52 protein-coding genes (2 of these 52 cut by a window edge) are annotated in these 57,036 nt (G+C 67.7%); 14 read left to right on the top strand and 38 right to left on the bottom strand.

Going from position 1 to position 57,036, the window contains the following annotated elements:
- The 3 genes in view from AC1DFE_RS08185 to AC1DFE_RS08175 are tightly spaced (each overlapping or abutting the next) and all read right to left on the bottom strand, a layout consistent with a single transcriptional unit that may run on beyond the window.
- Positions 1-833: the 5' portion of an NAD-dependent epimerase/dehydratase family protein gene (locus AC1DFE_RS08185; RefSeq protein WP_476905398.1), read on the bottom strand. Its footprint begins 163 nt before the window's first position; only the first 833 of its 996 coding nucleotides appear in the window; its start codon is at positions 831-833; its stop codon lies beyond the left edge, outside the window.
- Positions 830-3,541: an alpha/beta fold hydrolase gene (locus tag AC1DFE_RS08180; RefSeq protein ID WP_476905397.1), complete on the bottom strand. Its 2,712-nt coding sequence runs from the start codon at positions 3,539-3,541 to the stop codon at positions 830-832. Before AC1DFE_RS08180 ends, AC1DFE_RS08185 begins: the two co-directional genes overlap by 4 nt.
- Complete coding sequence (locus tag AC1DFE_RS08175) at positions 3,535-4,557, bottom strand: 3-oxoacyl-ACP synthase III (protein ID WP_476905396.1); 1,023 nt, start codon at positions 4,555-4,557, stop codon at positions 3,535-3,537. Before AC1DFE_RS08175 ends, AC1DFE_RS08180 begins: the two co-directional genes overlap by 7 nt.
- 247 nt (positions 4,558-4,804) lie before the next feature.
- On the opposite strand from AC1DFE_RS08175, the gene AC1DFE_RS08170 reads away from it, so the two are divergent.
- From AC1DFE_RS08170 to AC1DFE_RS08155, 4 genes are all read left to right on the top strand, one after another.
- Entirely contained in the window at positions 4,805-5,167 is a 363-nt protein-coding gene (locus tag AC1DFE_RS08170) for a VOC family protein (protein WP_476905395.1), read from the top strand.
- A 65-nt stretch (positions 5,168-5,232) separates the two neighbouring features.
- A complete protein-coding gene (locus AC1DFE_RS08165) occupies positions 5,233-6,102 on the top strand; it encodes an aldo/keto reductase (protein ID WP_476905394.1) in 870 nt (289 codons plus the stop codon).
- Between the two features lie 14 nt (positions 6,103-6,116).
- Complete coding sequence (locus AC1DFE_RS08160) at positions 6,117-7,046, top strand: alpha/beta fold hydrolase (protein ID WP_476905393.1); 930 nt, start codon at positions 6,117-6,119, stop codon at positions 7,044-7,046.
- Positions 7,043-8,119 (top strand): glycosyltransferase family 4 protein, encoded by a 1,077-nt coding sequence (locus tag AC1DFE_RS08155; RefSeq protein WP_476905392.1) that lies wholly within the window; start codon positions 7,043-7,045, stop codon positions 8,117-8,119. The genes AC1DFE_RS08160 and AC1DFE_RS08155 overlap by 4 nt, the downstream gene beginning before the upstream one ends.
- A 72-nt stretch (positions 8,120-8,191) precedes the next feature.
- Here AC1DFE_RS08155 and AC1DFE_RS08150 read toward each other — a convergent pair whose 3' ends face one another.
- From AC1DFE_RS08150 to pyrR, 13 genes are all read right to left on the bottom strand, one after another.
- Positions 8,192-10,279 (bottom strand): primosomal protein N', encoded by a 2,088-nt coding sequence (locus AC1DFE_RS08150; protein WP_476905448.1) that lies wholly within the window; start codon positions 10,277-10,279, stop codon positions 8,192-8,194.
- 131 nt (positions 10,280-10,410) lie between these two features.
- Complete coding sequence (gene metK / locus AC1DFE_RS08145; RefSeq protein ID WP_476905391.1) at positions 10,411-11,646, bottom strand: methionine adenosyltransferase; 1,236 nt, start codon at positions 11,644-11,646, stop codon at positions 10,411-10,413.
- A 76-nt stretch (positions 11,647-11,722) separates the two neighbouring features.
- Positions 11,723-13,009 carry a bifunctional phosphopantothenoylcysteine decarboxylase/phosphopantothenate synthase gene (locus tag AC1DFE_RS08140; protein WP_476905390.1) on the bottom strand — a complete coding sequence of 429 codons (1,287 nt, stop codon included), beginning with the start codon at positions 13,007-13,009 and terminating at the stop codon, positions 11,723-11,725.
- Between the two features lie 40 nt (positions 13,010-13,049).
- A complete protein-coding gene (rpoZ, locus tag AC1DFE_RS08135) occupies positions 13,050-13,310 on the bottom strand; it encodes a DNA-directed RNA polymerase subunit omega (protein ID WP_307028775.1) in 261 nt (86 codons plus the stop codon).
- A 15-nt stretch (positions 13,311-13,325) separates the two neighbouring features.
- A complete protein-coding gene (gene gmk, locus AC1DFE_RS08130) occupies positions 13,326-13,922 on the bottom strand; it encodes a guanylate kinase (RefSeq protein ID WP_476905389.1) in 597 nt (198 codons plus the stop codon).
- A 43-nt stretch (positions 13,923-13,965) separates the two neighbouring features.
- On the bottom strand, positions 13,966-14,289 hold the full coding sequence (gene mihF / locus AC1DFE_RS08125) for an integration host factor, actinobacterial type (RefSeq protein WP_476905447.1): 324 nt from the start codon (positions 14,287-14,289) through the stop codon (positions 13,966-13,968).
- Positions 14,290-14,386: 97 nt separating this feature from the next.
- Entirely contained in the window at positions 14,387-15,256 is an 870-nt protein-coding gene (gene pyrF, locus AC1DFE_RS08120; protein ID WP_476905388.1) for an orotidine-5'-phosphate decarboxylase, read from the bottom strand.
- Positions 15,249-18,593, bottom strand: coding sequence for a carbamoyl-phosphate synthase large subunit (gene carB / locus AC1DFE_RS08115; RefSeq protein ID WP_476905387.1), 3,345 nt, complete (start codon positions 18,591-18,593; stop codon positions 15,249-15,251). Before carB ends, pyrF begins: the two co-directional genes overlap by 8 nt.
- Complete coding sequence (gene carA, locus AC1DFE_RS08110) at positions 18,593-19,894, bottom strand: glutamine-hydrolyzing carbamoyl-phosphate synthase small subunit (RefSeq protein WP_476905386.1); 1,302 nt, start codon at positions 19,892-19,894, stop codon at positions 18,593-18,595. Before carA ends, carB begins: the two co-directional genes overlap by 1 nt.
- 19 nt (positions 19,895-19,913) lie before the next feature.
- Positions 19,914-20,432, bottom strand: a complete 519-nt coding sequence (locus tag AC1DFE_RS08105) for a PH-like domain-containing protein (RefSeq protein ID WP_476905385.1) — start codon at positions 20,430-20,432, stop codon at positions 19,914-19,916.
- Positions 20,432-21,793, bottom strand: coding sequence for a dihydroorotase (locus AC1DFE_RS08100; RefSeq protein WP_476905384.1), 1,362 nt, complete (start codon positions 21,791-21,793; stop codon positions 20,432-20,434). Before AC1DFE_RS08100 ends, AC1DFE_RS08105 begins: the two co-directional genes overlap by 1 nt.
- Complete coding sequence (locus AC1DFE_RS08095; protein WP_476905383.1) at positions 21,793-22,788, bottom strand: aspartate carbamoyltransferase catalytic subunit; 996 nt, start codon at positions 22,786-22,788, stop codon at positions 21,793-21,795. Before AC1DFE_RS08095 ends, AC1DFE_RS08100 begins: the two co-directional genes overlap by 1 nt.
- Entirely contained in the window at positions 22,785-23,369 is a 585-nt protein-coding gene (gene pyrR / locus AC1DFE_RS08090) for a bifunctional pyr operon transcriptional regulator/uracil phosphoribosyltransferase PyrR (RefSeq protein ID WP_476905382.1), read from the bottom strand. Before pyrR ends, AC1DFE_RS08095 begins: the two co-directional genes overlap by 4 nt.
- Before the next feature lie 185 nt (positions 23,370-23,554).
- On the opposite strand from pyrR, the gene AC1DFE_RS08085 reads away from it, so the two are divergent.
- Positions 23,555-24,841, top strand: coding sequence for a PrsW family intramembrane metalloprotease (locus tag AC1DFE_RS08085; RefSeq protein WP_476905381.1), 1,287 nt, complete (start codon positions 23,555-23,557; stop codon positions 24,839-24,841).
- Between the two features lie 96 nt (positions 24,842-24,937).
- Here AC1DFE_RS08085 and nusB read toward each other — a convergent pair whose 3' ends face one another.
- The 14 genes from nusB to AC1DFE_RS08015 form a co-directional block, all read right to left on the bottom strand.
- Positions 24,938-25,348, bottom strand: coding sequence for a transcription antitermination factor NusB (gene nusB, locus AC1DFE_RS08080; protein WP_003800750.1), 411 nt, complete (start codon positions 25,346-25,348; stop codon positions 24,938-24,940).
- Positions 25,348-25,911 (bottom strand): elongation factor P, encoded by a 564-nt coding sequence (gene efp, locus AC1DFE_RS08075; protein WP_476905380.1) that lies wholly within the window; start codon positions 25,909-25,911, stop codon positions 25,348-25,350. Before efp ends, nusB begins: the two co-directional genes overlap by 1 nt.
- Positions 25,912-26,099: 188 nt before the next feature.
- Positions 26,100-26,618 carry a tetratricopeptide repeat protein gene (locus AC1DFE_RS08070; protein ID WP_476905379.1) on the bottom strand — a complete coding sequence of 173 codons (519 nt, stop codon included), beginning with the start codon at positions 26,616-26,618 and terminating at the stop codon, positions 26,100-26,102.
- Positions 26,618-27,706 (bottom strand): 3-dehydroquinate synthase, encoded by a 1,089-nt coding sequence (aroB, locus tag AC1DFE_RS08065; protein WP_476905378.1) that lies wholly within the window; start codon positions 27,704-27,706, stop codon positions 26,618-26,620. Before aroB ends, AC1DFE_RS08070 begins: the two co-directional genes overlap by 1 nt.
- Positions 27,703-28,344, bottom strand: coding sequence for a shikimate kinase (locus AC1DFE_RS08060; RefSeq protein WP_476905377.1), 642 nt, complete (start codon positions 28,342-28,344; stop codon positions 27,703-27,705). Before AC1DFE_RS08060 ends, aroB begins: the two co-directional genes overlap by 4 nt.
- Complete coding sequence (gene aroC / locus AC1DFE_RS08055; RefSeq protein WP_476905376.1) at positions 28,344-29,543, bottom strand: chorismate synthase; 1,200 nt, start codon at positions 29,541-29,543, stop codon at positions 28,344-28,346. The genes AC1DFE_RS08060 and aroC overlap by 1 nt, the downstream gene beginning before the upstream one ends.
- 26 nt (positions 29,544-29,569) lie before the next feature.
- Complete coding sequence (locus AC1DFE_RS08050) at positions 29,570-30,430, bottom strand: shikimate dehydrogenase (RefSeq protein WP_476905375.1); 861 nt, start codon at positions 30,428-30,430, stop codon at positions 29,570-29,572.
- The gene (mltG, locus tag AC1DFE_RS08045; protein WP_476905374.1) at positions 30,427-32,178 is read right to left on the bottom strand and encodes an endolytic transglycosylase MltG; all 1,752 of its coding nucleotides are present in this window, start codon (positions 32,176-32,178) and stop codon (positions 30,427-30,429) included. Before mltG ends, AC1DFE_RS08050 begins: the two co-directional genes overlap by 4 nt.
- Positions 32,175-32,801 (bottom strand): Holliday junction resolvase RuvX, encoded by a 627-nt coding sequence (gene ruvX, locus AC1DFE_RS08040; RefSeq protein ID WP_476905373.1) that lies wholly within the window; start codon positions 32,799-32,801, stop codon positions 32,175-32,177. The genes mltG and ruvX overlap by 4 nt, the downstream gene beginning before the upstream one ends.
- Positions 32,782-35,460 (bottom strand): alanine--tRNA ligase, encoded by a 2,679-nt coding sequence (alaS, locus tag AC1DFE_RS08035; RefSeq protein WP_476905372.1) that lies wholly within the window; start codon positions 35,458-35,460, stop codon positions 32,782-32,784. The genes ruvX and alaS overlap by 20 nt, the downstream gene beginning before the upstream one ends.
- Positions 35,461-35,566: 106 nt before the next feature.
- Positions 35,567-35,797 (bottom strand): DUF6167 family protein, encoded by a 231-nt coding sequence (locus AC1DFE_RS08030; protein ID WP_214856708.1) that lies wholly within the window; start codon positions 35,795-35,797, stop codon positions 35,567-35,569.
- A gap of 19 nt (positions 35,798-35,816) precedes the next feature.
- Positions 35,817-36,191, bottom strand: a complete 375-nt coding sequence (locus AC1DFE_RS08025) for a DUF948 domain-containing protein (protein ID WP_476905371.1) — start codon at positions 36,189-36,191, stop codon at positions 35,817-35,819.
- A 144-nt stretch (positions 36,192-36,335) separates the two neighbouring features.
- Entirely contained in the window at positions 36,336-36,962 is a 627-nt protein-coding gene (gene rpsD, locus AC1DFE_RS08020; RefSeq protein ID WP_476905370.1) for a 30S ribosomal protein S4, read from the bottom strand.
- 171 nt (positions 36,963-37,133) lie between these two features.
- Positions 37,134-38,660 (bottom strand): replication-associated recombination protein A, encoded by a 1,527-nt coding sequence (locus tag AC1DFE_RS08015; protein ID WP_476905369.1) that lies wholly within the window; start codon positions 38,658-38,660, stop codon positions 37,134-37,136.
- Positions 38,661-38,722: 62 nt separating this feature from the next.
- Here AC1DFE_RS08015 and AC1DFE_RS08010 point away from each other — a divergent pair, with 62 nt between their 5' ends.
- Positions 38,723-39,397, top strand: a complete 675-nt coding sequence (locus AC1DFE_RS08010) for an acVLRF1 family peptidyl-tRNA hydrolase (RefSeq protein ID WP_476905368.1) — start codon at positions 38,723-38,725, stop codon at positions 39,395-39,397.
- Positions 39,398-39,497: 100 nt separating this feature from the next.
- On the opposite strand, the gene AC1DFE_RS08005 is transcribed toward AC1DFE_RS08010, so the two are convergent.
- From AC1DFE_RS08005 to chcC2, 5 genes are all read right to left on the bottom strand, one after another.
- Positions 39,498-39,881, bottom strand: a complete 384-nt coding sequence (locus AC1DFE_RS08005; RefSeq protein WP_476905367.1) for a 2Fe-2S iron-sulfur cluster-binding protein — start codon at positions 39,879-39,881, stop codon at positions 39,498-39,500.
- Between the two features lie 10 nt (positions 39,882-39,891).
- Positions 39,892-41,172 carry an NAD(P)/FAD-dependent oxidoreductase gene (locus tag AC1DFE_RS08000; protein WP_476905366.1) on the bottom strand — a complete coding sequence of 427 codons (1,281 nt, stop codon included), beginning with the start codon at positions 41,170-41,172 and terminating at the stop codon, positions 39,892-39,894.
- Positions 41,165-42,421, bottom strand: coding sequence for a cytochrome P450 (locus AC1DFE_RS07995; protein ID WP_476905365.1), 1,257 nt, complete (start codon positions 42,419-42,421; stop codon positions 41,165-41,167). Before AC1DFE_RS07995 ends, AC1DFE_RS08000 begins: the two co-directional genes overlap by 8 nt.
- Positions 42,422-42,586: 165 nt before the next feature.
- Positions 42,587-43,339, bottom strand: coding sequence for an IclR family transcriptional regulator (locus tag AC1DFE_RS07990; RefSeq protein WP_476905364.1), 753 nt, complete (start codon positions 43,337-43,339; stop codon positions 42,587-42,589).
- A gap of 20 nt (positions 43,340-43,359) precedes the next feature.
- Complete coding sequence (gene chcC2, locus AC1DFE_RS07985; protein WP_476905363.1) at positions 43,360-45,147, bottom strand: 4-oxocyclohex-2-ene-1-carboxylate 5-dehydrogenase; 1,788 nt, start codon at positions 45,145-45,147, stop codon at positions 43,360-43,362.
- Positions 45,148-45,281: 134 nt separating this feature from the next.
- On the opposite strand from chcC2, the gene AC1DFE_RS07980 reads away from it, so the two are divergent.
- From AC1DFE_RS07980 to AC1DFE_RS07955, 6 genes are all read left to right on the top strand, one after another.
- A complete protein-coding gene (locus AC1DFE_RS07980; RefSeq protein WP_476905362.1) occupies positions 45,282-46,067 on the top strand; it encodes an IclR family transcriptional regulator in 786 nt (261 codons plus the stop codon).
- 105 nt (positions 46,068-46,172) lie between these two features.
- On the top strand, positions 46,173-46,934 hold the full coding sequence (locus tag AC1DFE_RS07975; protein ID WP_476905361.1) for an SDR family NAD(P)-dependent oxidoreductase: 762 nt from the start codon (positions 46,173-46,175) through the stop codon (positions 46,932-46,934).
- A 48-nt stretch (positions 46,935-46,982) separates the two neighbouring features.
- The gene (chcC1, locus tag AC1DFE_RS07970; protein WP_476905360.1) at positions 46,983-48,665 is read left to right on the top strand and encodes a 4-oxocyclohexanecarboxylate 2-dehydrogenase; all 1,683 of its coding nucleotides are present in this window, start codon (positions 46,983-46,985) and stop codon (positions 48,663-48,665) included.
- A 1-nt stretch (position 48,666) separates the two neighbouring features.
- Positions 48,667-48,996: a Dabb family protein gene (locus AC1DFE_RS07965; RefSeq protein WP_476905359.1), complete on the top strand. Its 330-nt coding sequence runs from the start codon at positions 48,667-48,669 to the stop codon at positions 48,994-48,996.
- A 10-nt stretch (positions 48,997-49,006) separates the two neighbouring features.
- On the top strand, positions 49,007-50,407 hold the full coding sequence (locus AC1DFE_RS07960) for an MFS transporter (RefSeq protein WP_476905358.1): 1,401 nt from the start codon (positions 49,007-49,009) through the stop codon (positions 50,405-50,407).
- Positions 50,408-50,440: 33 nt separating this feature from the next.
- Positions 50,441-50,656 carry a hypothetical protein gene (locus AC1DFE_RS07955; protein WP_476905357.1) on the top strand — a complete coding sequence of 72 codons (216 nt, stop codon included), beginning with the start codon at positions 50,441-50,443 and terminating at the stop codon, positions 50,654-50,656.
- A gap of 101 nt (positions 50,657-50,757) precedes the next feature.
- On the opposite strand, the gene AC1DFE_RS07950 is transcribed toward AC1DFE_RS07955, so the two are convergent.
- Both AC1DFE_RS07950 and aspS read right to left on the bottom strand, forming a co-directional pair.
- Entirely contained in the window at positions 50,758-51,600 is an 843-nt protein-coding gene (locus AC1DFE_RS07950; RefSeq protein ID WP_476905446.1) for a GNAT family N-acetyltransferase, read from the bottom strand.
- Between the two features lie 179 nt (positions 51,601-51,779).
- Positions 51,780-53,567 (bottom strand): aspartate--tRNA ligase, encoded by a 1,788-nt coding sequence (aspS, locus tag AC1DFE_RS07945; protein ID WP_476905356.1) that lies wholly within the window; start codon positions 53,565-53,567, stop codon positions 51,780-51,782.
- A 99-nt stretch (positions 53,568-53,666) separates the two neighbouring features.
- On the opposite strand from aspS, the gene AC1DFE_RS07940 reads away from it, so the two are divergent.
- Positions 53,667-54,956: an APC family permease gene (locus tag AC1DFE_RS07940; protein ID WP_476905355.1), complete on the top strand. Its 1,290-nt coding sequence runs from the start codon at positions 53,667-53,669 to the stop codon at positions 54,954-54,956.
- A 25-nt stretch (positions 54,957-54,981) separates the two neighbouring features.
- Here the strand turns inward: AC1DFE_RS07940 and hisS are convergent, their stop codons facing one another.
- Positions 54,982-56,346, bottom strand: a complete 1,365-nt coding sequence (gene hisS, locus AC1DFE_RS07935; RefSeq protein ID WP_476905354.1) for a histidine--tRNA ligase — start codon at positions 56,344-56,346, stop codon at positions 54,982-54,984.
- A gap of 256 nt (positions 56,347-56,602) precedes the next feature.
- Between hisS and AC1DFE_RS07930 the strand changes: the two genes are divergently transcribed.
- Positions 56,603-57,036, top strand: the 5' portion of a protein-coding gene (locus AC1DFE_RS07930; protein ID WP_476905353.1) for a peptidylprolyl isomerase. The gene runs 385 nt beyond the window's last position; the window shows 434 of its 819 coding nt (coding positions 1-434); the start codon lies at positions 56,603-56,605; its stop codon lies off the right edge, out of view.

Here is a 57,036-nt window from a genome sequence, read left to right as displayed (position 1 = left end):
ATCGGCGGTTCCTCATGCCGCCCGGCCCAGGTCCAGAGCTTCTCCACCATCGCCCCCGCCGCCCGTGCCACTCCACCCGGCATAGCCCACGACGGCGCGGGGACGCCCCCCGCAGCGCATATGCCCGCCAGCAGCTCGCCGACCGGCCGGGGCTCGCCGTTGCTTACAACCAGGGCCCTGCCATGGACGTGTTCTATGCGGTGCAGCGCGGCAACGATGGCCGAGGCGGCATTGTCCACGTAGGTGGTGTCGATCAGGGCCGCACCGGCGTCGAGCAGCGGCAGGCGGCCGCGGCTGGCGCGGGCCAGGACCCGTTCCACCAGTTGGGTGTCGCCCGGGCCCCAGACGATGTGGGGGCGTACCGCTGCGACCCGGAATTCCGGGGCGTCCGCTGCCAGCGCCAGCAGTTCGGCTTCGGCCTTGGTGCGGGAGTAGTCGCCGTGTGCGTGCTGCGGGTCAGCGGGCTCCGCGCCCAGCCCGGCGATGGCGGCGCCGGTGTTGGCCACGGATGGGGAGGAGACGAAAACCATGTCCCGCACCCCGGCGCCGCGGGCTGCACGGAGCAGGCGGCGCGTGCCTTCGACATTAACCTCATCGAACTCCACCGCACGGCCCGTAAAGGAAACCTTGGCGGCCAGATGGATGATTCTTTCTGCCCCGTCGACGGCTTCCCGGAGCGCTTCGGCGTCCGTGACGGACCCGCAGAAGTCCGCAGCGCCGTCGACTCCCGATGGACGGCGCTGGAACGTAGCCACGGCATGGCCCTGCCGCACCAGCAGCCCGGCCACTTCCCGCCCGAGCAGCCCGCTTGCGCCGGTGACGAGGACCCTCACGGTGTGCCCGCCCGGCCGCCGGCCAGCACGCGGGAAGCCCAGCGGGACAGGCGGGTCCTGTCGATCTTGGCGTTGTGCCGGATGTCGGTGGGCTGTGCCGGAACGGCGAGCACCGCGGAGACTTTGACGCCGGCCTCAAGGGCCGCCCCGCGGACGCGCCCGGCGAGCTGCGGCGCGGCAGGGCCGGCTTTGCGGGCGGGAGGTACGGTCTCGACGACGGCGACGACGGCCTGCGTCCCTGCCGGTCCCACCCCGGCGATGGCGGCCAGCCGGACGCAGTCCAGGCGTTCGATGGCCTGTTCCGCGCCCACGGGCGTCACCACAGTACCGGGTGACGTCACGACATGGGCGAGACGTCCCTCCACCCAGAGCCGTCCGGCGGCGTCGAAGTGCCCGACGTCGCCGGTGCGGTGCCATCCGGGCAGACTGGTGCTCTCCCGCTGGATCAGCCAGAGCCTGTCGTAAGCTTCCTTGACGTGCGGGGCGCTGACCAGGATCTCGCCGGTGACGCCGGCCTCCGTGACCGGACGGGAGCCGGGTGCGGTGCCATCCGCCGCCAGTGGGACGACGGCCACGCGGGCGCCATGCACGGGCCACCCCACGCACACGCCATTGCCTGCTCCCGCCACTGTGCCGGCAGCAGCCTCGGCACCGGCGGCCTGGATTTGTTCGAGGCTGATGTCGGTGACCGGCAGCGCCTCAGTCATCCCGTACGGGGTGTGCAGCGAGGCCCGGGGCAGCAGCCGCTGCACGTCCGCCAAAAGCGGTTCGGGGACGGGCGCGCCGGCAGATAAAAGCAACTCGACACCCTCCAGGGCTTTATGCCCTGCCCCACTCACGCCATCCCGGGTGGCAATGACGTTGCGCAACGCCGCCGGCGAGGCGAAGACCACCGTAGCGTCAACGGCCGCGGCGGCGTCCGCCAGCGCGCGTGCCGTCAGGGTGCGGGGCGCAGTGACGTCCATGGCCGGCGTCACCGAAACCGCTCCGAGCGCCGGTCCCAGCAAGGCGAACGGGGCGAAGCCCGCCACCAGCCGGGCACCGGAACGGATCCCGAAAGTTTCGGCCACGGTATCCCGCATCGCGGCCAACTGCCTGTGCGTATAGAGCACGCCTTTGGCGGGACCGGTGGAACCGGATGTGAAGAGCACAGCGGCGTCGGCATCCGGATCCGGAGCCGGGGCCGGACCCCGGCAAGGGAGGCCCGGGCTGAAGCCAGCCCCGCGCCGGGCAAGGTCCGCGAGGGAGGTTTCGACGCCCAGGATTCGGCGGCGCGCGGCCGGCAGGTCCCGCACGCTGATCCGGCGTCCCGGCCAGCCGAGCACCGAGGCAGCTGCCAGCGCCTTATCGATGCCGATGAGGAAATCGGGGGTGGTGCCTTTCACGGCGCGGCTCAGGCCGCTGGTTCCCAGCCCGGCGTCGGCCACGACTACCACCGCGCCCAACCGCAGGCAGGCGTAGAGGGCTACGGTCAGGTCTACTCCGGGCGGAACCATCAGGCTCACCCGGCTGCCGCTCCGAACCCCGGCTTCGCCCAGCCCCGCGGCGAGGTCCAGGATGTTCCGGTCCAGCTGCTGCCAGCTGAGCGAGCGGGCGGCTGTGCCGTCCGGCGCCATTTCCGTAACCGCGGTATTTCCCCCCGCCGGCCCTGCCGCCTGCTCACCGAGCAGATCCCAAAGGGGACGGAATCCCGCCGGCTCCGGCACAGCCATATCCGTCGGCCGCTGACCACGGGCCGTTGTGGCTTCCGTTTCCGGGGACTCGCTTCCGGCGGCATGGCCGTGCACGGCGAGCCACTGGAAAACCGGAGCGGCAATGTTCCGGTCCTCCGCCACGAGATGTCCGGCGCCTTCGAAGCGGTGAACGGCCGCGTGCGGAAGCCGGCCGATGAGGTCCTTGAGGTACCGGTCGGAGAAGATCGGATCCCGCGGTCCCCACAGCATCAGGGCCGGAACTTTCAGCGCGCGCAAGCCTTCCGCCACGCCGCTGAGCGCCGGGTAGCTGGGGTGGGCCGCATCGGCGGGAATGTCCGCGACAAAGTTCCCCACCCCGCCGCGCCGGCGGGCTCCGCGATAGGGGGCCATGTAGGCCTTCCGGACATCGGCGGGCAGCGGTGGGCTCGCCAGCGAGTGTGTCACCCGCAGGAAGGCGTCCGACGTCGTCGTTCCCCACCCGTGCACGGCAGGGTGCAAGGCAAGCCGCAGGGCCGGCGGGATCCCCGAACCGGAGGGCTGGTGGACGGCTGTGTTGGTCAGCACCACCCCGGCGAGCTGCTGCGGATGGGACAGGGCCCAGCCCAGGCTGATCACGCCGCCCCAGTCGTGGCCCACCGTAACGACCGGCCCGTCCAGGCCCAATGCGTTGGTGAGGTCGCCCAGGTCGTTGATCCGGTCCGCCAGGCGCCGGAAGGTGCCGGTGTGCTCGGAGTAGCCCATGTCCAGCTGGTCCACCGCCACAACGCGCCAAGGATGCGCGGGGTCGGATCCGGCGGCCAGAAGGCTCCGCCACAGGTAGGACCACGTCGGATTCCCGTGGACGCACAGCAGGGTGCCAGCAGGAACCAGTCCGCGGCGGGAGAGCTGGGCGGCGTTGTCGAGCAGGTGCCAGCGGCGCACGGTTCCGGGCTCATCGGCGGCGGAGGTGGAGCCCACAGCGATTTCGCGCGACCATTCGGGGTCGACGCCGGGCCAGCCGAGTGCGGCTACCAAACGATTTCCATCATGGCGGTGTTCAGGCCGGAACCGACGCCCATGCACAGCACGCGGTTGCCGGTTTCGAGGGATTGCGCCTCGGCGGCAAGCGTCATCGGGAGCGAAGCAGGGCCCACATTGCCCCAGTGCGGGAACGTGATGGGAACCTTGTCCGGGTCCAGGTCGATGGCGTCAATGATGGCCTTCGTGTAGGCGTTGCTCACCTGGTGCGTGACATAGCGGTCCATGGCGGCCCAGTCCCATTCCGGCTGGGCCTCGTGCCAGGCGTCGACCACGAGCTGCAGGCCGCCGTCGAGCAGGCCCTTGGTGTCCGTGGCCATGCCATCGATGCCGCCCACGCACAGTTCGTGGTGTTCGGTGCCGGCCCGCATCACGCCGCCGACGATCCGGTGCGCGCCGGGGTGCTGGTCCGCCGGGCCCAGGACGGCTGCGGCAGCCCCAGATCCCAGCGTGAGGGTGGCGAACTCCCGGCCGAAGTCCTCACGCGTGGTTTCGGGCCGCTGCAGCCGGGCCAGGGTGGCCTCCTGTGTTGCCTGGGCATCCTCGCCGTTGACGATCATCGCGTACTTGATCTGGCCGGAGTCGATCATGTTGGCCGCCAGGGTCAAGCCGTTGACGAACCCGAGGCAGGCGTTGGCGAGATCGAAGTTCATGGCCGACGACGGCAGGCTGAGTCCGTGGTGGATCTTCACCGCGACGGACGGTTCCAGGTTGCGCCGCGTGACCGAGGTGTTGATCAGCAGGCCGATCTCGGAAGCTTCGACGCCGGCCTCGGCCAAGGCTTTCGCGCCGGCTTCCACTGCAGCATCATCGAACGATGTCCCGGCAGCCCACCAGCGGCGGTGCGTGATACCGGCAACGCGCTCAAGCAGCCGCGGCGGAAACTTCAGCCGCTGCAGGGTCGAAGCCAACCTGCGGTCGAAATCCGTGGAACTCACGATCCTCGGAGCCTCGACACTGCTCACCGAAAGTAGTGCGGTGTTGCTGTGCCGGAAGGTTGCATTCCCTGCCAAGTCAAGCCCCTGTTCGTTTTCCGTCTTGCATTTATGCGGTGACTGTACCCATAAGCGCAAGCTCAAGAGCTTAACTATGCCGGTACGAGCCCCCATCATGCTATTTCGCGCCCGTGGCGCCGCGTTGGGCTCCGCAACGCTTTAGAGCGTACGTGCCGCGTTCACGCAGAGGGTTGCGATCGTCCGATCCGCCGGAAACCGGTGTGAAGCTCTCGGAAAATGTCCGCGGCCATGCAAGGATGACCGCATGAAAATCACCAGACAGATCGTTGTGTTCGACGCCGCCGACCTTTCTGCCGAGAGCGCCTTCTGGGCCGGGCTGCTGGGTGGCACCGTGGATGTGGAGGATGACTGGCACACCGTCAGCGTCGACGGCCACCCGGGCCTGGGATTTCAGCTCGCGCCCAATCATGTGCCGCCGGAATGGCCTGACGGAAACCCGCAGCAGATCCACCTCGACCTGTACGTCGAGGACGTCCGGTCCGCCCATGAGGAGGCCATCTCCCTCGGTGCACGCCTCCTGAAACCAGCGGAGGACATCACCTCCGCCGAGGGCTTCCAGGTGTACGCGGACCCTGCCGGCCACCCCTTCTGCCTCTGCTGGGGCTGATCTGCGGCTAACCGTGCTCCTGCCGGTCACACGCGCCGCGGCACCGTATCGGTAGAGTCGTATCCATGACTACCTCACCCCGGCTCAGCCTGAACAACGGCGTGCTGATCGACCAGTTGGGTTTCGGGCTCTACAAGGTTCCGCCGAAAGACACTGCCAACCTGGTTGCCACCGCGTTGGAAGCCGGGTACCGGCATTTCGACACGGCCGCCATGTACGGGAACGAATCCGGCGTGGCGCGCGGCCTGGTCGAGGTATTTGCCGCGGAAGCTTCCACCGGCGGTTCGGGCGAGGCTGCCCCCGGCACCTCGCGCGAGGATCTCTTCATCACCACCAAGGTCTGGAATGACGACCACGGCTACGACGCGACGCTGCGGGCCTTTGACACGTCCATGATCAATCTCGGCCTGGAATACGTGGACATGTATTTGATCCACTGGCCGTGCGCGAAGCGCGGCCTGTTCCAGGAGACCTACCGCGCCCTGGAGACGCTGTACCGCGAGGGCAAGGTGCGGGCCATCGGCGTGTCCAACTTCCAGCCGCAGCACCTGGACCAGCTTCTGGAAACAGCCGAGGTGGTCCCTGCCGTGAACCAGATCGAACTCCACCCGTGGCTGCAGCAGGCTGAGCTCCGCGAGAAGCACAGCGGGCTGGGCATCCTCACCGAGGCGTGGAGCCCGCTGGGCCGGGGGCAGGTGCTGGAGGACCCCGTCATCGGCGCCCTCGCGGCCGAGCACAAGGTGAGCGCCGCGCAGATTATCCTTCGCTGGCAGCTGCAGCTGGGCAACGTCACCATTCCCAAGGCGAGTTCGGCGGCCCGGATCCGGGAGAACCTCGACGTCTTCGGCTTCGAGCTTTCAGCCCTGGACATGGCGGACATCGAAGCCCTGGAGCGCGGACACCGCACCGGCTCCCACCCCGACAACGTTAATTAGGACTCCCCCAGCAGATGAGAACAGCCGACTCCGAGCCCGTAACAGCGCCACCCTTCGTCAGCAGCGGACTCGCCGCCCGAACCCGTGCATCCACCGTGCAGCTGGCGGGCAGCAACGTTGCCTACTGGGTCTACGAACCGGAAAAGACCAGGCCTGACACGCGCACCATCCTGGTCATCCACGGTTTCCGCGGCGACCACCACGGGCTGCTACGGGTGGCCGACCAGCTGCCCGAGATGCGCCTGATCATGCCGGACCTTCCCGGGTTTGGCAGCTCCGGAGCATTCACCGACGCCGTCCACAGCGTCGAGCGCTACGGCCGGTTCATCAGCGACTTCATGGCGGCCCTCGGACTCGGGCCGGACACCGTCCTGCTGGGGCACTCGTTCGGCTCCATCGTGGCCGCCCATTTCGTCGCGGCCCATCCGGACGCGGTCCGCCCGCTCATCCTGGTCAATCCCATCGCCGCGCCCGCGCTGGAGGGCCCCAAGGGCGTCATGACACGGCTGGCCGTGCTGTATTACCGTCTCTCCGCACGCCTCCCCCGCCCTCTTGGCCTGGCGCTGCTCCGCAGCCCGCTCATCGTGCGCATCATGAGCATGGCCATGGCGAAAACGAAGGACAAGGACCTGCTGCGGTTCATCCACGGACAGCACCACGCGTATTTCAGCGCGTTCGCCAACCGGGAGAGCCTGCTGGAATCCTTCACCGCGTCCGTCAGCAGCAACGTGGCCGAAGTCGCGCTCCAGCTCACCCTGCCCGTCCTGCTTGTCGCCGGAGAAAAGGACGAAATCGCCCTGCTGCGGGACCAGCACCGCCTGGCCGGGATGCTCCCGGACGCAACGCTCGATGTCATCCCGGGCGTGGGGCACCTCATCCACTACGAGACGCCTGAACCTGCCGCAGGATTCATCCGCCGCTTCCTTAAGGACCACCCCGCGTGAAGATAGTCATCGATGCCCGCTTCACCCGGACGGACCACCATGACGGGATCAGCCGCTACGGCTCCAGCCTCATCGCCGCCGTCTCAAAGATTGCCGATGTGTCCATGCTCATCAGCGATCCCCGGCAACTGGCCCTGCTTCCCGATGTGCCCTACGCGCTGATCGGCAGCCCGCTCTCCCCCGCCGAGCTCTTCGTGGCGCGCAAAGTCAATCAGCTCGGAGCGGACGTGGTGGTCTGCCCCATGCAGACCATGGGCACGTGGGGACGCAAGTACGGCCTGGTCCTCACCCTGCACGACCTTATCTACTATGAGCACCCGGCACCCCCCGGCTTCCTGCCGGCCCCGGTCCGGATCCTGTGGCGTCTGTACCACAAGGCGTTCTGGCCCCAGCGGCTCCTGCTCAACCGTGCCGATGTTGTGGCCACCATCAGCCGGACCACCGAGGCGCTGATGGCCAAGTACCGCCTGACCAGCCGTCCGGTCCGCATCGTCAGCAACGCTCCGCAGCCGGCCCAGCACCCCCGCGACACCGCAGCTGCGCCGGAGAAGACCCTGCTCTACATGGGCTCGTTCATGCCCTACAAGAACGTTGAAACCATGCTCGCCGGGATGGCCGAACTGCCTGGCTACACGCTGCACCTGCTCAGCCGGATCACCCCGCACCGGCGTGCAGAGCTTGAGGCCCACATCCCCGCCGGAGTGGACGTTGTGTTCCATAACGGCGTCACCGACGACGAATACACGGCAATGCTCAACCGCACCACCGCACTGGTCACTCTGTCGAAGGCCGAGGGCTACGGCCTGCCCCTGGTGGAGGCCATGGCACTGGGCACACCGGTAATCGCCAGCGATATTCCGATCTTCCGCGAGGTGGGGGCGGACGCCGCCTCCTACGTCGATCCGGAGTCGGCATCGGCGTTTGCCGCCGCCGTGCGCGATCTCGGCGACGGGCCGCACTGGCAGGACATCTCGCGGCGCTCGGTGGCGCGCGCGCAACAGTTCAGCTGGGACGAATCCGCCCGCCAGCTGGTGGACGTTGCGGCGGAGGCAATGGCCCTCCGCCGGCGGTAACCCGGCAGCGTCCGATCGTCAGGGCGCGTCGAACAGTCGGAGCCCGTCCAATCGTCAGGGCACGTCGAACCGTCAGAGTACGTCAACCCCGTCGAGCCGCAGCTGCACCGGGTCCTCGGTGCGCTTGGCCGCGCCTGCGGCCTTCGCAGCCCGAAGGACCCTGGTCACCGTGGCGGCTTGCGCGTACGGGATGAACAGCAGCGTCCGTACATCCTCATTCTCCGACCCGGAAGTCTGGATGCCCGAGGTCTGCAGCAGCGGCGCCGGGCCCGCGACGCGCAGGTCCACGCCCTCGGCGGCAAGAAGCTTTGTGGCCGACGCCGTGAAATGGCCGACGGCGGTGCTGCCGCCGGTCACGGCGGCGACCCTCACCGCCGGGGGCAGCTGCAACTCGGCGCGCAGTCCCAGTTCCCGCTGCGCATAACCGGCAGGGTCCCAGCGCAGCAAGGCTCCGACGGCGGCAGTGTCGTCGGCGGTGATGACGACGAGCCCGCCCTCGCCAGCCGGCCGGACCAGGGCGGCGGCGTTGAACCAGCGGCGCACAGCGTCCTCGCCCGCGCGCAGGTTCTCCCGGCGCAGCAGCGAGTCGCCGTCGAGCAGCAGCGCCGCCGCGTACCCGCCCGGAGCCACGGGCTCGGCGCCCACCGTCGCCACCACCAGCGCGCACGCATCCGGCACGGTGGCCTTGACGTTCTGGCCGGAGGACGTGACCACGGCCTTTCCGGGAAAAGCCCTGCCCAGTTCCTCGGCCGTGCGGAGAACGCCCGCCGCACCGCGGCGCAGCCGGGTGCCCTGGCAGTGCACGCAGCGCCACGTCGGCGCCGGCGTCGAACACCAGCGGCACTGGGGAACGGCAGCGCTGCCGGCGATGGCGAGCGGCCCCTGGCAGGACGGGCAGCGCGCGGGTTCCCGGCAGGTTTCGCACGCGAGTGACGGCGCATACCCTGCCCGGGCCACCTGCACCAGCACCGGGCCGCGTTCCAGTGCCTCCTTGGCGGTGCGCCATGCTGCGCCCGGCAGCCTTGCCAGCCGGGCGAGCGGGTCGCGCTCCTGCTCGAAGCTGTCGGCGGTGTTGAGGACCCTTGGAACCGTGCGGCGCAGCACCGTGCGTTCGGCTTCCACGGGCATCGCCCAGCCGGCGTCCACCAGCCGCTGAACTTCCGTGCTGCGAGTGTGCCCCGCCAGCAGGCAGGCAGCCCCCTCCTGCTCGGCACGGAGCAGCAGCACCTCGCGGGTGTGGGCGTACGGGGAACGCTGCTCGACGTGGAGGTCGTCGCCGTCATCCCAGCACACCACGAGTCCAAGGTTCTGCACTGGTGCGTAGGCCGCCGAACGGGTGCCCACGGCCACACCCGCGGAACCCTTGAGGACCCTGAGGTAGTTGCGGTACCGGGGCGTCTGGCCGTCGTCGGCCGTCAGCCGCGCCACGTCTTCTGCGGGCAGGATCTCTTCGAGGGCGGCCTGCACCCGGTCCAGGTCGCGGTAGTCGGGAACGACCACGACGGCGCCGCGTCCGGACTGCCGGACGGCCGCCACCGCCTGCGCGACAAGCCGCGGCCAGCCGTCCGGGCCGAAGCCCTGCAGGGCACTGAGGGCAGCGCGGGGCGAGCCTCCGGACGCGAGATGGCGGAGGAAGGCGGCGCCGTTCCGGTAACTGGTCCAGCCGGAGCCGGACAGGTCATGCCCCGCCGCGGGAGGCTCCGCCGGTTCGTTGCCGGCTAGTTCCTTCTCCACTTTGACCACCCGCGGCGGGATGGCCACGCGGAGCACGTCGCTGACGGTGCCTGCGTAGCGGGCGGCCACGCGCCCGGCGAGTTCCTGCAGGGCCGGAGTCAGCACAGCTACCGGCGAGAGAACCTTGTGCAGCGGAACCAGGGGCTGGCCGGCGTCGGACTCCTCGACCCGGTCCAGGATGTAGCCACCGAGTTCCTGGCCGCTGAACTTCACCCGGACTCGCACCCCCGGCTGGGCGTCCTCATCCAGTTCGGCGGGCACACTGTAGTCGAACGGCCGGTCCAGGTGCGGCAGCGGGGATTCGATGAGCACGCGCGCCACCGGACGGACGGCAGCCAGCGGCGGACCACCGGCGGCTCTGGCCGTGGCCGGGAACCCCTGCAGCAGTGACAGCTGCAGCGGCGCCGGCGTGGGGTTCGAAGACATGCCGTTAGAAGACAGGCCGTTGGACGACATGCTGTTGGAAGACATGGCGCCTTACCTCCGTCCTGGGTTACTCATCAGCACATCACACGGGTCTGACATTCCCGGGTGCTGACGGCCGCAGAGGGGACGGTTCAGGCGTTGAAGTACGCCTTCAGGTCGTCCACGCGGTCCAGGCGCTCCCAGGTGAAGTCCGGATCATCGCGCCCGAAGTGGCCGTGGGCGGCCGTCTTGGCGTAGATGGGACGCTTGAGGTCCAGGGCGTCGATGATGGCGCGGGGACGCAGATCGAAAATCTCGGCGATCGCGGCGCCGATCCTTGCCGGGTCAACGGTCTCGGTGCCGAAGGTCTCGACGTAGGTTCCTACGGGGCGGGCCTGGCCGATCGCGTAGGCGATCTGGATCTCAGCGCGCTTGGCGAGTCCCGCAGCCACCACGTTCTTGGCAACCCAGCGCATGGCGTACGCCGCGGAGCGGTCCACCTTGGACGGGTCCTTGCCGGAGAAGGCGCCGCCGCCGTGCCGGGCCATGCCGCCGTAGGTGTCCACGATGATCTTGCGGCCGGTGAGTCCGGCGTCGCCCACCGGGCCACCGATCACGAACGCGCCGGCGGGGTTCAGGATGTTGTTGGTGCGCGAAATGTCCAGGTCCGCGAGGGCGAGGACGGGGTCGATGACGTGCGTCGCGAGGTCGGCACGGAGCTGGTCCAGGCTGAAGCCGTCGGCGTGCTGGCTGGAGATCACCACCGTCTCCACGGAAACCGGCCGGTCGCCGTCGTACCCGATGGTGACCTGGGTCTTGCCGTCCGGGCGGAGGTAGTCCAGTTCGCCGTTCTTGCGGACCTCGGTGAGGCGTTCCGAGAGGCGGTGCGCGATCCAGATCGGCGTGGGCATGTAGGACGGGGTCTCGTCGCTGGCGTAGCCGAACATCAGGCCCTGGTCACCGGCGCCCTGGAGGTCGTAGTCATCCTCCTGGCGGCCTTCGCGTGCCTCCAGCGAGTTGAAAACGCCGCCGGCGATGTCGTTGGACTGCTGGCCGATGGACACGGAAACACCGCAGCGCGCGCCGTCGAAGCCGTTGGCGGAGGAGTCATAGCCGATGCCCAGAATGGTCTCTCGGACGATCTGGGGAATCTCAACGTAGGCGTCAGTAGTCACTTCACCGGCCACGTGGACCAGGCCGGTGGTGGCCATGGTCTCGACGGCGACGCGGGACTCGGGGTCCTTGTCCAGCAGGGCGTCCAAAATCGCATCACTGATCTGGTCACAGATCTTGTCCGGGTGCCCTTCAGTTACCGACTCCGAGGTGAAGAGCCGAAGCGCGGCGGGTGCGGACCCGTGGGATTCTGGAATGTGCAGCGGTAAAGTCACTCAACTACCTTACTCGTTGGCAAACGGAGGCGCGGCAGCGTGTGTCCCCATGCTAAGGAGACGTTGCTTACGCCCGTCAGGTTCGCGGATAGGCCCGGCTCAGTTCGGAGCCGACCCGGTCAATGACAATGGCGGCGACGTCCTGCTTGGAGCCGGACGCCGACTGGGGTTCGGAACCGGCCCGCGAGAGGATGACCACGGAGTTGTGGTCCTGGCCGAACACCCTGCCGGACCCCACGTGGTTGACCACCAGCAGGTCACAGCCCTTGCGCCTCAGCTTCGCCTCGGCGTAGGAGAGCACATCACCCTGCTCATCCCCCGTTTCGGCGGCGAAGCCCACCACCAGCTGGCTGCTGCCTCCGGCGTCGCGGACCCCGACCAGCTCGTGCAGGATGTCGGGGTTGCGGACCAGCGTGATGACGGGGTCGGCGGTATCGTCCCGCTTCTTGATCTTGGTTCCGGACACCTCGGCGGGCCGGAAGTCGGCCACGGCCGCTGCCATGATGACGACGTCGGAATCGGCTGCCGCTGCCAGCATGGCTTCGCGCAGCTGCAGGGCGGTTTCGACGACGACGAGTTCGACGCCCGCAGGGGCGGGCACCTCCATGTGGGCGGCCACGAGCCGCACGGTGGCTCCGGCGTCGCGGGCGGCGGCGGCCAGCGCCACACCCTGCTTGCCGGAGGAGCGGTTGCCCAGGAACCGGACGGGGTCCAGCGGCTCACGGGTACCGCCGGAGCTGATGGTCACCATGCGGCCGGCCAGCGGGAAGAGCGGCCCGGTGGAGTTCGCGTCCGGGGTACCGTCGGCCGACGGGGACAGCGGGGCGTCAGCCTGGAGGCCATGCGCCAGTGCCATGGCGGCTTCGAAGATGGCTTCGGGTTCCGGAAGCCGGCCGGGGCCGGAATCGCTGCCGGTCAGCCGCCCGCTGGCAGGTTCAAGGACCGTCACGCCACGGCTGCGCAGCGTTTCGACGTTGGCCTGGGTGGCTGCATGCTGCCACATTTCGGTGTGCATGGCCGGGGCAAACAGCACCGGACCGCTCGCCATCAGGAGCGTGTTGGTGAGCAGGTCGCTGGCCTGGCCGGCGGCGGCACGGGCCAGGAGGTCGGCCGTGGCGGGTGCCACGACGATCAGGTCTGCCTCGTGGCCCAGCCGGACGTGCTTCACCTGGTCAACGTCGTCGAAGACGCTGTTGGTCACCGGGTTCCCGGACAGCGCCTCCCAGGTGGCCACGCCGACAAAGCGGGTGGCTGCTTCCGTGGGGATGACGGTAACGCCGTGTCCGGCTTCAGTAAAAAGCCGGAGGAGCGATGCCACCTTGTAGGCGGCGATCCCTCCCCCGACTCCGAGGACTATGCGCACGTGAACTCCGTCAGCAGGCAGTCTGTTTACTCTGCGGAGTTTACTCTGCAGCTTCGATCGGCGTGGAAACCAGCTTGCCCTCGTTGATCTCGCGCAGGGCGATGGACAGCGACTTCTCGTTCAGCTTGGTGTCGACCAGGGGGCCGACATACTCGAACAGGCCCTCGTGCAGCTGTGCGTAGTACGCGTTGATCTGGCGTGCACGCTTGGCACCGAAGATCACCAGGCCGTACTTGGAATCAGCCGCCTGGAGCAGCGAATCGATCGGCGGGTTGATGATGCCTTCAAGGTTCGTGGACACGAATTCTCCAAATTTCTAACGGGCTGACGGCGTCTGCGTCTGGCGCGGGTGCGGGGTCAGCCCCATGAGTGAAACAAGCTCGTCCGCTGCCCGGCGGACGTCGTCATTGATGACGGTGTGGTCGAACTCCGGTTCAGCAGCAAGTTCTACTTTACCGGTTTCCAGCCGGCGCTGCTGTTCCTCGGCCGATTCGGTGCCACGGCCCACCAGCCGGCGCACCAGTTCTTCCCAGCTGGGCGGTGCCAGGAACACGAACTGGGCATCCGGGACGGCCTGCTTCACCTGCCGTGCGCCCTGCAGGTCGATCTCCAGCAGCACGGAGCGGCCTTCGGCGATGGCCTGGTTGACGGTGCTCTTCAGGGTTCCGTAGGTGTTCTGTCCGTGCACCACCGCCCATTCCAGGAATTCGCCGGCGGCCACGAGGGACTCGAACTCTTCCTTGGACTTGAAGTAGTAGTGCACACCGTCGATCTCACCGGGCCGCGGGGCCCGGGTGGTGGCCGAAACGGACAGCCAGACCTCGGGATAGGTATCGCGGATATAGGTGGACACGGTGCCTTTGCCAACAGCCGTAGGACCAGCGAGGACTGTCAGTCCGGGTTTGTTGATCACGTATTCCTTTGGGCGGTCTACAGATGACTCTGTTCGGATAAAGCTATTTCTCGTTCATAAAATCTACCAGCGCCCGGCGCTGGTGAATGCCCAGGCCACGGACCCGGCGGGACGCGGCGATGCCGAGGCTGTCCATGATGGCCGCGGCCCGGACCTTCCCGATCCCCGGCAGTGCCTCGAGGAGTTCCGAAACGCGCATGCGCGCTATGGCCTCCTCGGTGCCGCCGGAGTCCAGGATCTGGGCCACGGTCAGGTCCCCGGATTTGAGCCGCTCCTTGGCCGAGGCCCTGGCAGCCCTTGCCGCCGCGGCCTTCCTCAGTGCGTCGGAACGTTCCTGCGGTGACAAGGGTCGCAAGCTCACGGTCATTCCCCTGGGGTCAGCCAACGGATCCGCGGCCGGCGGCGTTGGAGCAGCCACGGATTTGTCCTGAACCTACTCCCTGCCGGCCGGAGAAATCAATGCGCTATTCGGAGCGGAGTCCGGCGAGGGTGCGCTGCGCCGCCTCGGTCAGCTCCCGGACGCCGGGGCCGGCCTTGAGGATGTCCCGGCTGGAGGTTCCCAGGACCTGGGGGTAAGCGGCACCGAAGGTCTTCCGCAGGTCAGCCGGAGTGGCCCCCTGGGCGCCCAGGCCCGGCGCGAGGATCGGCCCGCGGACGGCCCCCAGGTCAAGCTGCAGGTCAGCCAGTGCCGTGCCTACGGTGGCTCCCACCACGAGGCCCGCCGAGCCGAGGGGCCCGGAGTACCGTTCGTTCTCCGCCGCGGCGGCCTGGACGATCCGGCGTGCCACGGAGTCGCTTCCGCCCACGTGCTGCACGGAGGCGCCTTCCGGGTTGGAGGTCAGCGCCAGGACGAACACGCCCCGGCCGTGCTCGGCAGCGAGATCCAGGGCCGGCCGTAGAGACTCGAAGCCCAGATACGGGCTCAGGGTCACGGAATCCGCGGCCAGGGCGGAGCCGTCACGGAGCCAGGCGTCGGCGTAGGCGGCCATGGTGGACCCGATGTCGCCGCGCTTGGCGTCGGCGATGCTCAGCACGCCGGCATCGGCCGCGGCGGCCAGTGTCCGTTCCAGGACCGCAATCCCGGCGGAGCCGTGCCGCTCGTAGAGCGCCACCTGGGGTTTGACCGCGGCAGCGAGCGAACCCACGGCCTCCAGAACGGTGAGCGAGAAACGCTCCAGGCCGGCGGCGTCGTCGTTCAGTCCCCAGCTGCCCAGCAGGGCGGGGTGGGGATCAATCCCGACGCACAGCGGACCGCGGTCCGCCATGGCCCGGCCCAGCCGGGAGCCGAACGACTCCCGGGCGGAGCCTGCGGCAGTGTTCCCTGCCTCAGGCATTCTGCGCTGCCGGACTCTGCGCTGCGGTCTTCTGCAGGGCGGCCTCCTGCGACGCAAGGAGCGCGGCCGCGTGCTCCTGCAGGCTGGTCACGGACCAGGCGTAGGTGCGCAGCGCCTCAATCGCCTGGACGGCGGCATTGAACTCGGCCACCGTGGTGATGCACGGGATGCCGATGGAGGTGGCGGCGGCACGGAGTTCGTATCCGTCGCTGCGGGCCTCGCCGCCGGACGGGGTGTTGAACACCATGTCGATCTCGCCGCCGATCACGAGGTCGGCGATGGTGCCTTCACCTTCGGCGCTGCTGCCCTCGGCCACCTTGCGGACCGGAGTGGCCTGGATGCCGTTGCGGCGCAGGACGTCGGCGGTGCCGCCGGTGGAGACGATCTCGAAGCCGAGGTCGGAGAGTCGCTTGACGCCCATGATGACAGAACGCTTGTCGCGGTTGGCCACGGACACGAAGACCTTGCCTTCGGTGGGCAGGGCGTTGTTGGCGCCGGCCTGGCTCTTGGCGAAGGCGGTGTCGAAGTGCTTGTCAATGCCCATGACCTCGCCGGTGGAGCGCATTTCCGGTCCGAGCAGCGAGTCCACCACGGTGCCTTCCGGGGTGCGGAAGCGGCTGAACGGCAGGACTGCTTCCTTGACGGACACGGGGGCGTCCAGCGGCAGCGTGGAGCCGTCGCCGGTTTCCGGCAGTATCTTGTACGCGCTGCGGAGCTGGCCGATGGTCACGCCGGTGCCGATCAGTGCAGCGGCCTTGGCCATCTGCACGCCGGTGGCCTTGGAGACGAAGGGCACGGTCCGGGAGGCGCGCGGGTTGGCTTCCAGGACGTACAGGACGTCGGAGGCCAGCGCGAACTGGATGTTGATGAGGCCGCGGACGCCCACTCCCTCGGCGATGGCCCGGGTGGCGGTGCGGACGCGCTCCAGCACGTCGTTGCCCAGGGTGATCGGAGGCAGGACGCATGCGGAGTCGCCGGAATGGATGCCGGCTTCCTCGATGTGCTCCATGATGCCGCCCAGGTACATGTCGGTTCCGTCGAAGAGGGCGTCCACGTCGATTTCGACGGCGTCCTCGAGGAAGCGGTCGATCAGCACCGGGTGGTCCGGGGTGATCTCGGTGGCGTTGGCGATGTAGCGGGACAGGTTCGGCTCGTCGTAGACGATTTCCATGCCGCGGCCGCCCAGGACGTAGGACGGTCGGACCAGGACCGGGTAGCCGATCTCGTCGGCGATCTTCTTGGCTTCCTCGAAGGAGACGGCGGTGCCGTTCTTCGGGGAAACCAGGCCGGCTTCGTCAAGCACCCGGGCGAAGGCGCCGCGGTGCTCGGCGAGGTCGATCGCTTCGGGCGAGGTGCCCAGGATGGGCACGCCGGCGTCGGCCAGCTGCTGGGCCAGCTTCAGCGGGGTCTGGCCGCCGAGCTGCACGAAGACGCCCATGACGCCGCCGGTGCGTTCCTCGGCCGCGATGACCTCGAGGACGTCCTCCAGGGTCAGCGGTTCGAAGTACAGCCGGGTGGAGATGTCGTAGTCGGTGGACACGGTTTCCGGGTTGCAGTTGACCATGACCGTCTCGTAGCCGGCCTTGCGGAGCGCCATGGAGGCGTGGACGCAGGAGTAGTCGAACTCGATGCCCTGGCCGATGCGGTTGGGCCCGGAGCCGAGGATGAGGATGGACGGCTTGGAGTGCAGCGCAACCTCGTCCTCCTCGTCGTAGGCCGAGTAGTGGTACGGCGTGTAGGCGGCGAACTCGGCGGCGCAGGTGTCAACGGTCTTGTAGACCGGGCGGACGCCGAGTGCCTGGCGGACGCCGCGGACAACGGCCTCGGAGTTGTGCGTCAGCGCGCCGATCTGCTCGTCGGAGAAGCCGTGCCGCTTGGCGCGGCGGAGCATGTCCACCGTCAGGGCGCCGGATCGGCGGATCTCCTGGGAGATCTCGTTGAGCAGCTGCAGCTGGTCCAGGAACCAGGGGTCGATCTTGGTGGCCTCGAAGAGTTCTTCCACGCTGGCGCCGCCGAGCAGGGCACGCTGCACCTGGTGCAGGCGTTCCGTCGTCGGGCGCTTGGCCTTCTCGATGAGCTCCGGGACTTCCCATTCGGGGACGGAGCTGAAGTCCAGCTGCGAGCCCTTCTGTTCGAGGGAGCGCAGGGCCTTCTGGAGGGCCTCGGTAAAGTTGCGGCCTATGGCCATGGCCTCGCCCACCGACTTCATGGTGGTGGTCAGTGTGGGGTCGGCGGCCGGGAACTTCTCGAACGCGAACCGCGGGACCTTGACCACCACGTAGTCGAGCGTGGGCTCGAAGGAGGCGGGGGTCTTCTGGGTGATGTCGTTGGGGATCTCGTCCAGGGTGTAGCCGAGCGAGAGCTTGGTGGCGATCTTGGCGATGGCGAAGCCGGTGGCCTTGGAGGCCAGCGCAGAGGAACGGGACACGCGCGGGTTCATTTCGATGACCACCACGCGGCCGGTTGCGGGATCGATGGCGAACTGGATGTTACAGCCGCCGGTGTCCACGCCGACCTCGCGGATGACCGCGATGGAGATGTCGCGGAGCCGCTGGTATTCGCGGTCGGTGAGGGTCAGTGCCGGTGCAACGGTGATGGAGTCACCCGTGTGCACGCCCACGGGATCGAAGTTTTCGATGGAGCAGACGACAACCACGTTGTCGTTCTTGTCCCGCATCATTTCCAGCTCGTATTCCTTCCAGCCGAGGATACTCTCTTCGAGCAGCACCTCGCTGGTGGGGCTGTACTGCAGACCCTGGCCGACGATCCGGCGGAGGTCCTCTTCGTTGTACGCCAGGCCGGAACCGAGGCCGCCCATGGTGAAGGAGGGGCGGACCACCATGGGGTAACCGAGGTCCTCGGCTGCCTTCAGGGCCTCGTCCATGCTGTGGATGATGTGGCTGCGGGCGGATTCGGCGCCGCAGCGCTCCACGACGCCCTTGAACTTTTCGCGGTCCTCGCCGAGCTCGATCGCGGCGATATTCGCGCCGATCAGTTCCACGTTGTACTTCTCCAGCACACCGTTCTTGTCCAGCGCGATGGCGGTGTTCAGCGCCGTCTGGCCGCCCAGGGTGGGCAGCACGGCGTCCGGGCGCTCCTTGGCGATGATCTTCTCCACCACCTCGGGGGTGATGGGCTCGATGTAGGTGGCGTCGGCGAACTCCGGGTCGGTCATGATGGTGGCCGGGTTGGAATTGACGAGGATGACGCGCAGGCCTTCCTCCTTGAGGACGCGAAGGGCCTGCGTGCCGGAGTAGTCGAATTCAGCGGCCTGGCCGATGACGATCGGGCCGGAACCGATGACCAGGACGCTCTTAAGGTCAGTTCTCTTGGGCATTACTTCTTGTCCTCAGTCTTGTTGTCAGTCGTGTTCGGCTCGGCCGGGTTCTGCTGGGCCTCTGCGGGGTGCTGGGCGTCCACGGGTTCCTTGGACAGGTTGGCGGTGCGGCCGTCGGTGTTTGGCTTAGTGTCTTCCATCAGGTCGATGAAGCGGTCGAAGAGGTAGGCGGCGTCGTGCGGGCCGGCGGCGGCTTCCGGGTGGTACTGGACGGAGAAGGCCGGGATGTCCAGGCAGGCCAGGCCTTCCACGACCTCGTCATTCAGGCTGACGTGGCTGACCTCGACCCGTCCGTAGCGCTCTTCCGGGGCGTTGGTGGGGCCGTCCAGGGGGGCGTCGACGGCGAAGCCGTGGTTCTGCGAGGTGATCTCCACCTTGCCCGTGCGGCGGTCCATGACGGGCTGGTTGATGCCGCGGTGGCCGTAGCGCAGCTTGTAGGTGCCGAAGCCGAGGGCACGGCCCAGGATCTGGTTGCCGAAGCAAATGCCGAAGTAGGGCAGCTTCTCGTCCAGGACGGTGCGGAGCAGTTTGACCTGGTTGTCGGCGGTGGCGGGGTCGCCGGGGCCGTTGGACATGAAGAAACCGTCGGGGCTGACGGCCCTGACGTCGTCGATGGTGGCCGTGGCGGGCAGCACGTGGACGCGGACGCCGCGCTCGGCGAAGCGGACCGGCGTCATGGCCTTGATGCCGAGGTCAATCGCCGCGATGCTGAAGCGTGCGTCGCCGTCCCAGCCGTGGTCCTTCGGCTCCACCACGTAGGCTTCGTCGATGCTGACTTCCTCGGCCAGGCGGGCTCCCTCCATCGGCTCGCTGGCGAGCACGGCGTCAACGAGTTCCTTGTCCGTGGCCTGGGCTGCCTCGCCGGAGAAGATGCCGGCGCGCATGGTCTTGTGCTCGCGGAGGTGCCGGGTGATGGCGCGGGTGTCCACGCCCTGGATGCCCACGATGCCCTGTTCGACGAGTTCGTCGTCCAGGCTGCGTTCGGAGCGCCAGTTGGAGGGGCGGCGGGCGGCGTCACGGACGATGTATCCGGCGACCCAGATGCGGCGGGATTCGGCGTCCTCACTGTTAACACCGGTGTTGCCGATATGCGGCGCCGTCTGCACCACCAGCTGGCGTGCGTAGGACGGGTCGGTAATGGTCTCCTGGTAGCCGGTCATGCCGGTGGCGAAGACCGCTTCCCCCAGGGCGGTGCCCTGCGCGCCGTAGCTGCGGCCGCGGAAGATGCGGCCGTCTTCGAGTACCAGGACGGCGGGGGTGGATGCTGCTGCCTGCGGCGCAGTTCCTGCGTTTACTGTCACTTCGGTTTCCGTCACTTTATTACTTTCCACTATGGGCACCTGCCTGGGGGCCTGGGGAGATCATTTCCTGAAGTTGCTGGAGGATGGCCGGCTTGTCCGCGGCGCTGCGGGTGCGGAAGCCGGTGTCCAGGGCGTGGGTTCCGAGCATCCAGCTGACAATGAGCAGCCCGTCCTTTTCCACGAATTTACCGGCCATGCCGCTGTCCTGCCGAACACTGGCCAAACTGCCCGCCGGGATAAACAGCGGCCCGGCGCCGGAACGGTCAAAAAGCACGCCCTCCGGATGGATGGAGAGCTGCGCGTTGGTGCGGATGCCGAGGCCGTGTACGGCGATCCTGTCCAGCCAGTCGCCCGCGGTGGTGGAGGCCACGTACTGGCCTTCCGCCGACAGCAGCGGTTCGCCCAGCCCGGCAGGAACCGCCGGCAGCTGGTCGATGCCGGACTGCCGCCTGAGCCGGTTGCGCCAGCCGATCCAGATCAGGACGAAAACGACGGCGACGACGGCCAGCATGGCAAGTCCGGGAAGGACTTTTTCCATCAGTTGGCCCCCGCCGCGCCGGCGACCGGCGCCTCCGAGGGGTAGCGGTAGGGCGTGTTGAGCTTTCCGTCCAGGACCGTGGGGTGTCCCTTGAAGAACGTCGCCACAACCTTGCCGGGCAGCTCCATACCGCGGAACGGCGAGTTGCGTCCCATGGTTGCCATGGCGGAGGGATCCACGGTCCAGCGCGCAGCCGGATCGACGAGCACAATGTTGGCGGGTTCGCCCTTTTCGAGCGGCCGGCCCTGGTCCGCCAGCCGTCCGATGCCGGCCGGGGCAGAGGACGTTACCCGGGCGAAGTCCGCCCAAGTCATCAGGCCGGTTTCGATCATGGCGTGCTGGACCACAGAGAGCGCGGTTTCCAGTCCCGTCATGCCCATGGCCGCCTGCGCCCACTCGCATTCCTTGTGCTCGCTCGGGTGCGGGGCGTGATCGGTGCCGACGACGTCGATGGTGCCGTCCGCGAGGGCGGCGCGCAGGGCCTGGACGTCCTCGTTGGTGCGCAGCGGCGGGTTGACCTTGTAGACGGGGTCATAGCTGCGGACCAGGTCATCGGTGAGCAGCAGGTGGTGCGGGGTGACTTCGGCGGTGACGTTGATGCCGCGGCCCTTGGCCCAGCGGATGATTTCGACCGAACCTGCGGTGGACACGTGGCAGACGTGGAGCCGGGAGGCCACGTGCTGGGTAAGCAGGACGTCGCGGGCGATGATGCTTTCCTCGGCCACTGCCGGCCAGCCGGTCAGGCCGAGGACGGCGGAAACCTCGCCCTCGTTCATCTGGGCCCCGGCGGTGAGGCGGGGTTCCTGCGCGTGCTGGGCCACAACGCCGTCGAACGCCTTGACGTACTCGAGGGCGCGTCGCATCAGGACCGGATCGTGGACGCAGATGCCGTCGTCGGAGAACATGCGGACGTGGGCGCGGGAGTCGGCCATGGCGCCGAGCTCGGCGAGCTGCTCGCCGGCGAGCCCCACGGTGACCGCGCCCACGGGGCGGACGTCCACCCAGCCGGCGGCCCGGCCCAGGCTGTAGACCTGCTCCACCACGCCGGCGGTGTCCGCCACCGGGGTGCTGTTGGCCATGGCGTGCACGGCGGTGAAGCCGCCGAGGGCTGCAGCGCGGGTGCCGGTTTCCACCGTTTCGGCGTCTTCGCGGCCCGGTTCCCGGAGGTGGGTGTGGACGTCCACCATGCCCGGCAGGGCGACGAGGCCGCTGGCATCGATCACTGTGGCGCCGTCAGCCGTGTCTGTCTCTGACAGATTGGTGCCGCGTGCCGTGATCACGCCGCCGCGGATGAGCAGGTCCTCGGCGTCGCCGCCCAGGATTGCGGCGCCCCGGATAAGGTACGTGGTTTCTTCAGCCATCAGTTGCTCTCCTTCAGGGTGGCGGCTGGTTCACGGGTATCCCCGGAGAGCAGCAGGTACAGGGCGGCCATGCGGATCGACACGCCGTTCTTCACCTGCGCGAGCACAGTGGAACGGGGCGAATCGGCGGCGGCCGCGGAAATTTCCAGGCCCCGGTTCATAGGTCCGGGGTGCATGATGATGGTGTCCTTCAGGCCCAGGCTGTCCAGGGCGCGGAGCCTGTTGTCATCGAAACCCCAGCGGCGTGAGTACTCCCGGGTGGACGGGAAGAACGAGGCGTTCATCCGCTCGCCCTGGACGCGAAGCATCATGACCGCGTCGACGCCCTTTTCAAGGGTCTCGTCCATGTCGTAGCTGACGCTGCAGGGCCAGCGTTCGACGCCGATGGGCAGCAGCGTGGGCGGCGCCACGAGGGTGACGTCGGCGCCGAGCGTGCGCAGGAGCCAGACGTTGGACCGCGCCACCCTGGAGTGCAGGACGTCCCCGGCGATGGCGACGCGCATGCCGCGCAGGTCTGCACCTGTTGAGGGGAGGCCTGAGAGTTTAGTCCAGTGCCGCCGCATGGTGAACGCGTCCAGCAGCGCCTGCGTGGGGTGCTCGTGGGTGCCGTCGCCGGCGTTGATGACGGCGGCATCGATCCAGTCGGTAGCCGCCAGCCGGTGCGGTGCACCGGAGGCCCAGTGGCGGATCACGACGGCGTCAGCACCCATGGCGGACAGCGTCTGGGCTGTGTCCTTGAGCGATTCGCCCTTGGAGACCGACGACCCCTTGGCGGCGAAGTTGATGACGTCCGCGGAGAGCCGCTTGGCTGCGGCCTCGAAGGAAATGCGGGTCCGGGTGGAATCCTCGAAGAAAAGGTTCACCACGGTCCGTCCACGCAGGGCAGGCAGTTTCTTGACCTCGCGCTCCCCCACGGTGGACATCTCTTCGGCGGTGTCGAGGATGCGGACGGCGTTGGCCAGGCTGAGGTCTTCAGTGGAGAGCAGGTGTTTCATGCGCCGCCCTCGATGACCACTTCGTTGACTGCCTGGCCGTCGACGGCGTCGGTCTCCTCGAGCCGGACCCGGACCTTTTCGGCAGAGGACGTGGGCAGGTTCTTGCCCACGTGGTCGGCGCGGATGGGAAGTTCGCGGTGGCCGCGGTCAATCAGTACGGCGAGGCGCACGATGCGCGGCCGGCCGAGGTCCACGAGGGCGTCGAGGGCTGCGCGGATCGTCCGGCCGGAGTACAGGACGTCATCGATCAGCACAACGACCTTGTTGTCGATGCCTGTCAGCGGCAGCTGGGTAGGGTGCGGCGGCCTGGTGGGCTGGTGCGAGAGGTCGTCGCGGAACATGGTGACGTCCAGCTGGCCAACGATGGCGGCGGCGTCCACTGCGGGATCGGCGGCGGCGATTTTCTGGGCCAGCCGGACTGCCAGCGGGTAGCCGCGGCGGGGAATACCCAGCAGCACCAGGTCCTTGGAGCCCTTGTTGGCTTCGAGGATCTCATGGGCGATACGAGTGAGGGCACGGTCGATGTCCGCCTGGTTGAGAACAACCCTGGCCGGTACCGGTGCCTGCGTGACAGAAGTCATCGCTCGTCTCCCCTTTCCCCGCCTCACGGGACGGAATTAAAAAAGGAACATTTGCCTTCCAAAATTACCACACGGGTTTCCGCTCCCGGCGCGGAAAGAGGGCGTCCTCCGTCACACCGCAGCGCGCGCTGTGTTGACCGCCCCGGCGCTTTGTTGCCCACCGCGCGGCACATAGGCTCGTGTCTATGTCGATGAACCCGCAGCAGCCGCCTTCCGGTCCTGACCGGAACCGCTCAGCCTGGCACCGCCCCGGCGACTCCGGGCGGCAGTTCCAGCACCAGCCCGCGAATCCGAGCTGGATGGGCCACGTCCAGCCGCAGAACTACCGGCCGGCGCCGGGGCACAGCGGCGGCACTGTAGACCAGGTCATCCCGGAGTCCGCGTCAACGGTCGCCGCCCGCCCTGGGGCAGGGACCCTGGGACTCGTCGTGGGCGGCGGGATACTTGCCTTCGTCAGCCTGTTCCTCGTGGTGCCGTTCCTTCTGGCCAGCACCGGCGTGACCGGATTCGTCATCGGTTTTTTTGCGTCCCTGGTTCCGCTGGCGGCGGTGCTGTTCGCCGCCGCTGTCATTGACCGCTGGGAACCCGAGCCGAAGCGCCTACTGCTGTTTGCCTTTACCTGGGGTGCGGCCGTGTCCATCGCGGTGACGCTGCTCATTCAGCCGGTCTTCGCCCTCGCGGCCCCTGCCACCGACGAGGCGTCCTTCCGCGACTTCATGACTACCGTGCAGGCCCCCGTGGTGGAGGAGTTCGCGAAGTCCCTGGGCCTGCTGCTGCTCCTGCTGTTCGCCCGCCGCAACTTTGACGGCCCGGTGGACGGCGTGGTGTTTGCCTTCACGATTGCCGGCGGCTTCGCCTTCACCGAGAACATCCTCTACTTCGGGCGGGCGATCGCCGAGTCAAGCACTCCCGGCAGCGACCTTGTCCAGATCTTCTTCCTGCGCGGAGTGATGTCGCCGTTCGCGCACGCCATCTTCACGGGGACCACCGGCCTGATCATGGGCCTGGCGGCGCGGCGCTGGCACCCGGGCATTTCGGTGCTCGCGTTCTTCGTGGGACTGGTCCCCGCCATGATCCTGCACAACAGGTGGAACAGCATGGGGCAGGATTTCCTGGCCCAGTACGTGGTGGTGCAGGTACCCATCTTCCTGCTCGCGGTGGCCTGCATCGTGGTGCTGCGGGTCGCGGAAACGCGCCTCACCAGGCAGCGCCTCCAGGAGTACGCCGCGGCCGGGTGGTTCGCCCCGGCCGAGGTGGAACTGCTGTCCACTCCCGGCGGCCGCCGGCAGGCCGTCCGCTGGGCGGGGTCCTACAACCGGGACGAGGAGATGAAGGAGTTCGTCAAGGCGGCGACGCGGCTGGCCTTCACCCGGCAGCGGATACTCAGCGGCAGGGATGTGCCGGCCCACCAGCAGGACGAAGTGCAGCAGCTGCGCCACCTGAGTGCACTGCGTGCCGCCGTCCAGCAGTAAGGTCCGGTCCAGCAGTAAGGTCCTAATGCAGCAGTAGCGGAACCGCAGAAAGCCCCTGCCGGCGTACCGGCAGGGGCTTTCTGCGTAGAAGGCAGCTCAGGCGAGCAGGGACGGCTTCAGCTGCTGAAGGCGCCCCAGGAGGCCGTTGATGAACGACGGCGACTCGTCCGTGGAGAGCGTCTTGGCCAGAGCGACGGCTTCGCTGACGGCAACGCCGTCGGGAACGTCGTCGTTGTAGAGCAGCTCCCAGGTGCCGATCCGCAGGATGATGCGGTCAACGGAGGGCATGCGCTCCAGGGTCCAGCCCTGCGAGTAAGTCTCCAGGAATTCGTCGATGGTGGCCTGCATGGACACCACGCCCTCGACGATCTCGAGGGTGTATGGATTGACGATCTGGTCGGTCCTCTCGCGGCGCGCGCGTAGCACGTCGAAGGCCGAGACAGAACGCTGCTCGGCTTCGAAGAGGACCTCAAGAGCCCTGTTGCGGGCTTTACCGCGGGCGCTCACTACTCGCTGACCCGGCCCAGGTAGCTGCCATCGCGGGTGTCAACCTTGACCTTGGTGTTGTTCTCGACGAACAGCGGCACCTGGATCTCGTAGCCCGTCTCCAGGGTGGCGGGCTTGGTGCCGGCGGAGGAGCGGTCGCCCTGCAGGCCCGGCTCGGTGTAGGTGATTTCCAGGACAACGCTCGGCGGCAGCTCGATGTACAGCGGGTTGCCTTCGTGGATGGCGATGTTGACCATCTGGTTTTCCAGCATGAAGTTGGTGGCATCGCCCACGGTGGCGCCGGAAACGGTGATCTGGTCGTAGTCCTGGGTGTCCATGAAGACGAAGTCGGCGCCGTCCTGGTACAGGTACTGGTAGTCGCGGCGGTCCACGGTGGCGGTCTCGATCTTGAGGCCGGCGTTGAAGGTCTTGTCCACTACCTTGCCGGACATGACGTTGCGCATCTTGGTGCGGACGAAGGCGCCGCCCTTGCCCGGCTTGACGTGCTGGAACTCAATGACGTTCCAGAGCTGGCCCTCAAGCTTCAGGACGGTTCCGTTCTTGATGTCGTTTGTGGTTGCCACTGGTTTCCTCTGGTTGTGTCTGACTGGTTCTAGCTGCCAGCTGGTATGCCAAGCAGGCAGGCCGAACGGCGCACCAGCGTGTATTTATCAAAAATCCAGAAACTATTCTAACGGAAAAGGCGGGCCCGGTTTTCGGGGCTGCGGGGCGCCGCAGCCGGTGGACCAATCCGGCGCAGCCGGAAGAACGGTCAGGAGGCCAGTTCGAGGACGTCCCGCGCCCGCTGCAGCGCCACCGTGGAGGAATAGATGAGGGCTGCATCGGCGGACTGCGCCACCCGGAGGTCCAGCGCCCGGGCGAAGGATTCCACCGCGGCACCGATGTTCCCTGCGACGAAGTGCGTCCGTCCGAGGTACTGGTGGACGAGGGCCTCGTTGGCGGTTCCGTGTGCCTCTCCGAGGAGCTGCCGGAAGAGTTCAACGGCGCGGTCGTAGCGGTGGGCTACGCGCAGGACATCCGCCTCGTAGGCCCGGAGCCGGAACGACTCGGGATCCTTGTAACGGGCTTCTGCCAGCAGTTCGGCGGCGTCGGCCGCGTGCCCCTCCACGAGCAGCACCAGGACCCGTTCGGCGGGGTCGGTGGATGCCTCGAGCGCGGCGGCGCATGTCTCTTCGCTGATGATTTCAGGAAGCAGCGATTCCGGGTTGATCCGGATCCCCGGGAACCCGCCGTCGGGCCATTCGATCGTTCCGCCCTGGTCTTCGCGCATCAGGAGGCAATCTCCTGGTAGGCGGCGAAGAGCAGGGAGGTATCGGGCACGTCCAAAATTCCCGGCTTGGCGATCCCGTCGAGGACCACGAAGCGGAGCAGGTCGCCGCGGGACTTCTTGTCACGGCGCATGCCGTCCAGGAGCCCCTGCCAGCGGTCACGCCGGTATGTGACGGGCAGCCCGAGGGATTCGAGGATGCTGCGGTGCCGGTCGGCGTCGGCGTCGCTGAGCCGGCCCACGCTGCGGGACAGCTCGGCCGCGAACATCATGCCCACGGAGACGGCAGCGCCGTGCCGCCAGGAGTAGCGTTCCACGAGTTCGATGGCGTGGCCAAGTGTGTGGCCGTAGTTCAGGATTTCCCGGAGTCCGGATTCCTTGAGGTCCTCCGAGACGACGCGGGCCTTGACGGCGATGGCGCGTTCGATGAGTTCGCGCAGGGCGTCGGAGCCGGGATCCGTGACAGCCTCGGGATCCTTCTCCACGAGGTCAAGGATGGCGGGATCGGCGATGAAGCCGCATTTGATGACCTCGGCCATGCCCGAGATGATCTCGTTCCGGGGCAGGGTCTTCAGCGTGTCCAGATCCGTGAGGACGGCTGCGGGCGGGTGGAAGGCGCCCACGAGGTTCTTGCCTTCGGCCGTGTTGATTCCGGTCTTACCGCCCACGGCCGCGTCGACCATGCCGAGGAGGCTGGTGGGCATGTGGATGACCTTGACGCCGCGCAGCCAGGTGGCGGCCACGAAGCCGGCAAGGTCGGTGACAGCGCCCCCGCCGACGGAGACCACGGCATCGGAGCGGGTGAAGTCGTTCTGTCCCAGCACCTGCCAGCAGAACGCAGCCACCTGGATGTGCTTGCCTTCCTCGGCGTCCGGGATCTCGGCGGTGAGGGCGGTGAAGCCGGCAGCTGCGAGTTCATCGCGGACGGTGTCTCCGGTGAGCCGGAGGGCCCGCGGGTGGATGACCAGGACGCGCCGGACGCGCTCCCCCAGCAGCCTCGGGAGGGTGCCGAGCAGGCCGCGGCCAACTACGACGTCGTAGTTGTCCCCGGCCGACTGGCCGGTGACCTTGATGACGGTTGATTCGCTCACTTTTCAACTTCCTGTTTCGCGGCGGCGCTTCCGTTGGCTGCCGTCGTCGCGGTCTTGTTGATCCCGCGGGTGGTGGATCCGGGTGACTTGCGGGCGGCGAAGTCGCACAGCGCCGCTTCCAGCTTCAGGCCCAGCTGCGGCACGGTCCCCTGCCGGACGTCCAGCACGATGTCCGCGAGGCGTTCATAGACCGGCTTCCGGGTGGCGAACAACGCCTTCCATCGCCGGATGCCGTCACCTGCCAGCAGCGGCCGGCCGGAGTTTTTGGCGATCCGGGCGGCAACCGTATCGGCATCACACTCCAGGTAGACCACGGTGCACCGGTCCAGCAGCTGCTGGGTGCCGGAGTCCAGGACTGAGCCACCACCCAGGGAAACTACCGTGGGGGTGCCGGCCGCGGATTCGATGATGCGCGCAACCGTCCGGGCTTCGATCTCCCGGAAGGCACGCTCGCCGCGGCTGGCAAATATATCCGCAATGGAACCGTGGCCCTCCACAATGACGGCGTCGGTATCCACGAACGGGGCGTCCAGCTGTTGCGCCAGCTGCTGCCCGATCGCCGACTTGCCGACAGCCATGGGCCCAATGAGCACAATGGGCCGGTCCCCTGCGGCGCAGGGTGTATTGCTCGGGGGCACTAGAGTCCGATCGTATCCAGCGACGCCGGAATGCTCTCGAGGTAGCCCTTGATGTTGCGGGCGGTCTCGGCCACGGAGTCGCCGCCGAACTTCTCGGTCACGGCCTCGGCCAGGACCAGCGCAACCATGGCCTCGGCCACCACGCCGGCAGCCGGGACAGCACAGACGTCCGAGCGCTGGTGGTGGGCCTTGGCCGCCTCACCGGTGCTGATGTCGATGGTCTTCAGGGCGCGCGGAACGGTGGCGATGGGTTTCATGGCGGCCCTGACGCGCAGGACATCGCCGATGCTCATGCCGCCTTCGATGCCGCCTGCACGGTTGGACGTGCGGATGATCCGGCCGTCAGCGTCCTTGACGATTTCGTCGTGGGCGGCGGACCCGCGGCGTGCGGCGGTGAGGAAACCGTCGCCTACTTCAACGCCCTTGATGGCCTGGATGCCCATGAGGGCGGCGGCCAGGCGGGAATCGAGGCGGCGGTCCCAGTGGACGTAGCTGCCGAGTCCAGGGGGCAGGCCGTAGGCGAGCACCTCCACCACGCCGCCGAGGGTTTCGCCTTCTTTGTGCGCAGCGTCCACCTCGGCAACCATGGCGTCGGACGTTTCGCGGTCGAAGCAGCGCAGCGGATCGGCGTCGAGCGCGATCACGTTCTCCGGCAGCGGCAGCGGCCTGCCCTCGGGGACGGTGACGCTGGCGATGGAGACCGTGTGGCTGACAAGCTCAATGCCCAGGTGCTTCAGGAACTGGGCGGCAACCGTGCCCATGGCGACACGCGTGGCGGTTTCCCGCGCGCTGGCGCGCTCAAGCACGGGACGGGCCTCGTCGAAGCCGTACTTCTGCATTCCGGTGAAGTCGGCGTGTCCGGGGCGCGGCCGGGTCAGCGGGGCGTTGCGCGCCTGACCCTCGAGCTCCTCGGGGGCCACGGGATCGGCCGACATGATCTGTTCCCACTTGGGCCATTCGGTGTTGCCCACCTGGATGGCGACGGGGCCGCCCTGGGTGATGCCGTGCCGGACACCGCCGAGGATCGAGACAACGTCCTGTTCAAACTTCATCCGTGCCCCGCGGCCGTAGCCAAGCCGCCGGCGGGCAAGGGCATCGCCGATCTGCCCGCTGGTGAGTTCAACACCGGCGGGGACGCCTTCAATAATTCCGACCAGTGCCGGGCCATGGGATTCACCGGCGGTCAACCAACGCAACATAAAAACCATCCTGCCATGTCTGGCGGTCAGGACACCCGCCGGGGTGCCCCGACTGCGTCGCACATCACATCTATGACTTCGGCACTGCCGGCGTCCGCCAGGCCCGTGAAGTAACGGATCTGCTCCACCGCCTGGTAGAGCAGCATCTCCAGCCCGGGGACCACCGTTCCGCGGCCCGCGCGCCACGCGGCGGCGATTCGGCTGGGCCAGGGGTCGTAGGCGACGTCGAGAAGGACGCCGTCGGTGCGCCGCCCCAGCGCTTCCAGTTCCGCCGCCATCCCGTCCGCCGCCCGCGGCGGCAGGGTGGAGATTACGACGCCGGCACCGGCCATCGCTTCGACCGCACCGTCCAGGGAATGGACGGTGATGTCCATGCCCAGCCCGCTGGCTGCCGCCCTGGCTTCTGCTGCCCGCGAGGTGTTCCGGACGTACAGGTCCACGGACACCGCGCCAAGCTCCTGCAGGGCTGCCACTGCCGCGGCCGCAGTTCCGCCACCGCCCAGAATGACGCCCGAGGGGCCGTCCGCGGCGCCGGCGTTGCGGAGGGCGTTGACGATCCCCGCGACGTCGGTGTTGTAGCCGATGCACCGGACGGACTCCCCGTCGCCTTCGAACGCCACCGTGTTGATGACGCCGAGGACCCGGGCCACGCCGCGGACCTCGTCCACCTCAGCGACCATGGCCTTCTTCAGCGGCATGGTGACGGACAGTCCCCGCCAGCCGGGTTCGGTGCGGACGGAGTCCATGAACGCCGGCAGCGACTCCTCGGTCACATCGATGGCGCTGTAGCCGATGTCCGCACCGAGCCGCGCGTAGGCGGCCAGGTGGAGGGCCGGTGATTTCGAATGGCCGATGGGGTGACCCAGGACGGCCGCCCGCAGGCTCATACGCAGCGGCCCGGGTTGGCCTCACACCAGGCGTTGTACTGCTCGACGTAGCCGTTGTGTTCGGCCAGTGTCTTCGAGAACTTCGTCTCCTTGGTGTCGAGATTGATGGTGACCCAGTACAGGTAATCGTTGTCGTTCGGCTTGGCCGCCGCGTCAATGGCCGTCTTGCCCGGCGATCCAATGGGCCCGGCGGGCAGGCCCTTGATGGCGTAGGTGTTGTACGGGTTGGACTTGTCGGCCTTCTCAGCCTCGTCAATGTGGAAGGTCTTCTTGCCCAGGCCGTAGGTGACGGTGGCGTCCGACTGGATCAGGCCGTTGGTTTCGGTGTTGGTGGGCTTCAGGCGGTTGTAGATGGCGCCCGCCACGTCCTTGTACTCGGCCTGTCCGCCCTCTGCCTGCACGATGCTGGCGACGGTCACGACGTCGTACTGCTTGGCCGCGTCCGTCACGCCCTGTGCCTTCAGTTCATCCTGCGTGGTCTTGACCAGCTTCGTGAGAATGTCCTTGGCGGTGGATCCCAGCGGGAAACGGTACTCACCCGGGGCCAGGAACCCTTCAAGATTCTTCGCCTTGGAGCTCAGTCCGAACTGCTTGGGTGAGTCGCTGAGCGCCTTCAGCTGGGCCACCGAAAGACCCGAGCCCTCCGATATCGCCTGCAACGATTCGTCGATCCGCAGGCCTGCGCTGAGGGCAAAATACATCACCTTGGCCGTTCCCTCGTTGAGGAGCACGGAGACGGCGTCGGAGTTTTTCATTTCCTGCTTGAAGTCGTACTCCCCCGGTGACAGCGTGCCGCCGGCCGCGGTCAGGGCTGCCATGAAGGTTTCGGAGTTGGCCACCACCTTCGCGTCCTCGAGCTTGGCCGCAACGGACACCGGACCTTCGCCCGGGACCACCGATACCTTGACCTGGCCGCTGCCGGGTCCGGGATAGTCGGCCGGCTTGTCGTTGCCAAGCAGGGGCTTCAGGAACTGTGCCCCGACGACGGTGGCAGTGACAAACAGCGCAAGTGTCAGCAGCAGCGCCACGAGGCGGCGCCGGCGCCGGACTTTCTTGGAGGGCCGCGCCACCGCGGCTACGTCCTCGGGGGCGCCCAGGAGCTGGTGCCCCACGGCCTGCTGCTCGTAGGGCTCATGGTCCTCGTAGGTCTCGTGGATCGTTGCACCGTGGTGGACGTCGTAGTGGTGGCCATCCTCGTGGTGGAGGTCTTCGTGGTGGAGTTCCTCGTGGAGGACAGCAGTGTGGTGGATGTCCTCATGGTGGCCGACCGCGAATTCCGCAAAATGCGGCGCGTCCTCGGACTGGACGCCGTGGACCCCGGCCGCAGCGTCGCCATGGGTGGCACCGTCCACAACGTCGGCGTCCACAACGTCAGCGTCCACAACGTCAGCCGGGCCGTGGATGGTCGGCGGAACCGGCGGAGCGTCGGGAACCTCCGCGGCCGTAAGGGGCTCCGCCGCCGGAACAGGCTCTGCGGCCGGAACAGGGTGAGCAGCGGGAACGCGGGCAGCCGGAGGAGCCGGTGTGGCGGTCGTCCGGGCACCATCCGAAACTGATGACCCACTCCGCTGTGCGGCGCCGACGCCCGCGTGCACCTCTTCACCGGACTCGTAGGCGTGCTCGGGCACGGCATCGCCGGACTCGGCGGTGATGGCCTTCTCCCGGGCGCGGATCTCCTTGCGTGTCAGGGGCCGTCCGGCGTCCGCGAAGGGGTCGCCGGAGGAGTCGTCACTATTGACCGGGCTCACTGTAGCTTTCCATCCTCTGAAGATTGTGTTTCCTTTTCCGGGTCAGGCCGTTCAGCAGTATCTGCGGCGGCGTGTCCGGGCAGCCCCGTAAGGGGAAGCGCGCGCACACGGCTCCCCACATCCGTTCCCCTGGCTTTTTGCATGTCGATGGCGTGCTGCAAGATTCCCGCAGCCGCAACCTGATCCACCACTTTACGGTGATTTTTGCTGCTCATGCCAGCTTCGTGAAGGTTCCGGTGGGCCGTGACGGTGCTGAGCCGCTCGTCAACCAGGTGTACCGGGACGTCCAAACCTGTGCGGTCCAGTTCGTCAGCCAGCAGCTGCGCGTACTCTGTGGCCATGCGGGCTGAGGCGTGTTCCTCGCCCTTCATGGTCCGCGGGAGCCCCACGAAAATCTGTACCGCGTCCCGTTCCGCAGCGAGGGCCGCAATGACCCGGACATCAGAATTCTTCTTGGGATTGCGGTCAAGCGTCTTCAGCGGTGTGGCCAGGATCTCGTCCCGGTCACAAATGGCGACGCCAACGCGGACGGTCCCCACGTCCACCCCCAGTTTGATTCCCCGGGGGTGGACGTGCGGCTCAGCGGAAGAAGTCACGGTTTGGTTAGCGTCGGGTGACGGCATCGAGGACGGCGGTCAGTGCGGCGCCGACCTTGGCGGCGTCGGTACCACCGCCCTGGGCGACGTCGTCCTTGCCGCCACCGCCGCCGCCGAGGATTCCGGCGGCGAGCCGGACCAGCGCGCCAGCCTTCACACCGGCAACACGTGCGGCTTCGTTGGTGGCCACCAGGATGACAGGGCGGTCGTTGCTGACGCCGGCAACGGCAACGGTGGCTGCTTCGGAGCCGAGCCGGTTGCGGAGGTCCAGGGCGAGCCCCCGGATGTCGTCGGCACCGCTGACCTGGCCGGCGTCGTGCGCGATCACCCGGACGCCGGCGGCGTCCACAGCGGTTCCGGCGAGCTGGGCAGCCGCAGCAGTGAGCTGTTCTTTCCGGAGCCGCTCGAGTTCCTTTTCCGTGGCCTTCAGCTTGGTGAGGGTCGCGGAAATGCGGTCCGCGAGCTGCCCGGAGGGCACCTTGAGCATCTCGGTGAGTTCGGTCACGAGGGCGCGCTCGGCGGCCAGGTGCCGGAAGGCGTCCATGCCGACGAACGCTTCGACGCGGCGGTTTCCGGACCCGACGGACTGCTCGCCGAGCAGGGACAGGCTGCCGATCAGGGAGGTGTTGGACACGTGGGTGCCGCCGCACAGCTCGCGGGACCACGCGCCGTCGATCTCCACAACCCGGACTTCGCTGCCGTAGTTCTCGCCGAACAGCGCCATGGCGCCGAGGGCCTTGGCCTCGGCGAGGCCCATGACCTTGGTGTCCACCTGGAAGTTGTTCCGGATGGCGAGGTTGGAGACTTCCTCGACCTCGGACTTGGTGGCGGCGCTCAGCCCTTCACCCCAGGCGAAGTCGAAGCGGAGGTACCCGGCTTTATTGAACGAACCGCGCTGGGTGGCCTGCGGGCCGAGGATCTGGTGCAGCGCCGCGTGCACGATGTGCGTGCCGGTGTGCGCCTGCTCGGCAGCGTGCCGCCGTTCGCGGTCAACCGCGGCGCGGACCAGCGCGTCGGAGGCGATTTCGCCTTCGCGGACGATGGCCTTGTGCACGCTCAGGCCCTTGATCGGACGCTGGACGTCCAGGACCTCGACGACGAAGCCGTCACCGGTGATCAGGCCGGTGTCGGCTGCCTGGCCGCCGGCCTCGGCGTAGAACGGGGTCTCGGCGAGCACGAGTTCGATCGCGTCGCCGGTGGCCGCCTGGGAAACCTTGCTGCCGCCGCTAAGGATGCCGCGGACGCGGGACTCGCCCTCGAGGTCGGTGTAGCCGGTGAAGACGGTTTCGCCCTCTGCCAGCAGCTCCTGGAAGGCGGAGAGGTCGGCGTGGCCGCCCTTCTTGCCCTTGGCGTCGGCCTGGGCGCGCTGGCGCTGTTCGAGCATGAGCTTGCGGAACTCGGGCTCGTCCACCTTCAGGCCGGCTTCCTCGGCCATTTCGAGCGTCAGGTCGATGGGGAAGCCGTAGGTGTCGTGCAGGGCGAACGCGTCGGCGCCGGAGAGCGGACGCCCGGCAGCCTTGGATTCGTTGACGGCGTCCTCGAGGCGGGCGGTGCCGGAGGCGATGGTGCGCAGGAATGCCTTCTCTTCGGCATAAGCGATCCGGCTGATGCGGTCGAAGTCCGTGTCCACGATGGGGTACACGCCCTTCATGGCGTCGCGCGAGGCGGGCAGCAGCTCCGGCAGGCAGGCCTGTTCCACGCCCAGCAGGCGCATGGAGCGGACCGCGCGGCGGATGAGGCGGCGCAGCACGTACCCGCGGCCTTCGTTGGAGGGTGTGACGCCGTCGGCGATGAGCATCAGGGCCGAGCGGATGTGGTCGGCGACGACGCGCATGCGGACGTCATCGGTGTGGTGGGGATCGTCCTCGGTCTCGGCGGAGGTGTATTCCTTGCCCGAGAGCTTGGCGGCCATGTCGATGACCGGGCGGACCTGGTCTGTCTCGTACATGTTCTCGACGTCCTGCAGGATCATGGCGAGGCGTTCCATGCCCAGGCCGGTGTCGATGTTCTTCTTGGGCAGCTCGCCCATGATGTCGAACTCGACCTTCGAGCGGACGTTGTCGATCTGGTACTGCATGAACACGAGGTTCCAGATCTCCACGTAGCGGTTCTCGTCGGCGATGGGTCCGCCCTCGGCACCGTAGGCCGGACCGCGGTCGTAGTAGATCTCGGAGCAGGGGCCGGCCGGGCCGGGCTGGCCGGTGGACCAGTAGTTGTCCGACTTGCCCATGCGCTGGATGCGCTCCGCGGGCACTCCGGTGTTCTTCAGCCAGAGTGCCTCGGCTTCGTCGTCCTCTTCGTAGACCGTCACCCACAGCCGCTCCGGCGGAAGTCCGTACCCGCCGTCGGCAACGCCGGTGGTGAGCAGCTCCCACGCGAACTTGATGGCGTCTTCCTTGAAGTAGTCCCCGAAGGAGAAGTTGCCGCACATCTGGAAGAAGGTGCCGTGGCGGGCGGTCTTGCCCACTTCCTCAATGTCGCCGGTGCGGATGCACTTCTGGACGCTGGTGGCACGGTTGTAGGGCGGTTCCTCGCGCGCGGTCAGGTACGGGATGAACGGCACCATGCCGGCAACCGTGAACAGCAGGGAGGGGTCGCTGGAGACCAGCGATGCGGAGGGAACCGCCGTGTGGCCTTTGCTGACGAAAAAATCCACCCAGCGCTTTGTGATCTCCTGCGACTTCATGAGCTGATTACTTACCCTTCTTGGTTCACGCATGCTGGCGCGTGAGAGTTTGATTCAAAGGCAGTCCCGGTGTTGGGCGGCACTGCAGGTTTTAATTCTCGCGCGTCTAGCGGCGGGCGAGGTCCTGGGACTCAACACCCAGGGCGGCCCGCAGGTCCGTTTCCCGTTCCCGCATGCCGGCGCGTACGGCGTCGGCGAAGTCGTAAACGCCGTCGGCTAGCCGGCCCACGGCCCGGTTCAGGCCTTCGGGGCCGAGCGCTGACTGCGCCTCGGTAACCTTGCGGAACGCGATGACCCCGATGGCCACGCCGATTCCCATCCAGACAAGTCGTTTCATTTCAGTTCTCCGGGTGGGCTTAGCGGCTGCGGCGGCCGGTGGCGGGCTTCTTGGGGGTGGCGAACGCGGAACGGACGCCGTAGCTGAACGCGGCCACCTTGATCAGCGGCGAACCGACAGTCGCGGCCACGAGGGAGGACAGCGCGGAGATGTTGGCCGAGGCATCCGAAACGTTGGAGGCGATGCCGTCCACTTTCTTCAGCTGCTGGTTGGTGGTGGTGACGGTAGCGGTGACCTCGTCCATGAGCGGGGTGGCGCCGTCGCTGATGGAGCGGATGGAAGTCCGGACCTCGTCGAACACCCGCCCCAGCTTGAGGATGGGCACAGCAAGCAACAGGACCAGGAGCGCAAATACCCCGGCCGCGATCAGGCCGGCAATATCGCCACCAGACATAGACGTTCATCTCCTTGAAACTCCGTGGAACTGTACCGGGCGTCGGCGGCCAAAGTGCTGCGGCCGCAAATGTCCCCCAAGTACCTTACATACAAAGAAGCCCGCGGCGCTTGCCACGGGCTTCTTTGTATACGCTGCCGGAATTTAGCGTGCGTAGAATTCGACGACGAGCTGCTCTTCGCAGGTCACGGGGACCTCGGAGCGCTTCGGGCGGCGGACCAGGCGGGCCTGCAGGGCGTCCAGCTTGACGTCCAGGTAGGCCGGAACGGCGGGCAGGACGTCGCGGTGGGCGCCGGCTGCTGCAACCTGGAGCGGGACCATGGTCTCGCTGCGGCTGTGCACGTGCACGAGCTGGCCTTCGCCGACGCGGAAGGACGGGCGGTCAACGCGGATACCGTCAACCAGGATGTGGCGGTGCACAACCAGCTGGCGGGCCTGTGCAATGGTGCGGGCGAAGCCGGCACGCAGCACGAGGGCGTCGAGGCGCATCTCGAGCAGTTCGATGAGGTTTTCACCGGTCAGGCCCTTGGTGCGGCGTGCTTCTTCGAAGGCACGGGTCATCTGGGCTTCGCGGATGCCGTACTGGGCGCGCAGACGCTGCTTTTCGCGCAGACGTACGGCGTAGTCGGAGTCCTGCTTCTTGCGGGCACGGCCATGCTCACCGGGGCCGTACGGGCGGCGCTCCATGTACTTGGCGGCCTTGGGGGTCAGAGCGATGCCGAGGGACCGCGAGAGGCGGGCCTGACGGCGAGCACGAGTGTTGTTAGCCACTTGTGTCCTTCCAATATCTGCGGTGTGTCAGTGTTACTGGCCTCCATAATGGAGAGCATCGGCCAACCGCTGCCTTTTGCTACTGGGCACAGGGCACAGCTCCATCGAACTAAAATTCGGGGGATTGTGCGTCCGTGCCTTGCCAGACAAACATCCATCCTACCACGGCGGTCACTTGCCCCGGACGATCTTCCGCAGCCGCTCCAGCCGGACCGCGATGTCCCGCTCGGCGCCGTTCGCCGTGGGCTCGTAGTAGTCGCGGCCCACGAGGTCATCCGGCGGATACTGCTGCGCGGCCACCGAATGCGGGGCATCATGGGCGTACTTGTATCCCACGCCGTGGCCGAGCTGCTTGGACCCGGGATAGTGTGCGTCGCGCAGGTGCGCGGGGATCCCGTAGCCCAGCCCGGCCCGCACGTCCGCGATGGCCTTGTTGATGCCCATGTACGCCGCGTTCGACTTCGGCGCCGTGGCCAGGTGCACCACCGCCTCAGCCAGCACGATGCGGCCCTCGGGCATTCCGATGAGCTGCACGGCCTGTGCCGCGGCAACCGCTGTCTGCAGCGCCGTCGGATCCGCCATGCCCACGTCCTCCGCAGCCGAGATCACGATCCGCCGGGCCACGAAGCGCGGGTCCTCCCCCGCCTCCAGCATCCTGGCGAGGTAGTGCAGGGCCGCGTCCACGTCGGACCCGCGGATGGATTTGATGAACGCGCTGGCCACGTCGTAGTGCTGGTCACCGGCGCGATCGTAGCGGACGGCCGCGGCGTCCACGGCACGCTCGGTGTGCCGCAGCTCCACAGAGACCGGCTCAACAGTGGCCGGCTGCCCTCCGCCGCTAACACCCGCTCCGTTGTCAGCTGCGCCGTCTGCATCAGTGCCCCCTTCCCCCGCACCGGAACTTTCGACGTCGTCCGCGTCGCCGAACGCGACCCCGGCCGCGGCTTCCAGCGCAGTCAGCGCCCGGCGAGCGTCCCCGCCGGAAAGCCGGACGAGGTGCTCCAGGGCCTCGCCGCTGAGGCGGACGTCGCCGTTCAGCCCGCGGGGATCCTCAACGGCCCGCACCAGCAGGCCCTCAATGTCCGCGTCGGTGAGCGGCTTGAGCGTCAGGAGCAGGGAGCGGGACAGCAGCGGCGACACCACCGAAAACGACGGATTTTCCGTGGTCGCCGCCACCAGAACAACCCAGCCCTTTTCGACGCCGGGCAGCAGCGCGTCCTGCTGTGCCTTGTTGAAGCGGTGGATCTCGTCAAGGAAGAGGACAGTGGTGGTCTTGTACAAGTCACGCGCGGTCAGGGCGTCGTCCATGACGCGGCGGACATCCTTGACGCCGGAGGTGATGGCGGACAGTTCCACGAACTTGCGCCCGGGACCGCGCGCGATCACGTGGGCCAGCGTGGTTTTCCCGGTTCCCGGGGGTCCCCAGAGGATCAGCGAGCTGGGGCCGGCCGGGCCGGCGGCGTCAGCACCTGCTGCCAGCTGCCGCAGCGGCGACCCCTGGCCCAGCAGATGCTGCTGGCCCACCACCTCGTCCAGCGTGCGGGGACGCATCCGGACCGCCAGCGGGCTGCGCGGCGGGGTGGAACGGGACTGGCCGGACCGGGGCTGCCCGCTCCCGGCACGGCCATCCGTGCCGTCGGCAGCGTCGTTGTCGTCGTCGCCACTGTCCGGGTCCGCCGAACCAAAGAGATCATCCACATAGATAGGCTACTTCTAGATTCTCCAGTCCAAATCCGGCCACGAAAGCAGGGATCCGCCAAATGCCAGCCAGCCGTCCGACGCAGGGACGTGCGGTGTCCACCAGGACCGCATTCGTCCCCGGCCCGCGGCTGGCTGGCTGGGTTGAACGGTTCGCTGCCAGCCACGGGCACCTTGGGTATGAAGACCACGACGACGGCGTGCGGCTGTCCGCCGCGGACGGCGCCACCGCCCTGCTGGCGGCGCCGTGGCCCGACGACGGCCGGCCAGGGCGCGGATCCGGCCTCGTGGAACGGCTGGCTTCGCTGGCGTCCCAGCCGCGCACGGTCGGCCTGGTCCTGGTCCGCCGCGGAGGATACGGCGTGGCCGTGGCCAGCGAGGGGACCATCCTCGCCGCCAAGACCGGTTCCAAGTACGTACAGTCCCGCACCGCAGCCGGCGGCCAGTCGCAGCAGCGGTTCGCCCGTCGCCGCACCAACCAGGCGGACGCGATGGTGGAGGCGGTGGCGGAGCAGGCGCGTCTGGTGCTGGGCGGCCAGGTCTTCGAGTACATGCTCCCCGGCGGTGACCGCGCCCTTGCTGACGAAGTCCTGGCCCACCCTGCCCTGAAACCCTGGGCAGGCCTGCCGCGGCTCGCCTATCTCGACGTTCCCGATCCACGGGCTGCCGTCCTGAAGAAGGCCGCGGCGGACGCCTGCGCGGTGCGGGTGACGGTGACGGACCCGCCCGGGAGCTAGCGCGCCGCTGCGGGAGAAGCGGCCGTTTCGACGGTTCCCCGCCCACTCGACGTTGCGCGACGTCTTGTGCGCGGGGAACCGTCGTACCAGCGGGCGGCGTCTACTCTTCGGGTGCCAGCGTCACGGTGACCCCGTTCAGCTCCCGGCTGAAGCCCACCTGGCAGGACAGCCGCGAGCTGCATTCCCGGTATCCCTCCGCCTCCACGAGCAGCTCGAGTTCGTCCTTGCTCCGTTCCTCCAGGGTGTCGAAGACCTCCTGCTCCAGGAACACGTGGCAGGTGGCGCAGGAGGCGGTGCCGCCGCACGAGGCCAGAACGGGCAGGTCGTTGTCCCGGAGGGCCTCCATCATGGTCTGGTCCGGCTCCCATTCAAGGTCATGGGTGGCGCCTGCGCGGTCGACGACGGTCAGCGTGTTGTTTCTAGTGGCGGTGCTGCTAGCGGCGGTGTTGCAGATCGCGGTGTTGCCCATGCTGGTGTTGCTCATGTCTGTTTCCTTAGGATCGGGCTGCTGCGAGGTCAGCGTCGGAGTGGTTGGTGGCGCCGGAAATGGCTTCCGCGAGAGGGATGCCGGGGTTTGCGGCCAGCGCCGGGTCCATCCGCGCTCCCCGGGCGATCAGGCGTTTGGCCGTGCGGAAGTCGGCCAGGTTGGCGACGGTGTCGACGGCGGCGAGGCGGCCGCCGCGGAGGTAGACCACCGAGAATTTGCCGCCGGAGGGTTCGCCGCGGACAACGGCCTGGTCCTCCGGGTGGCGGACGCCGGCGGTCTGCAGCCGGACACCGTGCTGTACGGTCCAGAACCAGGGAATTTCAGGTTCTGCTGCCGCCTGGCCGGTGATGTGCGCGGCCACACTGTCTGCCTGCGCCAGCGCGTTCTGGATGCACTCGAGCCGCTGGCTGGCGCCGTCGATGGGGCTAGTGAACCGCGTGACGTCCCCGCTGGCGTAGATCGCGGGATCGGAAGTCCGGCCGTCCGCGTCCACGAGGATGCCGTCCCGGCAGTCGAGGCCGGCGTCCGCGGCCAGCTCCTGGTTGGGCAGGACGCCGATCCCGGCGAGGACGACGTCGGCGGGGTAGACGGTGCCGTCGGCGCCGGTCACGCGTTCGGCCCGTTGTCCGCCGTCGATCGATGTGACCGCGGCGCCGAAGACGAACCGGACCCCGTGCCGCCCGTGTAGCTGCTCGAAGTGGCGGGAGACGGGGGCTGACGTTACCCGGCTCATCACGCGCTCCTGAAATTCGAGCACCGTGACTTCACAGCCCTTCGCAGCCGCCGCTGCGGCCACTTCCAGTCCGATGTACCCGGCGCCGATGATAGCCACTCGGGCCCCCGGCACCAGCAGCCGCTTGAGTTCGAGCGCGTCATTCCGCGTCCGCAGGGATCTGACTCCCGGAAGGCCGGAACCCGGCACGGTGAGGGGCCGGGCCCGTGAACCGGTGGCGATGACGAGCCGGTGGTAGGCCTGCCGCGTCCCGTCGGACAGCAGCACCATCCGGCCGTCCCTGTCGATGGACTCCGCGGTGACCCCCGCGAGCCGGCTGATGCCCTTGTCGGCATAGAACTTCTCCTTGCGGAGCACGGCTGGCTCGTCGGAGGCGCCGTCCTTCAGGAGTTCCTTGGAGAGCGGCGGCCGCTCATAGGGCAGTTCCAGCTCGGCGTCGATCAGCAGAATACCGCCTTCCCAGCCGCGGGTGCGGAGCCCTGCAGCGACAGCGACGCCGGAGTGTCCCGCGCCGACGATGACCACCGGGGCTGTGCTCCCGACCCCGCTACGCATTGGCCTGCTCCAGCATCAGGTGCAGGTGCTCCGGTCCCGAGTTCGTCAGGTTGTTGCCGCGCACGTACTCGATGCGTTTGTTCGGATCAAGCGTTAGCATCGCGAGCTTTTCCGCGAGGAGCTTCACCGTGACCAGGACCTCAAGCCTGGCAAGGGGCGCGCCGAGGCAGCTGTGGACCCCGTGCCCGAAGCCCAGGTGTCCGTCGGTGTTGCGGTCAATGTCGAAGCGCTCGCCGTCGGGATACTTGCTGCTGTCCCGGTTCGCTGCCGCGGGCAGCAGCCGGACGATGGCACCGGCGGGAATGGTCACTCCGGCAACTTCCACCTCCTCCGTGGTGATCCGACTGGCCCGCTGGACGGTCCCGCGGTAGCGGGCCAGCTCCTCGACGAAAAGGTTGGCATCGTCCGGGTTCCGGCGGATCCGGTCCAGCAGGCCCGGATGTTCGCTGAAAATCCGGAACGCGTTAGCCAGCAGGATCGTGGTGGTGTCGTGGCCGGCGACGAAGACAAAGGCGCAGAGTTCCTTGGCTTCCTTCTCGCTGAGCAGCCCGTCCTTCCACATCCGGGCGATGTGTCCGCCGACGGAGTCGCTCTCCTCGCGGTACAGGCGCTCCATGGTGTCTTTCAGGTAGGCGAAGAACTCGAAGGTGCTTTGCTCGTCGGTGCCTGTGCCCTGGGCGTTGCGGGCCAGCCGGCCGAAATAACTGAAGGTCTCGTCGGACCAGAACTTCATCTTCTCGAAGTCCCCGGCCGGCACGTCGAGCAGGGCGCTGATGGTGGACATGCTCAGCGGGATGGCATAGTCGTCCACGGCGTCGCCGCCGCCGGCGGCGAGCATCGGTGCCAGGTACTTTTCGGCGTTCTCCCGCACCCGGTCCTCGAAGCGGGCGATGGCCTTGGGGATGAAGGCCTGCGCCACCACCTGGCGCAGCCGGGTGTGATTGGGGGCGTCAAAGAGAGTCAGGAAGGTCAGCGGGACCGGGTCCACAACCTGGGACGAGAAAACCTTCGGTGCCCGCATGGCCCGGCGGACGTCGTCGTACCGGGAGATGAACCAGACGTCCGATACGGGCGAATGGGCACGGAGCACCGGGGCGTTCTCGCGCATCCACTGGTAGTGGCGGTACGGATCACCCTGGGTCCCGTCATCCACAACCTTGAAGGGCGCCATGCCCTCGGGCCAGTCCAGTTCATGCGAGTACGGCGGCAGTGCGGAGACCGGGGGTGCTGCTGTCAGTGGGCAAGACATCATCGTCCTTCTTTCCGGTTAACTTCGGCGTAATCCGATGTGATCCGCCTCTCACTCCACAGTGCGGGATACGCCGCACCTGGCCCCACAGGTCTTCCGTTCATCGGTTCCTAAAGTCCGCCCAGTATTCGGGCCGGGAGGATTTAAGCCAGGCAGGCCTTCGAACTATGCGGATTTCAGCGCGCGGGAGATCCCGTGCGCGGCGGTCAGCAGGGCGGGGACGGTGGATGGAACTGCCGCTTCCTGCCGCGGCACGATGGCGTTGAGCGCCGCAGCGACCGTGTTGCCCTGCCCGAAGACGGGCACGGCGATGCCCATCCATTCAGTGACGCCGATGCCGGGCAGGGCCACGTAGCCGCGCTGCCTGATCTCGGCCAGGTGCTTGCGGATGAGGGCAGGGTCGGTCAGGGTCTCGCGGGTCACGGCCGTTAACGGCTTCGAAAGCACCTCGGCCTGGATGGCAGGCGGCGAGAAGGCCAGCAGCACCAGGCCGGACGAGGCTGCGTGGATGGGCATCCGCTGCGCAATGTGGGCTGCGTTCAGGCTGGAGTGCGGTGAGGAAAGGCGCTCCACGTACAACACAGTCCCGTGGTCCAGCACGGCCAGGGTAGTGTGCTGGTGGACGGCTGCCTGGACGTCCTCCATGAACGGCAGCGCCAGCTCACGAAGGTTCAGCGCACGGGAGCCTCTGGCGGCGAGCTCCCACATCCGCATCCCGGAGCACAGGTTCCCGTCCGGCAGCCGCTCAATCAGGCCGTTGAGGACCAGGTCATCCACGAGCCGGTGCGCGGTAGTTAGCGGGAGGCCGGCGCGGCGGGCCAGGCCGGAGAGCGTCATGGCCGGCAGATCCCGGTCGAAGGCGCTCATGAGCCGCACCACGCGGCTGATCACCGATTCCCCCGATGGAGAGTTGGCCATGGCGGTGTCCGGCCCGGCGCCTAGCGGCCCGCCGGGTTGGCCGGCCGCGCTCCGGTGCGGTCTGCGGTTCGGTCCCCGGTCCGCTCCGCGTTCCGCTGCTCCCCGGCGAGCCTGACGATGTCCCGTCCGGCGCGGTAGCCAAACACGAGGGCCGGCCCGATGTGGGAACCGTAGCCGGGGTAACCGCCGCCGAAGACGCTCACGGCAGCCGCGCCCACGGCCAGGAGGCCGGGAACCACCGATCCCTCAGCCGTGACCACCTCGGAGTGTTCGTTGACGCCGAGGCCGGCGAAGGTGCCCAGATCGCCCATCTGGATCTTCGCGGCGTAGAACGGGCCCTTGCCCACCGGCGCGAGGTTCGGGTTCGGCTTGTGCTCGAGGTCGCCCCTGAAGTGGTTGTACTGGGTGGAACCGCGGCCGAATGCCGGGTCTTCGCCGCGCTCCGCAGCCGGGTTGAAGGCGGTGACGGTGGCCTCCAGGCCCGCCGCATCGATGCCGAGCTTTCCGGCCAGCTCAGCAAGGGTGTTCCCCTTGACCAGGTAGCCGGTCCGGTAGAAGTAGCTGCGGGGCATCGGCCAGGGTTTGGCATAGCCGATGCCGTATTTGTGCATCGTTTTCGCGTCGCCGATCACGTAGCCGAAGGTCCTTTCCTCGTCCTTGTTGTGCTCGATCATTGCCCCGCCGAAGTCGTGGTAGCTCAGGGCCTCGTTGCCGAAGCGCTTGCCGTGGCGGTCGACGGCGATCAGCCCGGGCAGCCCGATTGCCCGCAGATGCGGAAAAAGCCGCTGAGCGCCACTGAGGTAGCTGAACACGGTCACTGGCGCCCAGGAGCCAACGCTGAACACGGAATCGTCGATGTAACCGCCGGCGCCCATCGCCAGGGTGGCGGCGTCACCGCCGTGGCCAACGGTGGGTGTGAAGTGGTCGTCACCGCCGGCGTCATGCGGAAAATACCGCTGCCGCAGTTCCCTGTTCCCGGAGAATCCGCCGGCGGCGAGGATAACGCCGGCGAGCGCTGTGACGGTGACGGTGTGCTCTCCCCCGATGACCGCACCGGTGACGGTCCCGGCGTCGTCCCTTGTGAGCGAAAGCGCCGGTGAGGACTTCCACAGCCGGACGCCCAGATCGTCCGCACTTTTGACCATGCGGGTCATCAAGGCATTGCCGTTGGAGCGCAGGACCGGACGCTTGTACCGTGCAGCGTCGGCCCAGGTGCGCAGCAGCTTCTTCGCGACATAGATGAAGGACTTAATCGACTGGTTCACGTGGAAGAACTCGTTGATGTCCGGCCCCACCTGAGGCATGTAGCCGAAGACGGTGTAGGAGCTCATGTAGGGCTGCATCAGGAGCCGTTTGTCCCCGAGCACCCGAGCGTCCACGTCCTGCGGCAGGATGGCCCGGCCGGACAGTTTCGCCCCGGGCAGGTCCATCTGGTAATCAGGGGCCTTCGCCGGGTAGGTGAACTTCACGTCGGTTTCGTTTTCGAAGAAGGAGATCGCCTCGGGCACGGTGTCGAGGAAATTCCGGACTCCTGCCTCGTTGAACGTCTCCGGCGCCAGGTTCCTCAGGTAGGTCTCTGCGTCCTCTCGGGTATCGCCCTGGGCCACGCCCTGCTTGTTGCCGGGGACCCAGGCCCAGCCCGCGGAGATAGCGGTAGTTCCGCCGAAGTACTGTTCCTTTTCCGCGACGATCACGCTCAATCCCTGCGAAGCGGCCTTCAATGCTGCGGCCATCCCGGCCACACCCGATCCGATGACGAGGACGTCACAGACCGCGGTCTTTGCGGTTTCTGCCAAGGTTTCTGTCATGGTTCCTGCTCCGTTCTGCCCGCGGGCCACGGAAGTTGCGGCGGCAGGCGTTGACTGACAAATCCCCAGTAGATCCGGGAGTACGGCCGGCCGGGAGGAGGATTACCATTGAGCGGGAATCGAAGGGAGGAACAGTGGCCAACTCCGCATCCGGTGAGTCAATCATCGGCCGCTTCGTGAGGATCGTGAGCGCGTTCGATGACAGGCACCCCGCCATGAGCGTCGCCGAGCTCGGCCGCCGCACCGGCCTGCCGGTGACCACCACCTACCGGCTGGTCAACGACCTGCTGCTTGAACGCCTGCTGGAACGCGAGCCCGGCGGAGACATCCACATCGGCACGCGGATGTGGGAACTGGCTTCCCGCGGCTCCAAGATGCTGGGTCTGCGGGAAGCGGCCCTGCCGTTCATGGAGGACGTCCAGGCCGTGGTGCAGCACTCCACCACGCTGGGAATCCTCGATTCGGACGAGGTCCTGTACATCGAGCGGCTCGGCTCTGACAGGACCATCGTGGACATTACCAAGATCGCCGGCAGGCTGCCGGTCCACGCCACGTCCTCGGGACTGGTGCTGCTGGCACACTCCCCCGCCGCGTACCAGGACGCCTTCCTGGCCAGGCCACTGACGAAGTTCACGGAGACTACCCTGACCGAGCCGGCCGCACTCCGGCGCCATCTGGCCGAGATCCGGCAGCGCGGCTTCGCTGCCATGCCCGGGGTGATCGTGCCGGAGTCCAGCGGCATCGCCGTGCCGGTGTTCGGTCCCGACAACACCGTCCGCGCCGCGCTCAGCGTGGTGGTGCCGCGCAATGAGGAGAACGCCCCTGCCCGGGTGCCGGTCCTGATGGCGGCGGCACGCGGGATCTCCAGGGCCCTGGGCTGGCGGGGCGAGCTGAAGGGAACGCTCCGGCAAAGCCACTAAAGGCGGTCTTGCCGTTCATCGGCAATCGTGTGGTCGCCCTCACAGATCCCCTGCCACGCTGGCTGGGAAGCAGCGACGAGGCTGCAGGATCACGAGGAGCACCACATGAATCCCATCCAGAACCGCGTGGCCGGCAAGACAGCCATTGTCACCGGAGGCCGCGGAGACCTGGGCAGCGCCACCGCCGCCCTCCTTGCCGAACACGGCGCGAAGGTTGCCAGCCTGGACGTTGCCGGCATCCCCGCTGCCGCTGCCCACGAAAACATCAGTGAGTACGACGTCGATGTCACCAGCGAGGCCAGCGTCGCCGAGGCCATCCGCCGTGTCCGCGACGAACTGGGCACCCCGGACATCCTGGTCAACGCCGCCGGCATCATCGGCCCGGCAGGAGCCTCCCACACCGCCTCGACGGCCGACTTCGACACCATTTTCAACGTCAACGTCAAGGGCGTCTGGCTCATGACCAAGCACGTAGTCCCCGGCATGATCGAAAAGGGCACCGGCAGCATCGTCAACTTCTCCTCCATCCACGGCCTCACCGGCGGCCGGAACGTGCCGCTCTACCACGCCACCAAGGGCGCGGTGCGGCTCCTGAGCAAGTCGGACGCCGCGGCCTACGGCGGCCACGGCATCCGGGTCAATTCCATCCACCCCGGATCCATGAACACCAGGATGAGCCGCCGCTCAGCCGAACAGTCCGACATCGGTCCCGAGGCCTACTACAAGCAGCTGGTGGGCTCCAACCCGCTGCCCCGCCAGGGCGAACCGGACGAGATCGCCTACGGCGTGCTCTACCTGGCCTCGGACGAATCACGCTTCACCACCGGTTCCGAGCTCGTCATCGACGGCGGCTACACGGCTGTCTGACGCCCCCACCGCTGCACCCGACATCTTCTTCCTGAAAGGCAACATCCCATGAAATTCGTCAACGGCGCTTCCGCGGACACTTACGACGTCGTCGTCGTCGGTTCCGGTGCGGGGGCACTCACCGCGGCGGCCACCGCCGCCCGAGCCGGCAAGACCGTCGTCGTCCTCGAGAAGAGTGACCTGCTGGGCGGGACCTCCGCCGTGTCCGGCGGCATGCTGTGGGTGGCGGACAACCACCACGCGCGGATGGCCGGGATCACGGATTCCAAAGTTGCGGCAGCGGCGTATGTTCGCGCCGTCGCGCGCGGAAGGGGCCGCGAGGAACTGCTGGACGCCGCGCTAAACTACGGCGACCAGATGCTCCGCTTCGTCGAGGCGGAGTGCGGCGTCCGCTTCATCTTCCTGGACAACTTTCCCGATTACCGGCAGGACCTGCCCGGTGCCAGGACGGGCGGCCGCACCGTGGAGCCCGCGCTGTTCAACAGCGCAGAAGCCCTGGGCGGCCTCCGGACACACGTGCGCAGCGACGGCCGCGCCCCGTTCACCATGCAGGAATACGAGGAGTGGGGCGCCTTCACCAAGTTCCCGTGGGACGAACTGGCCAGCCGACAGGACGACGGCCTCGTTGCCAAGGGACAGGCGCTCGTTTCCATGCTGCTTGCCAGCCTGCTCCGGGACGATGCCACACTCGTGACCGGGGCCCGCGGACACCGCCTGCTGACCGACGGCGGCCGGGTGACCGGCGTCGAACTCGAAAGCGGAGAAGTGTTCCATGCCCGCGACGGCGTGGTGCTCGCGACCGGCGGCTTCGAATGGGACAGGGCCCTGGCCGACTCGATGCTCGCGTCCCGGCTCTACACGATGTGCTCGCCGCCCTCGAACACGGGCGACGGGCTGCGGATGTCGCAGCGCATCGGCGGCCAGACCCGCGGCACGCGCGAAGCCTGGTGGGCGCCGATGTCCGTCACCGGCGACACCCGCGACGGCCAGCCCGTGGGCACCCTGCTGCGGTTCGAACGGCAGGGCCCTGGGTCCATCATGGTGAACCGCCACGGCCGCCGCTTCGCCAACGAGTCGCAGAACTACAACGACCTCGCCCGCAGCCTCCAGTCCTGGGACTCCGCCGCCAACAGCACACTGAACACTCCGGCGCACGTGATCGTGGACAACGGCTACCTGGAGCGCTACGGCATCCTGGCCCACCGTGCGGGCCAGCCGACGCCGGACTATCTGGTCGAGGCGCCCACCCTGGCTGAACTCGCCGCGAAGATCAATGTTCCGGCGGAGAGCCTGTCCGCGACGGTGGCGCGGTTCAACGAGTTCGCCGTTAAGGGCGAGGATCTCGATTTCGGCCGCGGCGAGAGCGCGTACGACAGGTACTGGGGCGACGGCGACAGCCCGTGGCCTAACCCCTCGCTGGGTCCACTCGAGTCCGGGCCGTTCTATGCGCTGGAGGTGGTGGTTGGCGCCTTCGGGACCAACGGCGGCGTGGCTACCGACGGGTCAGCCCGCGTGCTCGACGTCGACAACCGCCCCATCCCGGGCCTGTTCGCCGCCGGCAACACCACCGAGAATGCCTACGCGGCGGGCTACCCCGGCGCCGGTGCCACCCTCGGCCCCATCATGACCATGGGCTACCTCGCCGGACGCGCCCTGGCCCGCCAATCCGCGGAGTACCAGTCCGCCGACTACAGCGCGGAGCAGCCGGCTTCGGAAATGGTGGAGGCCTGAGATGATCCGCCACACAGTGCTTTTCAAGTTCAAGCCCGACTTCCCGCCGGCCCACCGGCAGGCCTGGATTGACGGGCTCAACAACATGGCCGGAAATATCCCCGGCATGCTCAGCCTCAGCCATGGTGCCGATGTCCTCAACACCGAACGTTCCTTCGACTATGCCATCGTGGCCGACTTCGAAAGCGTCGAGGACATTGCCGTGTACAACACGCACCCGCTCCACGAGCCGCTGAAGGCATACTCGTTCCCCAACAGCCGGCAGATCCTCGCGGTGGACTTCCACCTCCCGGACACCTTGGCGGCATCTATTGAGACAACGCAGTCTTAAGGAGATTCCCGTGACCACCTCCCCGTCACCGCAGGTTCCAGTTCAGGTTCCCCGGCAAACCCCTGCTCAACGCAAGACCCCGCGCAAGGCCGCCCTGGCGTCCTTCCTCGGCAGCACGCTGGAGTACTACGACTTCTTCATCTACGGCACTGCCGCAGCCCTGGTGTTCCCGCATCTGTTCTTCCCGTCCGCGGACCCGGCCATCGGGCTGATCGGCGCCTTTGCCACCTTCGGCGTCGCGTACGTGGCACGGCCTGTTGGCGGACTGGTGATGGGCCACTTCGGTGACAAGCTGGGCCGGAAGAGAATCCTGCTGCTGACCCTCGGCATCATGGGTCTGGCGTCATTGGGCATCGGTTTCCTGCCCACCTACGGGCAGCTCGGCGTCTGGGCGCCCGTGCTGCTGGTCGCCGCCCGGCTGGCGCAGGGCTTCTCTGCGGGCGCGGAGTCGGCTGGCGCCTCCACCCTGACTCTCGAACACTCGCCCGAAGGCAGGCGCGGGTTCTTCACCAGCTTCGTGATGACCGGGTATGCCTCCGGCATGGTCCTGGCCACTCTCGTGTTCATCCCGGTGACGTCACTTCCGCGGGAGGCCATGATGAGCTGGGGCTGGCGCATCCCGTTCTGGCTTTCCATCGTGGTGCTGGCCATCGCTTACTGGGTCCGCACGCACCTGGACGAGACCCCGGTCTTCGAGGAGGCCCAGGAGCGCCGACAGGTGGCCCCCATGCCCGTCAAGGAAGTGCTGCGCTTCCAGGCCCCGGATGTGCTGAGGGTGGCGGGAATGTCGATCATGTCCGTGATGCAGACCATCTTCACGGTCTTCGGACTCGCCTACGCCACAGCGGGCGCCGGGTTCGACCGGGCGGCCATTCTGACCGTAAACGCCGTGGCCATCGGCCTGTCCATGTTCGTCATGCCGCTGGCGGCCAGGCTGTCCGACCGGATCGGCCGCCGCCCCCTGCTGCTGACGGCCGCGATCGGCTGCTCTGTCACGATCTTCCTCTACTTCCTGGCGCTCTCCTCCGGCAACATCGTGCTGGTCTTTCTTGCTGCATTCCTGAACATGACGGTGCTGTACTCGGGCTTCAACGGCGTCTGGCCGGCATTCTTCGCCGAACAGTTCGCAGCGCCTGTCCGCTATTCCGGGATGGCCCTGGGCAACCAGTTCGGCCTGGTCCTCGCCGGCTTCGGCCCGATGATCGCCGGAATGCTCTTGGCACCAGGGGTCTGGGGCTGGGTTCCAGTGGCCGTCTTCGGCACCGTGTGCATGCTCATCGCCGCAGGATCAGCGTTCTGGTCCCGGGAGACTGCCACCACACCCATCGCGGATCTCGGCGGACCGTACTTGGCGGGCACCGCACGCCGGCGCCATGCCGAAGCACAGCAGCCCGCCCTCCAAAACCGCTGAGCCGACGCCCGCCCGCCAAGGAAGGAAAAGCCCATGCCGCAACACACCAGGCGCCGCGTCAGGTACCCGCACCACTGGCTGGTCAGGGTCCCGCGATTGCCGGCGATCCGGCAGCAGCCGGAGCCAGGAGCCGCCGCCGCTGAGGCACGCTCTGCAGCCGCACAGTTCCCGGATGTACAGGACGCGTTCGACGGCGAGCTGGTCACCGCCCCGTGGATGGGCCTGCACTACCGGACCGAGGCCCCGTAACACCATGCTGCTTCCGCCCCGTTTCGACGGTTCCCTGCCCACACGACGTTGCGCAACGTCGTGTGGGCTGGGAACCGTCGAAACGGCGGGGTGGGGGCAGCTCAGCAGCCGGTCAGCGATCGCCTCGGCCGCTCCTGCCGGTAGTAGTAGCGGGACACCTCACTGAAACCTGCCCTGGAGTAGAGCTCCCGGGCAGCGGTGTTCGATGCCATCACCAGCAGCCAGTAGCCAGCCAGCCCATGACCCTTTATGTTGTCCCGTGCCGCACCTGCACGGAACAGGGCCTGCTGGACCCTGGTGGCGTAGCCGCGGCGCCGGGCGTCAGGCCTGGTGGCCATGCAGTACAGCCCGCCCCAGCTGCCTGCCTCCCCGGAAACAACAGCCCTGCCGGGAACAACAGCAAGGCGTCCGACGGCGGCCGGCCCGCCGTCGTCGTCTCTCACCAGGGCGTACAGCGCGGGGCAGCCGGTCAGGATCTCACGGGCTGTCTCCAGTTCCGCTTGCCCGCCGCGGCCGTCCACAGACCACCACAGTTCCAGCCATTCGGCAGACGGATGCTCAGCGATCTCGACGCCGGCGCCGGGTTCCGGGGCGTTTCCGCCGCCAGGGACGGTGTCCGCTGCAGAGGCCAGGCCGGATTCACGAACCGTGCGAGCCGCACGGACCATGATGAGCGTTTCGGATTGACGGGTGAAGCCTTCCTCGTCCAGGACGGCGTTCAGCCCTGAGCTGGCGGGAGTGTCGAAGACCTGGAAGATCACCGGCAGCCGGCGGCCGCGGTACCAGGACCGGGCGTTCCGGAGCGCAGCCAGGCGCTCGTTCCGGGTTCCGACGGGCTCCGAGCGCGGCCAGATGGAGTTCGCACGCTGGGTCACACCGTCGGCGGCGCGAAGAACCCAGCCTCCCGAGACCTCGCGGTCCGGTGCGGGCCAGGCTGCATCCATGACCGCCCCCAGATCCGTCAGGGCGGCGTCCGGCAGGTGGGGTACGGCCACTGCTCTCCTTCGTCAAAGGCAGGAGGCTCCCCGGTGGCCTGCAGTTCAGGTCCGGGGAGCCTCCTGCTCCTGGTCAAGCTTCGCGTTAACTCATACGTCGAGGTGAAGCTTTTGGGCTTACGTGCGGCTCAGTCGGCCTTTTTCTCTTCCGGCTTCTTGGCCTCGGGCTTGAAGTCGACGCCGGCCTCCCTGCGCTGCTGCACAGTGATGGGCGCGGGGGCGTCGGTCAGCGGATCGTGGCCGCCGCCGGACTTCGGGAACGCGATGACGTCGCGGATCGAGTCCACACCTGCCAGCAGCGCCACCACGCGGTCCCAGCCGAAGGCGATGCCGCCGTGAGGCGGGGCGCCGTACTTGAAGCCCTCCAGCAGGAAGCCGAACTTCGTCTGGGCATCGGCCTTGTCCAGGCCCATGAGCTCAAAGACGCGCTCCTGGACTTCACGTTCGTGGATACGGATGGATCCGCCGCCGATCTCGTTGCCGTTGCACACGATGTCGTAGGCATAGGACAGCGCGGCCTCCGGGTCCTGGTCAAAGTTGTCCAGGAATTCGGGCTTCGGCGAGGTGAAGGCGTGGTGCACGGCGGTCCACTGGCCTGCGCCGACGGCCACATCGCCCGATGCCACCGCGGCAGCGGCGGGTTCGAACATGGGGGCGTCGACAACCCAGCAGAAGGCCCAGGCGCTGGGGTCGATCAGGCCGGTGCGGTGACCGATCTCCACGCGGGCAGCGCCCAGCAGCGCGCGCGACGGGGTCTTCTCGCCGGCGGCGAAGAAGATGCAGTCGCCCGGCTTGGCGCCAACGGCGTCGGCCAGGCCGGCGCGTTCGGTCTCGGTGAGGTTCTTGGCTACCGGGCCCGCGAGCTCGCCGTCCTCCTTGTAGAGGACGTAGGCCAGGCCCTTGGCGCCGCGCTGCTTGGCCCATTCCTGCCAGGCATCGAGTGCACGGCGGGCCTGCGAGGCCCCGCCGGGCATGACGACGGCGCCAACGTAGGGTGCCTTGAAGACGCCGAAGTTGGTGTCCTTGAAGAACTCGGTCAGCTCGGTCAGCTCCTGGCCGAACCGCAGGTCCGGCTTGTCTGATCCGAACCGGGCCATGGCGTCGGCGTAGGTGATCCGCTGGATCGGCGTGGGGATCTCGACGTCGATCAGGTTCCAGACGGCCTTGACGATGCCCTCGCCGAGCCGGATGATGTCGTCCTGCTCCACGAAGCTGGCTTCGATGTCGAGCTGGGTGAACTCGGGCTGGCGGTCCGCGCGGAAGTCCTCATCCCGGTAGCAGCGGGCGATCTGGTAGTACTTCTCGAAGCCGCCCACCTGCAGGAGCTGCTTGAACAGCTGCGGCGACTGCGGCAGCGCGTACCAGGAACCCGGCGCCAGGCGGGCGGGGACCAGGAAGTCACGGGCGCCTTCCGGCGTCGAACGCGTCAGCGTTGGCGTCTCGATTTCGACGAAGCCCTCGCCGTGCAGGAGTTCGCGGGCCACCCGGTTGGCCTCGGAACGAAGGCGGAGGTTGCGGCTGGGGCCGGGGCGGCGCAGGTCCAGGTAACGGTGCTTGAGCCGGGCTTCCTCCCCGACCTCCACGTGCTCATCGACCTGGAACGGCAGGGCGTCGGCGGTGTTGAGGATGACCACCTTGTCCGCCATGACCTCTACCTCGCCCGTGGCCAGGGCAGCGTTCTCGTTGCCTTCCGGGCGCTTGGAAACCGTACCGGTCACCTGGAGCACATATTCGTTGCGCAGCCCGTGGAAGACCTCTTCCTCACGGACCACCACCTGCGCCACGCCCGAGGCGTCACGCAGATCGACGAATGCGACACCACCGTGATCACGACGGCGGCCAACCCAGCCTGCCAGGGTTACGGTTTGTCCAATGTGCTCGGAGCGAAGGGATCCGAGGTCATGTGTGCGCAGCACAGCATTCCTTTCAGAAGGAAGACAGAATGAAGTTTAAATACGATCGTTGCGGAAACGATCCCGTCCGAGTTTACCCGTTTGAAAGGTTCCTGCCCCGCCATGACCAAGCACCAGCAGCTGCAACGAAGGCTTGGTGTGGCCGACGCAACAGCCATCGGGCTCGGATCCATGCTCGGCGCCGGTGTTTTTGTCATCTTCGCACCGGCCGCCCGGCTGGCGGGAGACCTGCTCCTCGTGGCCATTGCCCTGGCAGGTGCCGTGGCGTACTGCAACGCCGTGGCCTCGGCCCAGCTCGCGGCAAGGTATCCGCAGAGCGGCGGCACCTACATCTACGGCCGGAAGCAACTCGGCGAGTGGCCCGGCTTCCTGGCCGGCTGGGGATTTGTCACCGGCAAGGCAGCCTCCTGCGCGGCCATGGCCCTGACGTTCGGCCAGTATGTTGCGCCGGCATACTCCACTCCCGTGGCCATCGCAGCCGTCGCCGCACTGACCGGCGTGAACCTGCTGGGCATCACCCGGACAGCCTTCCTGACCCGCATCCTGCTGGCCGTGGTCCTGGCCACCCTGGCCTTCGTGGCAGCGGCGAGCATCCTGGGACCCCACGTTTCCGACGGCGGAACGCCATCCGGGCAGGCCGGTAGCGCACTGTCAGCGCAGGCCACCGGCGTGTGGGGCATCCTGCCCGCCGCGGGCCTGGTGTTCTTCGCCTTTGCCGGGTACGCACGCATTGCCACGCTAGGCGAGGAGGTCAAGGACCCGGCGCGAGTGATTCCGCGCGCCATCCTCGGTGCTCTGGCCGGCGCCCTGGTCATCTACCTGTTGCTGGGGGCGCTGCTGCTGGCGCATCTGCCGGTCCACGTCCTTGCCTCCTCCACGGCGCCGCTGCTCGACGCCGTGGAACGGTCCCGCCTGGCCGCCGGAGCACCGGCTGTCCAGGCAGGCGCAGCCGCTGCCTCGCTCGGTGCACTGCTGGCCCTCATCACGGGTGTCGGACGCACTGCCATGGCCATGGCCCGCGAACGCGACCTCCCCGGCACCCTGGCCCGGCTGGGCGGCCGCCATTCGGTGCCGGTAGCCGCCGAACTGGCGGTGGCCGCCGTCGTCGTTCTGTTGTTGCTCACCACCGACGTGCTGACAGTGGTCGGCTTTTCCAGCTTCGGGGTCCTGCTGTATTACGCGGTGACGAATGCCTCCGCGTTCACGCTCCAGGACCGGCCCCGGCACGCGCCCAAGTGGCTCAACGCAGCGGGACTGGCCGGGTGCGTGGTGCTGGCATTCACCCTGCCGCCCGTCTCGGCGCTCGGCATGGCCGCGATCATGGCGGCCGGACTGGCCGGGCGCGCCGTGGCGCTCCGCTTCCGCAAGCTTAGGATGCGGAAAGCACAGTAGCTCAGGAAGCGGGCGGCACGGCAGCTCAGGAAGCGGGCGTGGCGATGACCTGGACGCGGATGTCGTCGTCGGACGGCGTCCACGTCGCGGGGTCAGCGTCGACCTGTTCGCCGGAGCGGATGTCCTTCACCTGGTGCTTGCCGTCCTCATCCGTGAACCAGACGAAGGGGATGCCGCGCCGGTCGGCGAACTTGATCTGCTTGCCGAACTTCTCGGCCTTGGCGGCAACCTCGGCGGCAATGCCGCGGCTGCGCAGCTCTGTGGCCACGTCCTGCGCCTCGCCCCAGCTCTCGTCCGAGGTGAGCGCAACGAACACTGCCGTGGGCACGGAGCGGGAAGCCTTGGCCAGGTCCTGGCTGAGGATGCGCGAGACAAGCCGGGTCACACCGATGGACAGGCCGACGCCGGGGAACTTCCGGTTGCCCTTGCTGGCCAGGGCGTCATAGCGGCCGCCGGAACAGATGGAACCGAGCTGCTCGTGGCCCACCAGGACCGTCTCCACGACAGTGCCGGTGTAGTAGTCCAGTCCACGCGCGATACTCAGGTCCGCGACGACCTTGCCCGGGACCCGCTTCACGGCGGCCTCGATCACCTGTTCGAGTTCGTTCAGGCCCTCCTCCAGGAGGTCATCGCTGACCCCGAGCGACCGGACCTGCGCCACGAAGGACGTGTCCTCGGTCTTGATGCTAGCCAGCTTCAGCGCCGCCTGTGCCTGCTCATCGGTGGCGCCGAGTTCGGATTTGAGCAGCTCGGCCACCTTCTCCGGCCCGATCTTTTCCAGTTTGTCGATGCTGCGCAGCACACCGGCGGTGTCGGTCAGGCCAATGCCGCGGTAGAAGCCCTCGGCGAGCTTCCTATTGTTGACGCGCAGCCGGAACTCCGGAATCGGGAGCGCGCCAAGCGCCTCCGCGATGACCAGGGCGATCTCGACGTCGTAGCGGAAGGGCAGGACGCCGTCGCCCACCACGTCAATGTCCGCCTGAGTGAACTCGCGGGCACGGCCTTCCTGGGGGCGTTCGCCGCGCCAGACCTTCTGGATCTGGTAGCGGCGGAACGGGAAGGCCAGGTAGCCGGCGTTTTCCACGACATACCGGGCGAACGGGACGGTGAGGTCAAAGTGCAGGGCGAGGGCGTGCGGATCGTGCTTGCCCTTCGATTCGTCTGTTGCGGCTTCGCCGTCGTCGTCCTGGAGCCGGCTCAGGCCGTACACCTCTTTGTCGATCTCACCCTTGCGGAGCAGTTGGCCCACGGTTTCCACGGCGCGGGTCTCGATGGAACCGAAGCCGTGGAGTTCAAAGGTGCGGCGCAGCGAGTCCAGGACGTGCTGCTCCACCAGCCGCTCCTCGGGAAGCCACTCGGGGAATCCGGACAGGGAGGCGGTGCGTGCCATGGTGGAGTTTCTCCTCAGGTAAACGAGGGCCGGAGCCGCTGCGCCAAATTCCGCGTCGCCATTTGGATCAAACGGCGGCGGCGGCGGCGGGAGTCCAGCCTGTTCTGCATAAACTTATGTGCGGCAGTCAGTTTATGCTTTCGGCGCCTGCATCTCTAATGCGGGAGGAGGGGCGATGACGGGCTGCCGCAGCGCAATCTGCAGCCGGGATGCCTTCAGGGGCCTGCCCGGGCAATCCGAACGATGAGGAGGACCCGTGGCGGCCAGTCCACGCGAAACACGCGAAGCCAAGAGGCGTATCCAGCAGATGGAAGCCAAACGCGAGCTTCGACGTGACCAGGAGAAGCGCCGCAAGCGGGACAACCTGATAGCGGGAGGTGCGGGGGCCGCGGCGGTGGTGCTCGCCGTCGTGCTACAGCTAACGGTGTTTGCCGGGAACCCGACCGAACAGGAATTCGCCGCCGCCGAGGCTGGCCTGGCCACGCCGTCCGCCACCCCTTCCGCCTCCGCCACTCCGTCTGCCACGCAGACCAACGGGGCAAACATCCCCAAGCCCGCGGCAGCCGCAGGCAAGACCTTCACCGGCTCACTGACGCTGAACAGCGGCACACTGGGCGTGCAGCTGGACGGCACCAAAGCCCCGCAGGCGGCCGCGGTCTTCAAGTCTCTGGCCGATCAGGGCTACTACAA

This window comes from Arthrobacter sp. 05T423 (genome assembly GCF_056396245.1).
This window is presented reverse-complemented; position numbering and strand designations above follow the sequence as displayed.

Excerpts from the sequence above, each read along its gene's own strand:
- AC1DFE_RS08170 (WP_476905395.1), top strand. The coding sequence starts at position 4,805 with ATGAAAATCACCAGACAGATCGTTGTGTTCGACGCCGCCGACCTTTCT.
- AC1DFE_RS08165 (WP_476905394.1), top strand. The coding sequence starts at position 5,233 with ATGACTACCTCACCCCGGCTCAGCCTGAACAACGGCGTGCTGATCGAC.
- AC1DFE_RS08160 (WP_476905393.1), top strand. The coding sequence starts at position 6,117 with ATGAGAACAGCCGACTCCGAGCCCGTAACAGCGCCACCCTTCGTCAGC.
- AC1DFE_RS08150 (WP_476905448.1), bottom strand. The coding sequence starts at position 10,279 with ATGTCTTCGAACCCCACGCCGGCGCCGCTGCAGCTGTCACTGCTGCAG.
- mihF (WP_476905447.1), bottom strand. The coding sequence starts at position 14,289 with ATGACCGTGAGCTTGCGACCCTTGTCACCGCAGGAACGTTCCGACGCA.
- pyrF (WP_476905388.1), bottom strand. The coding sequence starts at position 15,256 with ATGCCTGAGGCAGGGAACACTGCCGCAGGCTCCGCCCGGGAGTCGTTC.
- carB (WP_476905387.1), bottom strand. The coding sequence starts at position 18,593 with ATGCCCAAGAGAACTGACCTTAAGAGCGTCCTGGTCATCGGTTCCGGC.
- AC1DFE_RS08105 (WP_476905385.1), bottom strand. The coding sequence starts at position 20,432 with ATGGAAAAAGTCCTTCCCGGACTTGCCATGCTGGCCGTCGTCGCCGTC.
- AC1DFE_RS08100 (WP_476905384.1), bottom strand. The coding sequence starts at position 21,793 with ATGGCTGAAGAAACCACGTACCTTATCCGGGGCGCCGCAATCCTGGGC.
- AC1DFE_RS08095 (WP_476905383.1), bottom strand. The coding sequence starts at position 22,788 with ATGAAACACCTGCTCTCCACTGAAGACCTCAGCCTGGCCAACGCCGTC.
- pyrR (WP_476905382.1), bottom strand. The coding sequence starts at position 23,369 with ATGACTTCTGTCACGCAGGCACCGGTACCGGCCAGGGTTGTTCTCAAC.
- AC1DFE_RS08085 (WP_476905381.1), top strand. The coding sequence starts at position 23,555 with ATGTCGATGAACCCGCAGCAGCCGCCTTCCGGTCCTGACCGGAACCGC.
- AC1DFE_RS08070 (WP_476905379.1), bottom strand. The coding sequence starts at position 26,618 with ATGCGCGAAGACCAGGGCGGAACGATCGAATGGCCCGACGGCGGGTTC.
- aroC (WP_476905376.1), bottom strand. The coding sequence starts at position 29,543 with ATGTTGCGTTGGTTGACCGCCGGTGAATCCCATGGCCCGGCACTGGTC.
- AC1DFE_RS08050 (WP_476905375.1), bottom strand. The coding sequence starts at position 30,430 with ATGAGCCTGCGGGCGGCCGTCCTGGGTCACCCCATCGGCCATTCGAAA.
- ruvX (WP_476905373.1), bottom strand. The coding sequence starts at position 32,801 with ATGCCGTCACCCGACGCTAACCAAACCGTGACTTCTTCCGCTGAGCCG.
- alaS (WP_476905372.1), bottom strand. The coding sequence starts at position 35,460 with ATGAAGTCGCAGGAGATCACAAAGCGCTGGGTGGATTTTTTCGTCAGC.
- AC1DFE_RS08030 (WP_214856708.1), bottom strand. The coding sequence starts at position 35,797 with ATGAAACGACTTGTCTGGATGGGAATCGGCGTGGCCATCGGGGTCATC.
- AC1DFE_RS08025 (WP_476905371.1), bottom strand. The coding sequence starts at position 36,191 with ATGTCTGGTGGCGATATTGCCGGCCTGATCGCGGCCGGGGTATTTGCG.
- AC1DFE_RS08010 (WP_476905368.1), top strand. The coding sequence starts at position 38,723 with ATGCCAGCCAGCCGTCCGACGCAGGGACGTGCGGTGTCCACCAGGACC.
- AC1DFE_RS08005 (WP_476905367.1), bottom strand. The coding sequence starts at position 39,881 with ATGAGCAACACCAGCATGGGCAACACCGCGATCTGCAACACCGCCGCT.
- AC1DFE_RS08000 (WP_476905366.1), bottom strand. The coding sequence starts at position 41,172 with ATGCGTAGCGGGGTCGGGAGCACAGCCCCGGTGGTCATCGTCGGCGCG.
- AC1DFE_RS07995 (WP_476905365.1), bottom strand. The coding sequence starts at position 42,421 with ATGTCTTGCCCACTGACAGCAGCACCCCCGGTCTCCGCACTGCCGCCG.
- AC1DFE_RS07990 (WP_476905364.1), bottom strand. The coding sequence starts at position 43,339 with ATGGCCAACTCTCCATCGGGGGAATCGGTGATCAGCCGCGTGGTGCGG.
- chcC2 (WP_476905363.1), bottom strand. The coding sequence starts at position 45,147 with ATGACAGAAACCTTGGCAGAAACCGCAAAGACCGCGGTCTGTGACGTC.
- AC1DFE_RS07975 (WP_476905361.1), top strand. The coding sequence starts at position 46,173 with ATGAATCCCATCCAGAACCGCGTGGCCGGCAAGACAGCCATTGTCACC.
- chcC1 (WP_476905360.1), top strand. The coding sequence starts at position 46,983 with ATGAAATTCGTCAACGGCGCTTCCGCGGACACTTACGACGTCGTCGTC.
- AC1DFE_RS07965 (WP_476905359.1), top strand. The coding sequence starts at position 48,667 with ATGATCCGCCACACAGTGCTTTTCAAGTTCAAGCCCGACTTCCCGCCG.
- AC1DFE_RS07955 (WP_476905357.1), top strand. The coding sequence starts at position 50,441 with ATGCCGCAACACACCAGGCGCCGCGTCAGGTACCCGCACCACTGGCTG.
- AC1DFE_RS07950 (WP_476905446.1), bottom strand. The coding sequence starts at position 51,600 with ATGGATGCAGCCTGGCCCGCACCGGACCGCGAGGTCTCGGGAGGCTGG.
- AC1DFE_RS07940 (WP_476905355.1), top strand. The coding sequence starts at position 53,667 with ATGACCAAGCACCAGCAGCTGCAACGAAGGCTTGGTGTGGCCGACGCA.
- hisS (WP_476905354.1), bottom strand. The coding sequence starts at position 56,346 with ATGGCACGCACCGCCTCCCTGTCCGGATTCCCCGAGTGGCTTCCCGAG.